53 protein-coding genes (1 of these 53 running past the window's edge) are annotated in these 57,265 nt (G+C 50.6%); 15 read left to right on the forward strand and 38 right to left on the reverse strand.

What is annotated here, in order from left to right:
* The 8 genes from BGX16_RS04910 to BGX16_RS04945 form a co-directional block, all read right to left on the reverse strand.
* On the reverse strand, positions 1-1,143 hold the 5' portion of the coding sequence (locus BGX16_RS04910; RefSeq protein ID WP_241899458.1) for a complex I subunit 1/NuoH family protein. 219 nt of this gene lie to the left of the window's left edge; 1,143 of the gene's 1,362 nt are visible here — the first part of the coding sequence; its start codon is at positions 1,141-1,143; its stop codon lies beyond the left edge, outside the window.
* A complete protein-coding gene (locus BGX16_RS04915; RefSeq protein WP_100425048.1) occupies positions 1,140-2,747 on the reverse strand; it encodes an NADH-quinone oxidoreductase subunit G in 1,608 nt (535 codons plus the stop codon). Before BGX16_RS04915 ends, BGX16_RS04910 begins: the two co-directional genes overlap by 4 nt.
* A 4-nt stretch (positions 2,748-2,751) precedes the next feature.
* The gene (gene nuoF / locus BGX16_RS04920; protein WP_100425049.1) at positions 2,752-4,062 is read right to left on the reverse strand and encodes an NADH-quinone oxidoreductase subunit NuoF; all 1,311 of its coding nucleotides are present in this window, start codon (positions 4,060-4,062) and stop codon (positions 2,752-2,754) included.
* Between the two features lie 2 nt (positions 4,063-4,064).
* A complete protein-coding gene (locus tag BGX16_RS04925) occupies positions 4,065-5,171 on the reverse strand; it encodes an NADH-quinone oxidoreductase subunit NuoE family protein (RefSeq protein ID WP_100425050.1) in 1,107 nt (368 codons plus the stop codon).
* Positions 5,168-6,361, reverse strand: coding sequence for an NADH-quinone oxidoreductase subunit D (locus BGX16_RS04930; RefSeq protein ID WP_100425051.1), 1,194 nt, complete (start codon positions 6,359-6,361; stop codon positions 5,168-5,170). Before BGX16_RS04930 ends, BGX16_RS04925 begins: the two co-directional genes overlap by 4 nt.
* The gene (locus BGX16_RS04935; protein WP_100426760.1) at positions 6,358-7,011 is read right to left on the reverse strand and encodes an NADH-quinone oxidoreductase subunit C; all 654 of its coding nucleotides are present in this window, start codon (positions 7,009-7,011) and stop codon (positions 6,358-6,360) included. The genes BGX16_RS04930 and BGX16_RS04935 overlap by 4 nt, the downstream gene beginning before the upstream one ends.
* Positions 7,011-7,652 carry an NADH-quinone oxidoreductase subunit B gene (locus BGX16_RS04940; protein ID WP_100425052.1) on the reverse strand — a complete coding sequence of 214 codons (642 nt, stop codon included), beginning with the start codon at positions 7,650-7,652 and terminating at the stop codon, positions 7,011-7,013. The genes BGX16_RS04935 and BGX16_RS04940 overlap by 1 nt, the downstream gene beginning before the upstream one ends.
* Before the next feature lie 392 nt (positions 7,653-8,044).
* Positions 8,045-9,490: a glycosyl hydrolase family 28-related protein gene (locus tag BGX16_RS04945; protein ID WP_157797875.1), complete on the reverse strand. Its 1,446-nt coding sequence runs from the start codon at positions 9,488-9,490 to the stop codon at positions 8,045-8,047.
* Between the two features lie 44 nt (positions 9,491-9,534).
* Here BGX16_RS04945 and BGX16_RS04950 point away from each other — a divergent pair, with 44 nt between their 5' ends.
* The 7 genes from BGX16_RS04950 to BGX16_RS04975 all read left to right on the forward strand — a co-directional run bounded on the left by BGX16_RS04950 (position 9,535) and on the right by BGX16_RS04975 (position 16,724).
* Positions 9,535-10,836, forward strand: coding sequence for a replication-associated recombination protein A (locus BGX16_RS04950; RefSeq protein ID WP_100425054.1), 1,302 nt, complete (start codon positions 9,535-9,537; stop codon positions 10,834-10,836).
* A gap of 173 nt (positions 10,837-11,009) precedes the next feature.
* Positions 11,010-11,804 carry a hypothetical protein gene (locus BGX16_RS04955; protein ID WP_100425055.1) on the forward strand — a complete coding sequence of 265 codons (795 nt, stop codon included), beginning with the start codon at positions 11,010-11,012 and terminating at the stop codon, positions 11,802-11,804.
* Positions 11,805-11,830: 26 nt separating this feature from the next.
* Entirely contained in the window at positions 11,831-12,544 is a 714-nt protein-coding gene (locus BGX16_RS04960; protein WP_100426761.1) for a response regulator transcription factor, read from the forward strand.
* Positions 12,544-14,349 (forward strand): sensor histidine kinase, encoded by a 1,806-nt coding sequence (locus BGX16_RS04965; protein WP_100425056.1) that lies wholly within the window; start codon positions 12,544-12,546, stop codon positions 14,347-14,349. The genes BGX16_RS04960 and BGX16_RS04965 overlap by 1 nt, the downstream gene beginning before the upstream one ends.
* A gap of 66 nt (positions 14,350-14,415) precedes the next feature.
* Complete coding sequence (locus BGX16_RS04970) at positions 14,416-15,768, forward strand: ATP-dependent 6-phosphofructokinase (RefSeq protein WP_100425057.1); 1,353 nt, start codon at positions 14,416-14,418, stop codon at positions 15,766-15,768.
* Between the two features lie 47 nt (positions 15,769-15,815).
* A complete protein-coding gene (locus BGX16_RS14525) occupies positions 15,816-15,959 on the forward strand; it encodes a hypothetical protein (protein ID WP_157797876.1) in 144 nt (47 codons plus the stop codon).
* A gap of 12 nt (positions 15,960-15,971) precedes the next feature.
* Complete coding sequence (locus tag BGX16_RS04975; protein ID WP_100425058.1) at positions 15,972-16,724, forward strand: tetratricopeptide repeat protein; 753 nt, start codon at positions 15,972-15,974, stop codon at positions 16,722-16,724.
* Here BGX16_RS04975 and BGX16_RS04980 read toward each other — a convergent pair.
* The 11 genes from BGX16_RS04980 to BGX16_RS05025 form a co-directional block, all read right to left on the reverse strand.
* Positions 16,705-17,649 (reverse strand): Ppx/GppA phosphatase family protein, encoded by a 945-nt coding sequence (locus tag BGX16_RS04980; RefSeq protein WP_100425059.1) that lies wholly within the window; start codon positions 17,647-17,649, stop codon positions 16,705-16,707. The genes BGX16_RS04975 and BGX16_RS04980 overlap by 20 nt on opposite strands.
* Entirely contained in the window at positions 17,639-19,714 is a 2,076-nt protein-coding gene (locus BGX16_RS04985) for an RNA degradosome polyphosphate kinase (protein ID WP_100425060.1), read from the reverse strand. Before BGX16_RS04985 ends, BGX16_RS04980 begins: the two co-directional genes overlap by 11 nt.
* A gap of 24 nt (positions 19,715-19,738) precedes the next feature.
* Entirely contained in the window at positions 19,739-20,557 is an 819-nt protein-coding gene (locus tag BGX16_RS04990) for a PhnE/PtxC family ABC transporter permease (RefSeq protein ID WP_100425061.1), read from the reverse strand.
* The gene (locus BGX16_RS04995) at positions 20,554-21,333 is read right to left on the reverse strand and encodes a PhnE/PtxC family ABC transporter permease (RefSeq protein WP_100425062.1); all 780 of its coding nucleotides are present in this window, start codon (positions 21,331-21,333) and stop codon (positions 20,554-20,556) included. Before BGX16_RS04995 ends, BGX16_RS04990 begins: the two co-directional genes overlap by 4 nt.
* Positions 21,323-22,129, reverse strand: coding sequence for a phosphonate ABC transporter ATP-binding protein (gene phnC, locus BGX16_RS05000; RefSeq protein ID WP_100426762.1), 807 nt, complete (start codon positions 22,127-22,129; stop codon positions 21,323-21,325). Before phnC ends, BGX16_RS04995 begins: the two co-directional genes overlap by 11 nt.
* A 17-nt stretch (positions 22,130-22,146) precedes the next feature.
* Complete coding sequence (locus BGX16_RS15065) at positions 22,147-22,728, reverse strand: PhnD/SsuA/transferrin family substrate-binding protein (RefSeq protein WP_198514861.1); 582 nt, start codon at positions 22,726-22,728, stop codon at positions 22,147-22,149.
* Complete coding sequence (locus BGX16_RS15070) at positions 22,658-23,080, reverse strand: PhnD/SsuA/transferrin family substrate-binding protein (protein WP_198514862.1); 423 nt, start codon at positions 23,078-23,080, stop codon at positions 22,658-22,660. The genes BGX16_RS15065 and BGX16_RS15070 overlap by 71 nt, the downstream gene beginning before the upstream one ends.
* A 3-nt stretch (positions 23,081-23,083) precedes the next feature.
* Positions 23,084-24,220, reverse strand: coding sequence for a phosphonoacetaldehyde reductase (locus BGX16_RS05010; protein ID WP_100425063.1), 1,137 nt, complete (start codon positions 24,218-24,220; stop codon positions 23,084-23,086).
* Positions 24,221-24,224: 4 nt separating this feature from the next.
* Positions 24,225-25,028: a phosphonoacetaldehyde hydrolase gene (gene phnX / locus BGX16_RS05015; RefSeq protein WP_198514863.1), complete on the reverse strand. Its 804-nt coding sequence runs from the start codon at positions 25,026-25,028 to the stop codon at positions 24,225-24,227.
* Positions 25,029-25,221: 193 nt separating this feature from the next.
* Positions 25,222-26,661 (reverse strand): phosphate acetyltransferase, encoded by a 1,440-nt coding sequence (gene pta / locus BGX16_RS05020; RefSeq protein ID WP_100425064.1) that lies wholly within the window; start codon positions 26,659-26,661, stop codon positions 25,222-25,224.
* A gap of 39 nt (positions 26,662-26,700) precedes the next feature.
* On the reverse strand, positions 26,701-27,606 hold the full coding sequence (locus tag BGX16_RS05025; protein WP_100425065.1) for a sigma 54-interacting transcriptional regulator: 906 nt from the start codon (positions 27,604-27,606) through the stop codon (positions 26,701-26,703).
* Between the two features lie 129 nt (positions 27,607-27,735).
* Between BGX16_RS05025 and BGX16_RS05030 the strand changes: the two genes are divergently transcribed.
* The 4 genes from BGX16_RS05030 (at position 27,736) to BGX16_RS05045 (ending at position 31,619) form a co-directional block, all read left to right on the forward strand.
* A complete protein-coding gene (locus tag BGX16_RS05030; protein WP_100425066.1) occupies positions 27,736-29,058 on the forward strand; it encodes an aspartate kinase in 1,323 nt (440 codons plus the stop codon).
* A 61-nt stretch (positions 29,059-29,119) separates the two neighbouring features.
* On the forward strand, positions 29,120-30,211 hold the full coding sequence (locus tag BGX16_RS05035) for a methyltransferase (RefSeq protein WP_100425067.1): 1,092 nt from the start codon (positions 29,120-29,122) through the stop codon (positions 30,209-30,211).
* On the forward strand, positions 30,208-30,813 hold the full coding sequence (locus tag BGX16_RS05040; RefSeq protein ID WP_100425068.1) for a beta-ketoacyl synthase chain length factor: 606 nt from the start codon (positions 30,208-30,210) through the stop codon (positions 30,811-30,813). The genes BGX16_RS05035 and BGX16_RS05040 overlap by 4 nt, the downstream gene beginning before the upstream one ends.
* Positions 30,810-31,619 carry a lysophospholipid acyltransferase family protein gene (locus tag BGX16_RS05045; protein ID WP_241899459.1) on the forward strand — a complete coding sequence of 270 codons (810 nt, stop codon included), beginning with the start codon at positions 30,810-30,812 and terminating at the stop codon, positions 31,617-31,619. The genes BGX16_RS05040 and BGX16_RS05045 overlap by 4 nt, the downstream gene beginning before the upstream one ends.
* Here BGX16_RS05045 and BGX16_RS05050 read toward each other — a convergent pair.
* From BGX16_RS05050 to rpe, 14 genes are read right to left on the reverse strand one after another with little or no spacing between them, the layout of a single operon-like run.
* On the reverse strand, positions 31,606-32,832 hold the full coding sequence (locus BGX16_RS05050; protein ID WP_100425069.1) for a beta-ketoacyl-ACP synthase: 1,227 nt from the start codon (positions 32,830-32,832) through the stop codon (positions 31,606-31,608). The genes BGX16_RS05045 and BGX16_RS05050 overlap by 14 nt on opposite strands.
* Positions 32,829-33,548, reverse strand: coding sequence for a 3-oxoacyl-ACP reductase FabG (gene fabG, locus BGX16_RS05055; protein ID WP_100425070.1), 720 nt, complete (start codon positions 33,546-33,548; stop codon positions 32,829-32,831). Before fabG ends, BGX16_RS05050 begins: the two co-directional genes overlap by 4 nt.
* 2 nt (positions 33,549-33,550) lie before the next feature.
* Positions 33,551-34,015, reverse strand: a complete 465-nt coding sequence (locus tag BGX16_RS05060; RefSeq protein ID WP_100425071.1) for a hotdog family protein — start codon at positions 34,013-34,015, stop codon at positions 33,551-33,553.
* On the reverse strand, positions 34,015-35,199 hold the full coding sequence (locus BGX16_RS05065; protein WP_100425072.1) for a beta-ketoacyl-ACP synthase: 1,185 nt from the start codon (positions 35,197-35,199) through the stop codon (positions 34,015-34,017). The genes BGX16_RS05060 and BGX16_RS05065 overlap by 1 nt, the downstream gene beginning before the upstream one ends.
* Positions 35,196-35,792 carry a DUF3261 domain-containing protein gene (locus BGX16_RS05070; RefSeq protein ID WP_100425073.1) on the reverse strand — a complete coding sequence of 199 codons (597 nt, stop codon included), beginning with the start codon at positions 35,790-35,792 and terminating at the stop codon, positions 35,196-35,198. The genes BGX16_RS05065 and BGX16_RS05070 overlap by 4 nt, the downstream gene beginning before the upstream one ends.
* A gap of 23 nt (positions 35,793-35,815) precedes the next feature.
* A complete protein-coding gene (locus BGX16_RS05075) occupies positions 35,816-38,131 on the reverse strand; it encodes an MMPL family transporter (protein ID WP_100425074.1) in 2,316 nt (771 codons plus the stop codon).
* Positions 38,106-38,705 carry a LolA family protein gene (locus BGX16_RS05080; protein WP_100425075.1) on the reverse strand — a complete coding sequence of 200 codons (600 nt, stop codon included), beginning with the start codon at positions 38,703-38,705 and terminating at the stop codon, positions 38,106-38,108. Before BGX16_RS05080 ends, BGX16_RS05075 begins: the two co-directional genes overlap by 26 nt.
* A complete protein-coding gene (locus BGX16_RS05085; RefSeq protein WP_100425076.1) occupies positions 38,698-39,135 on the reverse strand; it encodes an acyl-CoA thioesterase in 438 nt (145 codons plus the stop codon). The genes BGX16_RS05080 and BGX16_RS05085 overlap by 8 nt, the downstream gene beginning before the upstream one ends.
* On the reverse strand, positions 39,132-40,094 hold the full coding sequence (locus BGX16_RS05090) for an LpxL/LpxP family acyltransferase (RefSeq protein WP_100425077.1): 963 nt from the start codon (positions 40,092-40,094) through the stop codon (positions 39,132-39,134). The genes BGX16_RS05085 and BGX16_RS05090 overlap by 4 nt, the downstream gene beginning before the upstream one ends.
* The gene (locus BGX16_RS05095; RefSeq protein WP_100425078.1) at positions 40,087-40,827 is read right to left on the reverse strand and encodes a glycosyltransferase family 2 protein; all 741 of its coding nucleotides are present in this window, start codon (positions 40,825-40,827) and stop codon (positions 40,087-40,089) included. The genes BGX16_RS05090 and BGX16_RS05095 overlap by 8 nt, the downstream gene beginning before the upstream one ends.
* Positions 40,827-43,136: an ApeI family dehydratase gene (locus tag BGX16_RS05100; RefSeq protein ID WP_100425079.1), complete on the reverse strand. Its 2,310-nt coding sequence runs from the start codon at positions 43,134-43,136 to the stop codon at positions 40,827-40,829. Before BGX16_RS05100 ends, BGX16_RS05095 begins: the two co-directional genes overlap by 1 nt.
* The gene (locus BGX16_RS05105) at positions 43,133-43,393 is read right to left on the reverse strand and encodes an acyl carrier protein (RefSeq protein ID WP_100425080.1); all 261 of its coding nucleotides are present in this window, start codon (positions 43,391-43,393) and stop codon (positions 43,133-43,135) included. Before BGX16_RS05105 ends, BGX16_RS05100 begins: the two co-directional genes overlap by 4 nt.
* A 3-nt stretch (positions 43,394-43,396) precedes the next feature.
* Entirely contained in the window at positions 43,397-43,672 is a 276-nt protein-coding gene (locus BGX16_RS05110) for a phosphopantetheine-binding protein (RefSeq protein ID WP_100425081.1), read from the reverse strand.
* 48 nt (positions 43,673-43,720) lie between these two features.
* On the reverse strand, positions 43,721-44,374 hold the full coding sequence (gene rpe, locus BGX16_RS05115) for a ribulose-phosphate 3-epimerase (protein WP_100425082.1): 654 nt from the start codon (positions 44,372-44,374) through the stop codon (positions 43,721-43,723).
* Between the two features lie 75 nt (positions 44,375-44,449).
* Here rpe and BGX16_RS05120 point away from each other — a divergent pair, with 75 nt between their 5' ends.
* The 4 genes from BGX16_RS05120 to BGX16_RS05135 all read left to right on the forward strand — a co-directional run bounded on the left by BGX16_RS05120 (position 44,450) and on the right by BGX16_RS05135 (position 48,167).
* Positions 44,450-44,932, forward strand: a complete 483-nt coding sequence (locus tag BGX16_RS05120) for a glycogen-binding domain-containing protein (protein WP_100425083.1) — start codon at positions 44,450-44,452, stop codon at positions 44,930-44,932.
* Positions 44,925-46,187 carry a diaminopimelate decarboxylase gene (lysA, locus tag BGX16_RS05125; protein ID WP_100425084.1) on the forward strand — a complete coding sequence of 421 codons (1,263 nt, stop codon included), beginning with the start codon at positions 44,925-44,927 and terminating at the stop codon, positions 46,185-46,187. Before BGX16_RS05120 ends, lysA begins: the two co-directional genes overlap by 8 nt.
* A gap of 113 nt (positions 46,188-46,300) precedes the next feature.
* The gene (aqpZ, locus tag BGX16_RS05130) at positions 46,301-47,065 is read left to right on the forward strand and encodes an aquaporin Z (protein WP_100425085.1); all 765 of its coding nucleotides are present in this window, start codon (positions 46,301-46,303) and stop codon (positions 47,063-47,065) included.
* Positions 47,066-47,207: 142 nt separating this feature from the next.
* On the forward strand, positions 47,208-48,167 hold the full coding sequence (locus BGX16_RS05135; protein ID WP_100425086.1) for an NUDIX domain-containing protein: 960 nt from the start codon (positions 47,208-47,210) through the stop codon (positions 48,165-48,167).
* Positions 48,168-48,290: 123 nt separating this feature from the next.
* Here the strand turns inward: BGX16_RS05135 and BGX16_RS05140 are convergent, their stop codons facing one another.
* The 5 genes from BGX16_RS05140 to BGX16_RS05160 all read right to left on the reverse strand — a co-directional run bounded on the left by BGX16_RS05140 (position 48,291) and on the right by BGX16_RS05160 (position 57,257).
* On the reverse strand, positions 48,291-50,030 hold the full coding sequence (locus BGX16_RS05140) for a chloride channel protein (RefSeq protein WP_100425087.1): 1,740 nt from the start codon (positions 50,028-50,030) through the stop codon (positions 48,291-48,293).
* A 6-nt stretch (positions 50,031-50,036) separates the two neighbouring features.
* Positions 50,037-50,957, reverse strand: coding sequence for a magnesium transporter CorA family protein (locus BGX16_RS05145; RefSeq protein WP_100425088.1), 921 nt, complete (start codon positions 50,955-50,957; stop codon positions 50,037-50,039).
* A 93-nt stretch (positions 50,958-51,050) separates the two neighbouring features.
* Positions 51,051-53,681 (reverse strand): protein translocase subunit SecD, encoded by a 2,631-nt coding sequence (gene secD / locus BGX16_RS05150; protein ID WP_100425089.1) that lies wholly within the window; start codon positions 53,679-53,681, stop codon positions 51,051-51,053.
* Positions 53,682-53,729: 48 nt separating this feature from the next.
* Entirely contained in the window at positions 53,730-55,169 is a 1,440-nt protein-coding gene (locus BGX16_RS05155) for a glycoside hydrolase family 13 protein (protein WP_100425090.1), read from the reverse strand.
* A 117-nt stretch (positions 55,170-55,286) separates the two neighbouring features.
* On the reverse strand, positions 55,287-57,257 hold the full coding sequence (locus BGX16_RS05160) for a 4-alpha-glucanotransferase (RefSeq protein ID WP_100425091.1): 1,971 nt from the start codon (positions 57,255-57,257) through the stop codon (positions 55,287-55,289).
* Positions 57,258-57,265: the final 8 nt, after the last annotated feature.

The following is a 57,265-nucleotide window of genomic DNA, read 5'->3' on the forward strand; positions in this document are numbered from 1 at the left end:
ATAAACCGGAAGGCCATTCACGATCGTCGATTCCGGATGGACAAAAAGTCCGGAAAGAACAGCCAGAGCGATGAACACAGGGACAGCGATCCAAGCGATGATCTTGTAAAGGAGATATTCCTTGTTGATTTCATCCTTGTTCGAAGCTTTACCCTTGTTGAATTCGCGGAGCCAGCGGTAAACCATGTGAAGGAATGCGAGGGCGAGGAAGGCGCAGATGCCGAAAAGAACGGCAAGGACAGTGCCAAAGTTCGCCTGCACATCGGCAGTCGTCATGAACGGAATCGAATAGCCGCCAAGGAAGAGCGTTGCCATGAGAATACTGTTGATTCCCACATGGCCATATTCTCCCATGTAGAACATACCGAACTGCATTGCGCCATATTCCGTATGATAACCAGCGACAAGTTCCGGGTCGCCTTCCGAAACGTCGAACGGAGGACGTCCTGTTTCGGCAATCGCAGCCAAAAGGAAGCAGAAGAACGCCACCGGCTGGACGAAAATGCCCCAGACGTGCGTTTCCTGCCAGTTCACAATTCCTTCGACATTGAACGTGCCTGCAAGCAGGACCATGCCCATCATCGAAAGGCCAAGGCAAACTTCATAACTGATGCTCGTAGCCGTTGCACGGAGAGCGCCCAGGAGCGGGAACTTCGACTTGGAAGCCCAACCCGAAAGCACCGTACCAAAAACCGAGAGCGAAGAAAGACCGAACATAAGCAGAATGCCGATGTCCGTATCCACGTTCGCAGCCGGAATGTGCACCACCGTATCGCCGAACGTAAAGTTCAAGGAAGCGAAGTACGGAAGAACACACGGCGTAAGCAGCGTGAGCCCAAACGGGATGGCCGGAGCGAGCGAGAATAGAACCTTATGAACACTCTTCGGTTCATAAATTTCCTTGAAGAAAAGCTTCAAGCCGTCGCAGCAGTTTTGGATCCAACCAAAGGCGCGAATCTTTCCGAAGAACGGAATCTTGATGTAGGAGCGGTTCGGGCCTTGACGGTCCTGAATGAAACCTGCACCACGGCGTTCCATCGGAATCAAGAGAAGAATGAAGAGCACTGGGATGAAAGCGAGCGCGAGCTTCGCAATCGTCAGAAGCCATTCAATCCAAGTTTTGGATTCAATCAATTCCATCATACGGCAGCATCTCCATCGAGCAATTCGCCCGTGCTATGAATGGCATCCAAAGAGAACTTCGCAAGCTTCGGAGCGAACTCGCCCGCCTTTTTGAAGGCGATAGCCGCACTCGTTACATCTTCACCGGCAAGGGCGAAGAGAACAGAGAACAGCGGAGCAAGTTCTGCATCCGGAGAAGTCGGAGCCGCATTCAGCTTTTGAAGGATCGAATTCACGTTCACCATGGATCCGCTTACTTCGGACCAGTGGTTGACGCCGTAAACCGTCGAAGACTTCTTTGCCGTTTCATCGTTCTTTGCAGAAATCGAAACGCGGTTCGGAATGACTTCAAGAGACTTTGCCTTCGAAGCGTCGCTACCCCACAGGTCTGCGGAAAGCGAAACGAGCGTCTTAAATTCGGAAGCGCGCTTGGCGAGGTCTTCTGCCGTCTGGGTAAAGCCAAACAGGGCGAAGCCTGCGCGGTTTGCCACCGGGTCCCCGCTCTTCGAAAGTCCGTCTGGAGTTCCTACCGGAGCGAAGGTTCCGACAAAGACTTCGGCGCGAGCCCCGAGCTTGTTCACAAGCGTCTTGAGGGCCAGAGCGTCTTCGTTCGTTGCACTTCCACCGAGGACGAATGCGATCTTGCCTTCGCCTTCGAGAGCCTTCTTCAAGGCGTCCAGGTTACCGACCGGCAAACGGTCCTTGGTAAACTGCTGGAAAGCGAGACGGCTCGTATTCGAAATCCAGGTGCGGTTCACTTCCGGATTGCAGCGCGGCATCACGCGCCAGATATATCCGTTGTTGTGATCGAGCCAGATGTTTGCGCCAAGGGAATCATCCATGGAGATGGTCGCCGTGCGAGAAAGCATCCAAACGCGCTGCTGGAAGCGGAAATACTTCGCAGTCATTGCGCCGGTCGGGCAAACGTCCGAGACGCAAAGGTCATATTCGTGATCGAGTTTGCGACCCGGGAATGTGGTGATGTAAGTCTTGTCGGCACGGAGCGCGAGCTGCAACTGTTCATCGCCGGCGACATCGCGCATGAAGCGGACGCAACGGTCACACTGCACGCAGCGTTCTTCATCGAGGAAGATCCGCGGGCCAATGTCCACACGCTTACCGCCACGGAGCTGACCCTTGGTGTCGTAGAACTGATGATCCGGATTGCCGTGGTAGTTTTTACCGACTTCTGGGTAAAGGCGGCTCGTATCCTTGCCCGCTTCCACGTAGTTTTCCTGGAGCGTGCATTCACCCGCCTTGTCGCAGATTGGACAATCGAGCGGATGGTTCAGCAGCATAAATTCGGAGACTGCTGCACGAGCGTTCTTCACGCGTTCGCTAGAACGCGGTGTCGAAATTTTCATTCCTTCCTTCACCGGGGTGAAACAGGAAATGATCAGAGCCTTTCCGCGCGGACCTTCCGTTTCGACGAGGCACTGGCGACAGTTACCAGAGACCGGCAAATACGGATGATAGCAAACGTGCGGGGTTTCAATGCCGACAGCTTTCAAAGCTTCGAGCAGGTTAGTATCGCCCGGCACTTCCACATTCTGACCATCGACCTCGATTGTAACTCGAGGACTCTTGGCAGTCGGAAGATGAGGCATGTTGTAATGATTGCTCATAAGATTACCAGTATGCTCCCAGACGAACGGTCGGTCTCAAGCGGGGTTCCGCATGATTCGGGTTCTTCGCGATATATTCCTCAAAGTCAGCACGATACTTTCTCGTGTAAACATTCAGCGGGCCACCGAGAGAAATCGAAAGCGGACAGATAGTCGTTCCGCCGAAACCAGCGGAAATTCCCTGCAACAGTTCGATATCCCCATCATGACCTTCGCCGCGCATGATCGCATCGAGAACGCGCTTGGCAAAGCCTGTACCTTCACGGCACGGCGTGCACTGACCACAGGATTCATGTGAATAGAAATGACCGAGGACATCCAGAATGTCGACCGCGTTATGCGTATCGTTGAACACGATAATTGCACCCGAACCGAACATGGTCTTCAAAGAGGCCATACATTCGTAGTCGAGAGTTGCATTCTGGCATTCTTCGGGAAGGAGCGGCGGGCAGGATGAACCACCCGGAATCACACCCTTCAGGTTACCGATAATTCCCTGACAGTATTCTTCGCTCGTGAGCATTTCCATAAGCGGCGTACCGAGAGGCGCTTCATAAAGGCCCGGACGTTTCACGTCACCGGAAACGCAGAACACCTTTGTACCGTGAGCACGCGGAGTGCCCATCTTCGTGTATTCTTCCACCGGATGGGAGAAAATCCACGGAAGCGACATGATCGTTTCCACGTTGTTCACGCAGGTCGGAGAAGCCCAGGCGCCAGCGACCGCCGGGAAAGGAGGCTTCAAACGCGGCTGGCCCTTTTGACCTTCGAGCGAGTTGATCAGAGCGGTTTCTTCACCGCAAATGTAAGCGCCAGCGCCACGGTGCACAAAGATATCGAAGCTGAACTTCGTACCCATGATGTTTTCACCGAGATAACCGGCAGCATAAGCTTCATTCAAAGCCTTGTTCACGCTTTCGATGCACGGGAGGAATTCACCACGTGCATAGATATAAGCCGTACGAGCGCCGAGAGCCCAGCCCGCAATAATCAAACCTTCGATCAAGCGGTGCGGATCTTCCAACAGAAGGAAGTGATCCTTGTACGTACCGCCTTCGCCTTCGTCAGCGTTCACCACGATATACACAGGCTTGCCCGTGTTACGCGGAACGAAGCTCCACTTCATGCCGGTCGGGAATCCCGCACCGCCACGTCCGCGGAGACCGGCGCGCTGAACGCGATCAATCACTTCGAACTGAGACATTTCGAACAGAGACTTGGAAATGGTGGAATAGCCGCCGAGCTTCTTGTAAGCGTCGATGCTCTGAGCGTGCTTTCCAAAGTTTCCAGTGCAAACCTTCATCGAATCTTGCATCGTTAACCCGCCTTCTTTGCTGTTGCAGGAGCTGCTGCAGGAGCTTCCGGTGGAGGAGGGGGAGGAGGCGCAGCCTTCGCCTTGCAAACCTGGGACGGCTTGGCAGTGCGAGTTCCGCTGACCGCAATCATGCGGTATTCATCCCCGATCTTACCTTCGGGATCCACGAACTGTTTGTCTTTGACACCCGGCTTACCCACTTCGGTCCAGGTTCCGTTCGTATTCTTTTCTACGGTGATTTCCGTAAATTCAGGAGCGCCCTTCCAAGTGAGGGTAGCGCCATTGTCGTCGACGAGAGCATTTACGCCGAGCACCGGAGAAGGCGGGGCGTAATCGGAAACCTGCGGCTTTGCCGTTGCGCCCGGAGCACCCGGGTGCCCGCCGTGGCCCTTTACCATGCCGCCGAGAACTTCACGCGGAGGTTCCTTTGGATACTTGGCAGCACGATCTCTGCACCACTGCAGAATCTTGTCGAGACGTTCCGGAGTGAGGCATTCACCCGGTTTCAAAGTCAATTCGCCGTTTTCGACGTTCGTTGCAAAGTCGTCGTTCACAATCATCGCCGGAGCGTTACCGCAAGCGGCAAGGCATTCGACTTCGACGATCGTAAAAAGGCCGTCCTTGGTCGTTTCACCCGGCTTCAAGTCGAGCACGCGGCGTGCATACTGAAGCATGCTTTCGGCGCCACGCAAGTGGCAGCTGATGTTGTGGCAGAACTGCAACAGGAATCTTCCCGTCGGAGCGTGCTTGTACATCGTATAGAACGTTGCAACGCCGTAAGCGTGTGCCGCAGAGCATTTGCAAACGTCGGCAGCCCAACGGATCGCTTCGTGCGGAAGCCAGCCGATTGCATCCTGGGCAACCCAGAGCACTTCGAGAAGAGCGCCCTGCGCGACCGGATAACGGGAGAGCAAATCCGCGATGCGGATCTTGACTTCAGCCGTTTCGAGCAGCGGAGCGATTTCGCCCCAAGTCGGCTGCTTTTGAATCTTGTTCGCATGACCGCACTGGTCCACTGCGCCCGGAAGAACTTCAACTGGGGACGGACCTTTGGAATAAGAAAGAATGTTATTCGCAACGTCCTGAATTGCACCGGTAATATGACTCATCTGTCCAATTCTCCCGCGATAATGTTGATGCTCGAAAGGCATGCAATCGAGTCTGCAATCATGCCGCCTTCCACGAGTTCATGGAACGCAGCGAACTGCGTAAAGCAAGGCGGACGCACCTTCACACGCCAAGGATGACCCGAGCCATCCGAAACGAGGGTGAAGCCGAGTTCGCCGTTAGCCGTTTCCGTTCCGCAGTAATATTCACCCGCCGGAACGCGAATGCCTTCGAAGACACTCTTGAAGCGGCCAGCCAAAGCTTCCATGTCTTGATAAACACGTTCATGAGACGGAACGCGCACGCGCGGATCTTCGACACTCACAGGACCCGGAGCAAGACGCTTCAGAGCCTGGCGAATGATCTTCAAAGATTCTTCCGCTTCGGCGAGACGGACCATAAGGCGGTCATAGACGTCACCACGGGTACCGGTCACCACGTTCCAGTCATAAGTTTCATAATCCCAATACGGTTCGTCCTTGCGAACATCACTGGCGACGCCCGTTGCACGAAGGCATGGTCCCGTCCAGCCGTAGCTGATCGCCTTTTCCGGCGTCATGCAGCCGACGTTCACCGTACGATCGAGGAAGATACGGTTGCGGTCAAAGCAAGCGTGCACATCGTGCAGGTTCTTCTCGACCGTCTTGCAAACCGCGAGAACATCTTCTTCAAAGCCTTCGTAAGTGTCGCGATAAAGTCCGCCGATACGGCCGTAGCTGTTCGTGAGACGAGCGCCGGTCAATTTTTCCCAAATGCGCATCGTCTGTTCACGGGAATCGAACAAGTAAAAGAAGCCCGTCGTCGAGCCCAAGTCCTGGGCCGCAGCAGCGTCACAAATAAAGTGATCCGCGATACGGGAAAGTTCGTTCACAATCACGCGGATAACCTTTGCACGTTCCGGGATTTCGATGCCGAGCATCTTTTCCACAGCACGGCAGTACGCGAAGTTGTTCATCATCGCGGAGCAATAGTCCAAGCGGTCGGTAAGCGGCAAAACCTGTTGCCAGGTTCCGCGTTCCGCCATCTTTTCAAAGCCGCGGTGCAAGTAACCGATTTCACCGACAGAAGCAGCGATGTTTTCACCGTCCAAAGCCGTAATGTAGCGCAAGCATCCGTGCGTCGCACCATGCGACGGACCGATGTTCAACACCATCAAATTCTTTTCTTCGCCTTCAGGAGTCAGCACTTTCATTTTTTAATACTCCCTTGCAGATATTCTTCTTCAGACGGATTGATTTCTTCCGGGCGCTCGAGAATACGGTAGCCCTTGGACTCCAAACGTTTTTCCAAAGTCGGATACAGGTAGTCGTTCGTCGAGAGCCATTGACGACGGTGAGCCGGGTAGTCCTTGCGGAGCGGATGGCCCACGAATTCTACGTGGTTCAAAATACGGCGCAGGTCCGGATGACCTTCAAAGATCACGCCGTACTGGTCGTAAACTTCACGTTCCTGCCAGTTGGCAATGGCGTAAAGATCCGAAATCGTCGGGACCTTCAGGTCGGCTTCTTCGACAAGAACCTTGACCATCATGCGCTTGGCTGGTTCGTAAACGCTCTTGAAAACGTATTCGACCGCAAAGCGAGGTCCGACATAATCCTTAAAACCGAGATAGTCGATGCCGACGACATCCATCAGCATGTCAAGTCCGAGTTCGTCACGAATAGCAAGCACCGTCGCATGCAAATTGCAACGGTCCACCACTACCGTCAGTCCCCACGGATTCTTTTCAGACCGAACGGCTCCGAACTTTTCGAGAGCCTTGAGCGCAGCTTCTTCGAAAGCCTGACGAGCTTCCGGAGTCGCGACGATCGGCTCTTTCACGTTGTCTAGAGATGTGGCCATTACGGATTCTCCTTCCAAAATTCCGCTTTGCGGATAGCGGTATTCTTTAAGCATTCCGCCTTTTCCTTGAGCTCCAATACCTTTGCACGGGAGTATTCCGAAAGCTCCTGCTTCGCCTGAGCGGTCTTCGCCTGGAGCAGTTCCCACTGTTCCTTCAGGCGTTCCTTACGTTTTGCCATGTAGGATTCATCCGAAACCTTCTTCTGGATTTCGAACATCGCATCGAAGAAGGCTTCCGGACGGCTCGGGCAGCCGCCGATATAAACATCGACCGGAATAATGTTATCGATACCCGGGACTGTGCAGTAGCAGTCGTATACACCGCCGGACGTTGCACAGGCACCCATCGCAATCACCCACTTCGGTTCAGCGAGCTGTTCGTAAATACGCTTCAGAATCGGAGCCTGTTTGTAAGTAATCGTCCCCTGAACGGCCAAGACGTCGGACTGACGCGGCGTAAAGCGGACGTATTCAGAGCCGATACGCGAAAGGTCGTAGGGGCTTGTTTCTGTACTCATGAATTCAATAGCGCAACACGCCGTTCCGTAAGGAAACGGCCACAGGGAATTTTTACGTCCCCAGTTGACTATGAAGTCAAGTTTCGTTGTGAAGAAATTGGCTTCTTGGGCTTCAACTGCCATAGAACGATACCTCGTAAATGTCGGTTTGAAAGATAGAAATTGAATTTGAGGGGAGTACCGATTTCCCTTCAAAAGCACAAAAATGAAAGTTTAAGGACCCATTTTGACCTCAAAAAACGCCCTTTCGGATTAAATTAAGCAAATTAGTCGGAATTAATCGAACTCAGACGACCCGTTTTTCGTCCGTTTTAAAAGCAAAGTGTTTTAGTCGGAATTAAACGCACGTTCAAACAAAACCGCGCTTTTTGGATTCATTCCCTTGACGCATTTATTAGAGATCTCGAACTTCATTTTTTAGCAACACCTAACTTCCATCCTCGTAAATGAGGCTTCGGCTAAATCAAGTTGAGGCATCCAGAAAAATAGACCCGGTTTCGTCTGGGGTCTGTTTTTTACCTCGGAGGATTGTAGGGCATTTCCTCTGAGATTTCCCGATGTCCGATCATGGACGCCCTCACGCGTCCTTTTTCTTTGGTCGAAAAGCGGAATTCCGGTCCGCGGAAAATCACGTTTTGCACAGTCGCAAGACCCGAGCCTTGAACGATCAAATGTTCAAAAGTACGGGCGTCGTAACGGCCCGTGTCGGGAACAGCAAAGACGGTGTTGCTGAGCTGCAAAACGCCACGGACGTTAAAGATTTTTCCGCGCCACGGAGCTTCTTTCGAAATTCCTTCCGGAAAGTTCAGCACTTCGGAATTTACAATTTGGAGCGTCGCATGCTTCCCCACCGTGAACTGGTCCTTTTCTACGTCCGCACCGGTCACGCCAAAACTAAAGAAAGCATTTGTAAAGCGAAGCGATCCGTAACAGCTGTCGCCGAGAATCACGCGTCCGAGCAAGTTGCTGTTTGAAAAATTAACCCCGACGCCCGTGTTCACAAAATTCGCTTCGACAGCTACATTGCAAAGGTCACAGCCGCTGTTCGAAATATCGAACGAGGGCAGCGCCCGAGTGCCGAACTCCCACTGCGAAGAATCCGCTGCGGTCATGGATTTTTCAAAGACAAAGCCTTTGTTCGCATAGATAATAAACACCTGATTCAGCCAGCCCCAATCGGCCCTGTGAAATTCAATGCCCGTCATATTTTCGAGGTTCTGTTTAGCAAGGAGTTCCGCCTTCGCATGGTCCGAAGCCTTTATCCCGTAGAACGGCCAGCTGTACTGATTGTGAATATTCACATTCTGAATCACCCCGAGCGATGTAATGCCGTCGAGAACCATTCCCTTTTTAAATACAGACATGTTCACGCCGCTGATAAAATGGTCGTTCGCACTCCAGCGCATAAAGATGCCCGCATAAGAATTCACCAGAGTCGTATTCACGACCGCGCAATGGGAAATCTCCCGTACCTGGTGGTTTTCATCGTAATCGTTGTTGCAAAAAACAGTCCAGGAATACGGCACCGGATTCCAAACGTCCGCCTGCTCCGGGTAAACGAGGTTCACCCCGTCGAGAGTCGCCGAACCTAAAAGGGTCACGCAGGATTCATACTTCCAAGGTTCCTTGTCGATATCTGCGGCACGCCCTACGTAACATTCGATTGTCGTGCCGGCACCTTCCAAATCCGCACGTTCCGCGATATGCGGACGCGTATATGTCCCCTTAAGAGTCAAACCGCGCGGCACATAGATCGGCTTTTCAAATTGCCAACGGCCCGCCGGCAAAAAGACCCCCTGCGCATTCTGCTTCGCCGCTTCTTCAAACGCGCTTTGCAAAGCGACATCATCCGAAGCTCCGTCATTCGGGAATCCGCCAAAATCCTGCACGTTCAAAAACACTTGAGCGAAAGCACTCGAAGTCCAAATCCAGAACAGGGTAAAGGTCAAAAAGGCGCGCATAAGCTTCCGAAAGACGATTCGAAATAAATGTATATTAAACGGCGATGAACGATGCAAACACAAGACCGCTCGCTGAACGTTTACGTCCAACATCCCTGGATGAATTCCTGGGACAAAATAAGATTTTGGGCGAAAGCAGCATGCTCCGCCAGAGCATTGAAGCGGACACGGTTCCAAGCATGATCTTTTGGGGACCTCCGGGCTGCGGAAAGACGAGCCTCGCAAACGTCATCCATCTGAACACTCAAAAGCGCTTCGTCGCCCTTTCCGCCGTGGAATCCGGTGTGAAAGATGTGAAGGCGGTTCTTGCAGAAGCGAAGACCTACCAGAACCTCGGCAAAGGTACGATTCTTTTTATCGATGAAATTCACCGTTTCAACAAGAGTCAGCAGGACGCTTTGCTGAAAGCGGTGGAAGACGGTACGGTGACGCTGATCGGCGCGACGACCGAAAACCCGGGATTCGAAGTGAATTCCGCTCTCCTTTCCCGATGCCAGCTGATTCTCTTTGGACCCCTTTCAACAGAAGATCTGTCGCATTTGGCAAAGCTCGCCCTTAAGGAACACCCCCGCGGAATGCAGCTTTCGGATGTGGAAATTTCGGACGAAACGCTTTTGAAGCTCGTTTCGCAGGCAGACGGCGACGCACGCTTTTTGCTGAACCAGGTCGAATGGATTGCGAAGAACCTGAACGGTAAAAAAGTCATCGACGCCAAGCTTTTGGACGCGATCCAGTACAAGAAACCTCTCCGTTACGACAAGTCGAACGAAGAACATTACAACCTGATTTCTGCATTGCACAAGTCGGTCCGCGGAAGCGATCCCGATGCCGCCGTTTACTGGTTGCACCGCATGATTCAAGGCGGCGAAGACCCGCGTTTTATCATTCGCCGTTTGATGCGCATGGCGATGGAAGACATCGGGCTTGCCGATCCAAACGCCCTGCTCCTTGCGACCGCCGCGCGACAGGCCTTTGACTTTATGGGCGTCCCGGAAGGCTTGATAGGCCTTGACGAAGTGGCGATTTACCTCGCTCTCGCCCCCAAGAGCAACAGCGTGGAACTCGCCGGCATGAAAGCGGACGCGGTGATTAAAAAGACAGGTACGCTACCCGTCCCCCGCGCATTCCGCAATTCCGTGACAAAAGTCGGCGAACAGCTCGGCTACGGAAACGGCTACATGTACGATCACGACAGTCCAGGCGCCTATTCCGCCCAGGAACATTTGCCGAAGGAACTCGTCGGCACGGAAATCTACAGCCCGACCGAATACGGCAGGGAAAAGAAGCTCGCCGAACGCCTCGCGGAGCTGAAAGCGATCAAGGCTTCGAAAGTTTCTGACAAGTAACCAAAACTTACTTTCTGCTTACAACATTTACTTTTTAAAGAAAACGTTCCTTTTTGAACGCTTGATGCGTCCCATTTCATTGATTTTGAAGCGTTTAGGGCAAATTCGGATAAAAACATATCCGTTTTATAGCTTTTTAATATAGTTTGGGAGAAAACTGAAGGAGTCCTTTCATGAATTTCAAATTGCTTGCCGCAGCGGCTGCTTTGTGCATTTCGCCGTCTTTTGCTATCCTCGGCATTGGTTTTCAATACGCCCCGAACTTTGGAACTAGTCTCGACAAGACTTCTAACGAAGAAATCGCAGGTTTAAGCTCTGGCGATCTTCAACTCGGCAAGGTGGAATACCGCCACGGTTCCTTCAGCGGTATGCAGGGCTTCGGTCTTAAGCTTTGGATCGACATCCTTCCGATTATCGACATCGAAGCGACTTACAACCTTCAGTGGGGCTCTTACTCTTCGACTTTGACCGTCACCGGTCTCGATGGCAAGGCGATCGAACGCGACATCGAACTTGAATTCGACGGTGTTCCGTTCGGCAAAACGACTCCGAAGTTCGTCGCCATGAACGGAGATGTTTCTATTACCTATCCGATTACTTCCCTTCCGATTATCCGTCCGTATATCGGCGGTGGTCTTACCTACTACTTGAGCACTCCGGTGATGAGCGCAAAATTCATCAACAGCTATATGGAAGTTCTCGAAGGGGAACTCAAAGAAGCTCTCGTTTCCGGCACGATGAGCGAAAAACAGGCGAAAGAACTCGCAAACAAGCTTTCCGATAAATTGCAAGATGACGGTCTGAACACAAATCTCGGCGGTCATATCATTGTGGGTCTTCGCGCCAAGTTGCCGATTATCCCGATTGCAGCCTATGTAAACGGCAAGTATTACTTCGGCATCGACTACGATGACGAAATTGACGCATCCTCGTTCGTTTTGGAAGCCGGTGTCGGCTTTGCTCTTTAATTCGATCTGATTTGGGAGTTTTTCGCATGGATAAGAAAAACACGAACATTACAATTCTCGTCATCGAAGACGAAATTGCAATCGCAGAAGGTCTCGTCGATCTTCTGGAATTCCAGGGTTATCACGTTAAGCATGTCGCAGATGGCATTTCGGGCCTTACCGAAGGTCTCAGCGGCAAATACGGATTGATCCTTCTCGACTTGATGCTCCCGGGCATGGACGGTTTTACTGTTTGCGACAAGATCCGTGAAAAAGACAAGGACGTCCCTATCATTATCCTTTCGGCCAAGAATACCGACAAGGATATTATTGACGGTTTGAAGTACGGCGCAGACGATTACGTTCCAAAGCCGTTTGCCGTTCCGATGCTCCTCGCCCGTATCGAAGCGGTTCTTCGCCGTTCCCGTCAGTCGATGGAAGGCGACGGCAAACTCGCTGCAGGCAATCTGCGCGTGAACTTCCGCGAATACAGCGGCTTCCGTGGCACCGAAAAGCTTTCCTTTACCCGTAAGGAAATCGAAATTCTCGAATATCTGTGGAACAATCGTGACCGCGCCGTTCCACGTGCAGAACTTTTGAATAAGGTCTGGGGTTACGAAAACGCGGAAACCGTCGATACCCGTACGGTGGACATCCACATTACCAAGCTCCGCAAGAAGATCGAAGACGACCCGTCTCATCCTTGCCTGCTCGTCACGTTCCGCGGTGAAGGATACCAGCTCAGAGAAACACCGGACTGATGAATCGGCTCAAGCTGATTTTTACGTTTCTTTTCTTAGTGATCGCGATTCCCGTCGCGATCCTTTTAGTCAATTCCTACAAACATTTTCAAACGGAGTCGCAGTACGCCTATAAAGAACAGGCGTATTTCATTCTGCAGATGCTGAACCAGCGCATCTATGACGACCTTGCCGTCGAAGAACAGCGCTCCTATTCGGAATACCGATTTATCCGCGCTGTGCCTATCATCGGGGGTGAAGAAGTCACGATTTCCAAACTCGCCGAGCTTCCGATCCGCAGCCATTACGGTGGAATGATCGGCTATTTTCAGTTGGACCCGGACGGCGGCATGCACACTCCGGTACTCCCCGATGGCATCCTCGAAAAGATCCCGGTGGAAGACCGTTCCAAGCGTGAAGTCATCCGCGACAGCATCCAGAACGTTCTGAAGCAGCTCGATATTCACAACGAAGGTTTAAGCCGCAACCAAGTTCAGGCTAGTACCCAAGACAGTCTGGACAGGCTCTACGGCAAAAACTTGAAACTCGCCGTCAAGCTGAACGACAACAAAAAGTTCCAGCGCCGCTACGAACAGAGTTCCAAAACGGAAACTTTCCTCTTTGACGTGGAATCCGCCCGTATCCTTCGCATTTCGGAAAACGGCAAAGAAGACGAAAACGTGTACGATTCGATCGAAGTTCCGAACCTGCTCGAAGTGGAAATCGATCCGTTCCAGGCGAAATTCGACAGCAATTACATCGTTTACTACCGCAACGTTTGGCGTAACAACGAACAGTTCATTCAAGGTTACGCAGTGCGACTGCGCAACTACCTTGAAAACCTTGTCTTAAACGAATTGCAGTTCAACCCGGTGGAACAGGGCATTACGCTCGCCTTCGGTACAAAGGAAAACGACTACGTTACATTTGGAAGCATCGTGAATTCAAAAGGCGAGCTTTTGAACATTCCGTTGCAGTTCCCGTTGAACGACATGATCTTGACCGTTTATTTGACGGAAGAAGAAAGCAGCTCGAGCCACATGATCCTTGTGCTGATCGCGATTATCATGTTCGTCGCTCTCGCCGGCGGATTCTTTGCGGTTTACCGTTCGACGAAAAGCCAGATCCTTTTGGCGAACAAACGTCAGGACTTTGTTTCGGCGGTGAGCCATGAACTGAAAACGCCTTTGACCGCCATTCGCATGTATGCGGAACTGCTCCAGAATTCCTGGGTGGCGAACGAGACGAAGCGTCAAAAGTATTATGCGCTGATCGTCAACGAAACCGAACGTCTTTCCCGTTTAATCCAGAACGTGTTAAACCTTTCCAAGCTCGAACGCGGCAACTGGAACGTGCAATTCAGCAAGGAAAATCCGAAGACGATTCTAGATACTTTCGTTGCCACGTACACGCAGAACATTGAAAAGCACGGCTTTGACTTGACTGTCACAAGCGACATTTGCAATCTGCAGCTGACTCTCGACAAGGATGCGGTGATGCAGATTCTTACAAACGTCGTGGACAATTCGCTCAAATTCGCGAGAAATTCGACATATAAGATGATTGCCCTGGAGCTGCGCGTTTCGGAACATGATGTGTATTTTGTGGTACGCGACTACGGTCCGGGCATTCCGCAAAAGGAAATCAGCCACGTCTTCGAAGAATTTTACCGTGTAGGCAATGAAATGACCCGCACGACCGCAGGCACAGGCATTGGCCTTTCCATGGTCAAAAAGCTCTGCGACATGACAAATATGAAGATCGAAATCGAAAATGCGAATCCGGGGCTTCGCACAAAGTTGCATTTGCCACTGTTAAATATCTAAAATGTACTTACCCATCTAGGTCTTCGTTTTCTAAATTCTTTAGTGTAAACTCAAGGTGAGGCCCATATGACTAGAGAAGACATTCTTGAAAATCCGGACAAATACGATCTTTCGATTGAAACCGTAGGCAAGTGCACTTTGAATTCTCCCATGAAGGGTTTGAAGTTCGTCAACGACACAAAGCAGATCAGTCTCACGACTGATGTCGCCACCATCGAAAAATTCGCCAAGATGGGCAAGCCGATTCCCGCTCTCGAAGCGGCAGGCCCGCGTGAAATGATTTACCACGATCCCTCCTGGACGCGTGCGGCCATCGTCACCTGCGGCGGTCTTTGCCCGGGCTTAAACAACGTCATTAAAAGCCTTGTCCGTGTGCTGTGGTTTGATTATGGTGTACGCAATATTTTCGGTATTCCGTATGGCTACCGCGGACTGAATCCGGATTACGGCTATGCGCCGAAGATTCTTGACCCGGATTACGTGGATAACATTCAGGAAGACGGCGGCACGATCCTTGGAAGCTCTCGCGGTCAGCAGTCCGCAGAAACGATGGTCGATACGCTGATGCGTTTGAACATCAACATCTTGTTCTGCATCGGCGGCGACGGAACCCTGCGCGGCGCCCGCGACATTGCACACGAAGTCAAGCGCCGCCACCAGCCGATTTCTGTCATCGGTATTCCGAAGACAATCGACAACGATTTGAACCTCGTCGACAGAACCTTCGGTTTCGAAACGGCAGTGCTTGCCGCTTGCGACGTGATTACGAGCGCCCACTGCGAAGCAAACGGTGCATACAACGGTCTTGGCCTTGTGAAGCTTATGGGCCGCGACTCGGGCTTTATCGCTGCGGACGCCGCTCTTGCAACGACCGTGGCAAACTTCTGCCTGATTCCGGAAGTTCCGTTTGAACTCGAAGGCGAAGGCGGTCTCTTTAGCGCTCTTGAAAATCGTTATGCAATCGGCAAGACGCACGCGGTGATGGTCGTTGCCGAAGGCGCTGGACAGCACTTGTTCAAAGGTCTCCCAGAACGCAAGGACGCATCGGGCAACATTCTCAAGTATGATATCGGCGACTATCTTGTCGAAAAGATCAACGAGCACTTTAAGACGATCGGAATGGAAATCAACATCAAGTATTTCGATCCGAGCTATACCGTGCGCAGCATCCCGGCAAAGGGTACGGATGCGATCTTCTGTTACCAGCTCGCCGAAAATGCGGTTCACGCTGCCATGGCCGGCAAAACGAACATGGTCGTCGGCAGTATGAACGGCAAGTTTACCCATGTTCCTATCGACTTTGCTGTTAGCGAACGTCGCAAAATCAAGCCGGATAGCCCGCTGTGGCACGCCGTGCTCGGTTCTACTCGCCAGATGGATTACTTCTCTGGCAAATATGCGAAACGCAAAAAGCAATAATTACAAAAGTAAATCCTGGAATTTTTTTTTCTAGGTTAAGGATAGTTATGCTGAAAAAAGAAGAAAAAGTTATTATTCGCACCGCATTGATGGAATATCGAAACCTTCTTTTCAAGGCATTCCATGGAACAGACGAAGAAAAAGAAAGAATTGCGACAGTGAACAAGCTCCTTCAAACTTGGAAAATCTAATTTGATAGAGTGATGTTCCGCGTTTTTATTTTTCTTTTTTTGTTGGGGAGTTTAAGCTTTGCCAACAAAGACCTGGACGAGGGAGAGTACTGGTTTAAAAACCGTGCCCGGAATTCCAAGAATGACCATGCGGATTCCTTGATTGTCGAAAAGATGATCCATGCGTACAAACGCGCGCTCCAAGACTCTACTGCCGAAGAAAAGGCTGCGGAGCGTCTTTTGTATGCCTACTACTTTAAAGGCTGTTACGTCATTGATTACCAGAATCACGATGCGCGTCTTCAACTTTTTGCCATTTCCAAAGACTTCGGCGAAAAGATGCACGCGAAGTACCCGAAGAACCATACAATTTCTTCGCTTTACGCCCAGAATCTTTCGCTGTGGTCTCAGGAATACGGTGCCTTGCAAGCAGTCAAGGAAGGCATCGCTAAAAAGATTCGGGACCTTTCTACCGAAGCCGAGAACTGGCAGTTCCTAGGCCGTGCCCATCAGCTGCTCCCCTACATTCCCATTATTTTGAACTGGCCCGACAAGGACCTTGCCGACAAATATTTGACGCGGGCGCACAAGCAAGATCCCGCCGACTTGAATACGATTCTCTTTTTAGCGGAACTTCGCCTGGACCAAAATCGTTACAAAGAAGCCCTGAAGCTCGTCGAAGACGGTTTGAACCGCGGTATCCGCAACACTTACACGGTCGAAGACAAGCGTTCCCGTTGGAAGCTCAAAGACTTAAAGGAAAAGATCAAGAAGGCGATGAAGTGAGTTCCGAGCTCAACTCCTGAATAATGCCGTCCGCAAGTCCAATCGTCGGAACGATGATTTCCGAAGCACGCGTCGCCCGTGCAATCGAAAGAAAGATCTGTGCAGCAGGAACAATCACGTCGGCACGATTCGGGCGCAGATTAAACTTTTCCATGCGTTCCGCGTAATCGATGGACGAAAGTTGGCGGTAAAGCCCATCCAACTGCGCCACGGTAAGACGATTGGTGCGACGCACTTTTTTCGGAACCAAACGGTAAAGCTTGTTGATGTTTCCGCCCGATCCGATTATCGCCACACGTCCCTTGGTACCGACCATCTGACGGATTTCATCGCTCATGTCATCGACGGAATCCAAGTCGACAAGGTCGCTCAACAGTCGAAGGGTGCCCACATTAAAACTGCGACTGCCCATAAATTTATTTTGAGCGATAACGCTGATTTCTGTAGAACCGCCGCCGACATCAACGCATAAAAAGATGCACTCCGACTTGCCATTCTTTTCGGAAGACGAAAGGAACTTTTCGGTATGATTGTCGTAGATGATTCGGGCTTCTTCGTCCCCGGAAATCAGTTCAATGTCAATCCCTGTGCGACGACATATGTGACGCAACACTTTACGTCCATTCTTGGCGTCGCGCAGGGCAGAAGTCGCACAGGCGCGGTATTTGGAGACTCCGTAAATAATCATGAGCTGTTTAAAAGCTTTAATCATTCGCAAAAAAAGTTGTTCCCGTTCTTCGCTAATTTTTCCATTTTGAAAAACATCGATTCCAAGGCGAAGCGGAAACCGGATAAACTGTTCCTTTTGAAGACTTAACGAACCGTCCCGTTGAAAGGTAGCCGTTTTAATCAACAAGCGAGCCGCATTGGAGCCGATGTCGATTGCGGCTAAGCGGACTGGATTTTTCGGGGCTTTATTTTTCATTCGTGTTTTCCAGAGCCTTGTAGTGTTTATAAAGTTCTTCTTGCGATCGGAAGGTGCGGTAATGATTGCGCATGCCTTGTTCCACGATCAAGCGGGCTTCCCGTTTAATGGCTGGATCATAGACCGGAGAATAAACTTCAATGCGGTGATCCAAATTTCGAGGCATCCAGTCGGCAGAGCCGATAAAGACTTTGTATTGATGGTAGCGGCCGTCTTCTTCGCCGACATCTAGATGTCCCAAATCCACACCATTCGCAAAAATCAAGATGCGTGAATGTTCTAAGTAGCGGTCGATAATCGCATTCACGCGCAGATTTCCGCCGAGTTCCGGTAGCGAAGGAACAAGCGAGCAGTTGCCTCGTACCAAAAGATCCACTTTAACACCGGCGGCGGCCGCTTCGTAAATCTTTTTCACCATCTTTTCATCGGTCACATGATTGAGCTTGCAAAGAATATACGCCGGGTACCCCAACTGGTGATTGCGAATTTCTTGCTGGATCAACTGATTCAACTCTCGGCGCAAATCGTTGGGAGAAACCATCAGTTCCTTAAACTTGACCGACATATAAGGCTTTTCGATAAATTCAAACAAGCGTTCGATATCCTTGACGATCGGCAATCGTGCCGTGAACTGCAAAAAGTCCGTATAAGCACAAGCGTTCCCTTCATGGAAATTTCCCGTGGAGATACAAGCGACGTTTCCTTTTTTTGCGATAATGAGTGTGACCTTGGAATGGATCTTTAAGCCTTCCACTCCCATGATTACATGGATGCCCGCATCCGCCATCTTTTTGCACCAATCGATATTCGATTCTTCATCGAAGCGCGCAAGCAGTTCTATAACGACGGTCACCTTTTTACCGTTGCGAGCCGCGGCGATCAACGCTCCGACAACCTTCGAATCCTTGGCGATCCTGTAGAGGGTCGTTTTGATTTCTTTCACTTCCGGATGAATGGCGGCTTCCCGTAAAAGATTGATGTAGCCGTCAAAGGATTGATACGGCACGTGCAAAAAGCGATCTCTTTCACGGATCACGTCTATGAGAACCGGCTGCATGGTCCATTCCGGGCGCATCGATGGCCAACGAGGATATTCAAAGGTTTCTCCATTGGGAGAATCAAAACGCGGGAACTTCATCAAGTCCTTGTGATTTTGATGGCGACCCGAAGGAAGTGTGGCGTCCACAGAGGAAAGCTTCAACTGCACCAGCAATTTTTTCAGCAGTTCACGGGGCCTCTGTTCGTCATAAATGAAGCGGACAGGCTGACCATTCTTGCGATTTTTTACTCCGCGAGCAATCTTTTGCAAGGTGACGCCTTGAATGTTGCTGTCGAGTTCCATTTCCGCATCTTTTGTCACTTTAAAAGACCAAGCTTCCACTTGATCAAAATCCGAGCCTGGAAACAAATATGGCAGCGCACAACGGATGACGTCATCTAAATACATCACATAATGATGCACCACCGAGCGAAACTTTTCATCGGGGAGCTGCACAAAACGTCCAAACTTTTTCACCGGGATTTCAACGATGGCGTAACTTTTATGGGAACCCTTCTTTTGCCCATCCCCTTTCATCAAGCGGATGACGAAATGAATGGAATCGTCCGAAAGGCTGGTAACGCCTTTGATCGAAGAAAGCCATATCGGGGAAATATTACCGACGAGATTCGAAAGGCAATATTTTTTTACCGCTTCTTTCTGGGACGCGTTCAGCTCTTTTTCAGAAAGCAAATGAATGTGCTTTTGGCGGAGTCCTTCGAAAACATCCGAAACCGTTTTCTTGAAAACCTGCGAATATTTCGCGTTGAGTTCGGCGATCGTATGCAGTGTCTGTTTGCTGCGCTGTCGCAGTTCTTTTGAATTTTTTCCAACATAGTCCGAGATGCGACTTAGAGTAGCGACGCGGACGCGGTAAAATTCATCCAAGTTGTTGCTGTAGATTCCCAAAAAGTGCAGACGTTCCATCAGCGGGATTTCTGTTCGTTCCGCCTCGGCGAGGATGCGCCTGTTGAACAGCATCCACGATACGTCTCTTTCGATGTAGTTTTCTTCTGTCAATTTCATGTCCACTCCTGACTTACTTTTGAATTACCAAGTTCGCTGTTTGGATTTAATCCAGATAAAAGCGCGTTCAATACAGAACGCAATGGCGAATACGCTAAAGATGGCGAGCCCCGCTGTTCCATATTCATAGCCTTCGATATGAGTTGAAATCACATATCCGATGCCGCCTGCGCCTACCATACCGAGAATGGCGCATTCCGAAAAATTGATTTCAAAGCGCATACCCGTCCACGCGATGAGTTCCGGGATTGCCGAAGGCAAAATCGCATTCAAGAAGACAGAAACTTTGCTTGCGCCGGCCGACTGTAGCGCTTCTATCGTTTCGGAAGGAACCGCTTCAAAGCTTTGAGCGAATGCGCGGGTAAAGAACGCCGTGGTATGGACGCAAAGTCCCGCAATTCCCGCCGAAGGCCCCATTCCAATGCAGATCATCATGAAGAGGACCCACACCGGAGTGGGCACCGCACGGAGAAATGTGAAAAAGGCTTTCACCGCAGACGAAAGGATTCGGCATTTGAAAATATTTTCCGCCGCAAGCATCCCAAAAAAAAGGGAAAGAATCAGACTGTAAATCGTCGAAAGAACCGCTATGGAAATCGTTTCCAAAAGCGCCGATCCGATCAGGTCAAAATTGGAAAACTCAAAATGGCCGAGCTTCCAAAACACAAGCCCCATTTGCGGAACTCGGGCAAGCATCTTGGACCATGGAATATCCAAATAGATAAGCCCGAGCATAGAGAGCAGTGCCATTCCAATCAAAAAGAAAATAGCGGAACGATTCTTGTCGATACAATCTATCCGCATTTTCCCCGAGGCGGTTCTGCGAATTACAGCTTCTGTCATTCTAAATCCAACTCCTTTCGCAAATAATTGGTAAGAGCATCCACCAGCAACACCATCACAGCGATTGCGAGGATAATCGTGAAAGACATGTTATACTTGAACCCTTTCAAGTACGAAAGCAGCACAAGGCCAATTCCCCCGCCTCCGACCATGCCGACGACCGTCGAAGAACGCAAATTCACTTCAATGCAGTATAAGAACCAAGAAATAAACCCTCGCAAGCAAGACGGCAGAATTCCGTGAAACACAACCTGAATAAACGAAGCTCCTGCCGCTTGCAAGCTTTCCAAATTATCTTGGGAAATATCGTCGATCGTTTCGGCAAAGGCTCGCACCATAAAAGCGTAACTGCTGATACAAAGCGCGACAAAGCCCACACCTGTGCCGATTCCCAAAGACGAGAAAAGAATAAAGGCCCAAACGAGCGCCGGAATGTTCCGAAGGAATGTGGCAAAGCCTCTGACAAACTTGGGCGATTTTTGAATCGGGGAAACGCGCTTGCTTGCAAAAAGGGCTGTCACAAAAGCGAGTACCGCTGCGACCGATGTCGAGGAAAGCGCCATACAGATCGTCGTCAAGATCCCCTGAAAAATCGCTTTCAGCTTTAAGCCTGTCGGAACAGCCGGCGGAAAGAAATCATCAACGACAAACGAGCGGAAATTTTCCATGTTGAAGAAAATTTCAAAGGGGTTGTAGCGAGCAAAACAAGTACTTGCCACAAAAAGCCCCACAATGCTAAAAAAGAGAATGGTAGTCAACCGCTTTTCAGACTGCATAGGCTTGCTGCCAATCCTTTTCATCGGAAACTCCCGCAACCAAATTTGAAATAGACGTGCCATAGATGCGTTCCAGTACAGAATCCGAAAGGGATTCCGGTTCTCCGTCAAAAACGATTTCCCCGGCATGCAGCCCGATGATTCTTGTCGAATAGCGCATGGCGACATCCACCTGATGCAAATTGACGAGACAAGGGATGCCCCGTTTTTGCGCGGTCGATTTCAGAAGATCCATGATGACTTTTGCACTGGACGGATCCAGGGAAGCAATCGGTTCATCGCACAAAAGAATCTTTGGATCTTGGATGATCGCACGGGCGATTCCCACGCGCTGTTTTTGTCCACCGGAAAGGTTTCCTGCTTTGTTGTAACCGAATTTTTCAAGACCCATTTCTTCTAAAAGAGTCCAAGCCTTTTCCTTGTCCGCTTCCGGATACAGACCTAAAATTCCGCGGATACCGCTCATGTGCCCCAAGCGACCGTGGAGCACATTCTGCAAAACGGAAAGATTGTAAACCAGATTGTAATTCTGAAAAATCATTCCGATTTTAGAACGGTTCTTGCGAAGCTTGCCGCCACGAAGGGCCGAAACATTTTCGCCATCAAAAAAGATGTTCCCTTCGGTCGTGGAAATTAATTTGTTGATTGAGCGTAAAAGGGTAGATTTTCCCGATCCCGAAGGCCCGATGATGGAGATAAATTCTCCAGGGCGAACGGAAAGGGAAACGTCTTTCAAGGCACAAACTCCATTCCCATAGCGTTTCGTCACATGGTCAAAGGTTAAAATCGATTCCATCTGATTTTCCAAAAGCATTATTGGTTGATGTTGTGATTGAGAGTCACGATGGCTTCGTAATCTTCTTTGGATGTCGGAACAAATCTTGCACCGGGAACTTTGATGACCTTTGCAAAGTACGCTGCGTTATCGTATGTCGTCAAAAAGCGGACAAGCTTTGTTTTGAGTTCCGGAGAAACCGTTTTGCCGATGATCATCGCCTCTGCAGGAATCGGTGATGAAGAATGGATAATCTTGACAGCACCTTCTTTCGCATTGCCGTTTGCAATTTCCGAAGCGAGAATCTGGTCGGAAATCGGGACTACATCGACGTCCCCCTTGATAACCGCCTGCAGACCTGCCTGATGTTTGCCGGAGAAGCTGACCGCTTCAAAGAATTCCCCGTTCGTATGAATGATGTCGGAATTCAACTTTTCTGCGGGGAATGCGTTCATGATTTCCGATGTCGGTACCAGATTTCCCGATGTCGAGTTGGGATCGACAAAGGCGATCTTTTTACCCTTGGCATCGCGGAGGGTGTTGATCCTTTCATTGTCGCTTTTCGCGATAAAGACGGAGCGGTACGTGGCGAGCTTTTTGTCTCCGTTGGGAGCCTTCATTACGATCGGTTCCGCGTTCGCACGTTCCAATGGCAAGGGCGACGGAAAGTGCTCCGAGATAAGCCATATCAGCCTTGCCCGTGCGAAGTGCTTCGATGATTGCGTTATAGTCCGAAGCCTGAATTTCCTTCACTTCCATTCCGAGAGCCATACCGAGGTCTTTCGCAAGACCGTTGCGCGCATCGGTACTCTGTTCCGTGGATTCGTTCGGAGCATAAGCAATAGTGAACGTTTTTTTCGCGGACGCTTCACTGCAACCGTAAATCGAGAAGATGCAAGCCGCCAAAATGATTGTCGATTTCAGCAGGAAGATGGCGAACAGTTTTAATTGGGTAATGGGATTCAAATTCATCGTTTACTCCTTTATCCTGTTGAGGATTTGTAAAACGTTTTCGGTTGTGAGTGGAATAGGGTTGTTATCCGCGCGCCCCCGGGTCATACTTTTTTCCGCAGCTTCCTTTAAGGATGCGTCTGTTGCCCCCCATTTGGAAAGTCGTGTTTCAAAACCCGCTGCGGAGAGGTACTTTTCAATCAAAGGCTGAATTTCGTCGATCGATTCGACGCCAAAACTTTCCAAAAGACGAGGAAGGTTTGAAATCATCGGCTCGTTCAATTTGAAAACCCCACCTAAGAGCAGAGCCACGGCGACTCCGTGCGGAATGTGATAAAGCATCGTCAGCGGATACGAAATAGAATGACAAGCCGTCGTGTGCGTATTGCTAAAGGCGAGCCCTGCCAAAAGGCTTCCACGGCTTAATATTTCTGCCGCAATTTTCAAATTTCTCTTTTCAATTACAGCCGGAAGAGCTGTAAACACAGCCCGAATCGCATCCAAGGCGTATATCTTGGAAATATCATTTGTCGATTTTGCCCAATAGCTTTCGACGGCGTGGCAGACAGCATCCAAGGCCGAAGAGACGGCCAGCTTCGTCGGCAGTTTTTCGGTGAGCTTCGAGTCTGCAAAAGCGGCATAAGCATAATTGTCCGTCGTTTCAATCGAGAACTTTTTCAGATTTTCCGTATCCCAGATGGTCGCCCAGCAGGTTACTTCGCTGCCCGTTCCCGAAGTCGTCGGAACGCCAATCCAGCGGAGGGCTCCTTTTTTATAATTCTTCTCGGCAATTCTCTTGCGCAAATCTTCGACTGACGCAATCTCTTCGTCACGGATCATGCAAAGCGATTTTCCGAGATCCAAAATGCTCCCGCCGCCTACGGCAATTACCAGTTCTATATGGAATCGTAGTGTCTTTTGGTAAATCGCAAACAAATCTTCGATTTCTGGATTCGAAACGGAACATTCTTCCACCACGACATTCGGAAATTCTTCCATCAGTTTTTGAAAACCTTTCTGTTCCAAAACCGACTTATCCCAAACAAGAAGCAGAATCCCGGAATCCATCTCATTTTGCAAAGCCTCTTTGCAAGCTTCCGGAAGTTCCGAAAGGCAACCTCTACCTTGGTAAACGCGTACCGAATTGTAAAAGTAATTCATCAAACTACCTCAACTTTTCATCGATCTTTTTCACCAATTCCGGGAGATCCGCTATGGAATCGATTACGAAATCGGCTCCCGCTTCGAAAAACTTTTGCTGCGCCACCTGTTTTGCATACCAACGTTCACCGCTCGAAAGCTTGTCATACTGCTCCTTCGAAAATCCAAGAACGCTTGAACCTGTCAAAACGCCCACCGACCAGGCTCCCGCATTTTTTCCTTCCGCAATATCGACAAGCGTATCGCCCACCTTGATGACATTCTTCGGCGGGTACACCTGCAAACGCTTCATGCATTCAAAAACCATAAAAGGCTTGGGGCGACTAAAGCCGCAAACATCCGGCGTTACACAGCAATCCACTTCATAGCCTTCCCGTCTTGCCTGCTCAAGAATCGGCTTCATGATTTCTGACGAATAGCCCGTCGTACTTCCGATTTTTACGCCGCTTTCCCGAAGCTTTTGAACCGCCTCCGGGACGCCTTCGATGACATGGCTGTAATCTTGAACGACCATTTTCAAGTTGGCTTCAAAGAGGTCATAAATCCGTTCGACATCATTTTCGTCCCAATCCCGATTTTGGGTGTTTTTCCAAAATGTCGTGCCTTCCTCTGTGGAGAGCAGCGTACGAATATGGTCTTTCTTTTCCATGCCCATCGGACCTGCGATTTCTTCTAACGTGAACTCAAGTCCAAAATGTTGAAAAGTCTTTTCAAAAATTTGCAGCGGAGCACGGGAGCCGAAATCAACTGTGGTTCCAGCCCAATCAAAGACTATCATTTGTACGGAGTGAACTTTTGTATTCATCATAACCTCATTTTCTCTTTTCACGCATGAATGTAGGTTGTGAATGTAAAGTTTCCATGATTTTACAGTACGCTCTCTGTAAAATCGTTTTCCCGTTGGATGTCGATTTTTTAAGGGTTTTAAAACAAAAAAGGTTCCCTTCCGCAGAAGAGAACCTTTTTATTTTCACGAAGCGCACCGCAAGTGCGCAAAGCGTTTACTTGGCAGCCTGAGCCTGGATAGAAGTCAAAGCGATCGTATAAACGATGTCTTCGACGAGAGCGCCACGAGACAAGTCGTTCACCGGCTTGGCAAGCCCCTGGAGCATCGGGCCGACGGCGATCACGCCCTGAGCGGAACGCTGAACAGCCTTGTAGCAGATGTTACCGGCGCAAAGGTCCGGAAACACGCAAACGGTAGCCTTGCCAGCAACAGCACTGCCCGGAGCCTTGAGCTTTGCCACGCTTTCGGTCGTTGCCGCATCGTACTGCAGCGGGCCATCAATCGTGATGTCCGGACGAGCGTCTCGCACAGCCTGCGTTGCTGCCATGCAAAGTTCCACATCGTCACCCTTGCCGCTTTTGCCGGTACCGTAGCTGAGCATTGCCACACGAGCCGGAAGATTGAAAGCCTTTGCAGTATCGTGGCTCTGGATTGCGATGCCAGCGAGTTCTTCTGCAGTCGGGTTCAAATTGATGGCGCAGTCACCGAACACATAAACTTGGGACGGGAGACAAACAAAGAAGACCGAGCTGATGGACTTTACGCCCGGAGCGCACTTGATCACCTGCAGAGCCGGACGCACTGTGTCTGCGGTAGAGTGGACAGCGCCCGAAACGAGACCGTCGACTTCATCCTTCTTGAGCATCATCGTGCCGAGGAATACCGGGTCCTTCAAAACTTCACGAGCCTTTTCTTCGGTCATGCCTTTTGCCTTGCGGAGTTCCACGAGAAGCGGAACATACTTTTCGGCAAGTTCTGCGGTCGGTTCTATGATTTCAAAGCCTGCCGGAACCGTGAGGTTCTGGCGAGCGGCTTCGGCTTCGACGTCGGCCTTTTTCGCGATGAGGACCGGGATTGCGATTTTGCGTTCGTAGGCTTCGATAGCAGCCTTGAGAGTGCGCGGTTCAGCGCCTTCCGGGAGAACGATGCGCTTTAAGCTACGGGAAGCGAGCTTGATCAAATTGCGACGGAATTCCGCCTGGGAAATGCGATGTTCGCATTTTGCAAAAAGGATCTTCTTCACGGCGTCTTCATTCGCCGAGTCACCGTCTGCGAGCACAAAGGCAACGCGGGTCTTTGCAGCCGCAAAGTCCGCAGCGACGATGGCTCCGTTTTCATCGGAATCGGCAACGAGAATCACGTCGGCATCGAGAGCGGCAGCGATCTGGATATTCAAAGTTTCACTGCGAACGGACTGTTCGAGCGACACACCGGTAACGACAAAAGCTTCTGCGGCAGAGTCCTGCACAGCGCCGACGAGAGCTTCCATCGAAGCGTCTGCACCCTGGGACTGCAAAACGGTCGGCACCATTTCCGTAGCGACAAAAGATTCTGCGGAAGCGACATTCTTTTTCACAACACTCAGGACAGATTCAGCAGCCTGGGCAAGATTTACACCGGCGGAAGCCGGGAGAACGAGAAATACGTGTTTCATAACTAACTCCATTTCGTATTCTTGCTCTAAAAATAGCATTTAAGAAGGCTTTGGGCGAACGGAATTCTTCTTTAATTGGTAGCAGAGAGAACCCCGGCTGATTCCAAGGATTTGCGCGGCCCGACTCTTATTATTGTGACATTCCTGTAGCACTTCTAAAATGTTTTTCCACGACGGCGTATTGCCTGTTCGGTAAACCGTGCGTCCTTCCCGTGCATAGCTTGCGTGCATCGAATGCAAATCCCAAGGTTCCCCGGCAAGAATTTCTTCCAAAGAGTCTCCCAGGTTCTGCAACAGTTGGTAGCGTTCCAGAACGTTCTTCAGCTGGCGCACATTTCCCGGCCATGGAAAGCGGCAAAGGCTCTTCAATTCGTCGGCAGAAAGCGGTCTTGCAGAAAGCCCCTGCCAAATCTCCACCGCAATCGCCCTGAGTTCATCTAAACGTTCCCGCAAAGGCAAAAGCCGTATCGGGAAAACGTTCAGGCGAAAGAAAAGGTCCTCGCGAAAGCGGCCCGTTTTGACCGCCGCCTGTAAGTTCCGGTGCGTCGCACAGACAAGCCTAAAGTCCACAGAAATGCTCTGTTGCGTCCCCACGGGCGTCACCGCACGTTCCTGCAGAATCCGAAGCAGCCTCGTTTGACTTTCAAGCGGAAGCTCGCCGATTTCGTCCAAGAAAAGAGTCCCATGGTCTGCGGCCCTGACAAATCCGAGCTGATTTGCGACAGCTCCCGTGTACGCTCCGCGGCATGAGCCTTCGAACAGACTTTCGACAAGCCCTGGACTGATCGCGCCGCAGTTCACCGCGACAAAAGGACCTTTGGAGCGGTCGCTCATCGCATGCAGTTTCCGGGCCATGACCTCTTTCCCCGTCCCCGATTCCCCGCAAACAAGAACCGGAACCGAAGACCTGGAAGCGATTTCCAAAAGATGCTTTGCGTCTGCCATTCCACCTCCAAAACCAATGTTTCCAAAATGACGCGATTGCATTTAATAAGACGTTTGAAACCTTAAAAAATCCACCAGGGTTTGCTATTTTTTACAAAAAAACTTCTTTTTTTACAAAAGGATACTCAGATGGCTGATCGTATTGTGTGCAAATTCGGCGGAAGTTCCGTTGCAGAAGCCAAGCAGTTTCAAAAGGTAAAGGCTATTGTCGAAGGCGACAAGCGCCGCAAAATCGTGGTCGTTTCCGCTCCGGGCAAACGCAACCCGAAAGAAACGAAGCTCACCGACCTTCTCTACACCACTTACGATCTCGCATCGAAGCATCTCGACTTTTCCACTCCGTGGAAGATGATCTGCGACCGCTATCTGGATATAGCCAAGGATTTGAATCTTGCAACAAAGATCGGCGACGACCTCGCCGCCCTCGAAAACAAGCTCAAGAATGAAATCGACACGGTCACGACGGACTTCCTCGTTTCCCGTGGCGAATACCTCTGCGCCCGCTTAATGGCTGAATATCTCGGCGCCCAGTTCGTCGACTCCTACGATTTGATAGCCTTCGACGAACGTTACCGCATCACCCCGAAGAGCTACGAAACGATCGCCCAGAAGCTCTCTGACGAAAATCAGCTGTTCGTCGTCCCGGGCTTCTACGGCGAAGGCCCGCGCAAGCAGGTGAAGACATTCTCCCGCGGGGGATCGGACATTTCCGGTGCCGTGCTCGCAAACGGTATCAACGCCATCGTCTATGAAAACTGGACAGATGTTTCCGGTATGCTCATGACGGATCCGCGCATCGTCGAAAATCCGAAGCCGATCAGCTACGTCAGCTACCGCGAAATCCGCGAACTTTCTTACTCGGGCGCAAGCGTTCTCCACGACGAATCCATCGCACCGTGCCGCGCCAAGAACATCCCGATCAACATTCGCAACACGAACCGCCCGGAAGACGCAGGCACAATCATCGGCCCGACTCCGGAAACCACCGACTACCCGATTACCGGCATCGCTGGTCGTAAGGGCTTCTCCATGATCTACATCGAAAAGAGCATGATGAACAAGGAAGTCGGTTTCGGTCGTCGCATCCTCGCCATTCTCGAAGGCGAAGGCCTTTCTTATGAACTGAGCCCGAGCGGCATCGACTCCATGTCCATCGTCGTGGATACGAAGTCTTTGGAAGCCGTGCAGGAAGCCGTTCTCGAAGACATTCTCCTTCAGATGCACCCGGACCGCGTGAAGGTCTTCCCAGGCATCAGCCTTGTCGCTACCGTGGGTCACGGCATGACGAACAAAGTCGGTATCGCCGCGAAGCTTTTCAACGCTCTTGCCGAAAAGGAAATCAACATCCGCATCATCGACCAGGGATCTTCGCAGATCAACATCCTCGTCGGTGTGGACGAAGCGAACATGGAAATCGCAATTCGTGCCATTTATGATGCCTTTGTGAAATAGTTAATTTATATTCAGTTTGATCTGTCGGGTATGGCAGCTCTTTTCCTTCAGGGGACATTTTATGTTTGAATCTTATTATCAGGATGATATCGACGCAGTCAATGCGAAATTCGAAGCACAGAAGATTGCATTTGCGCCACTTTCTTTCCAGGCTGCCCGCGCACTCCGCGACTTTGGCATTTTGGAACTTGTGAGCAAATCTCGCCGCAAGGGCATCACCGTTAAAGAAATTTCCGAAAAGACTGGCCTTTCCGAATATGGCGTCGGCGTTCTGATGGAAATGGGCCTTGGCATGGGCATGCTCAAGCTGAAAAAAGATTCCCCGGAAGACAATCTTCTATACACGCTCAGCAAGGTCGGCTTCTTTGTGATGACCGACGACATGACTCGCGTGAATATGGACTTTTCGGAAGACGTCTGCTACGCAGGTGCCGACGACCTCGCCGAATCCATCAAGAACGGCAAGCCGGAAGGTTTGAAGCATTTCGGCAAATGGACGACCGTTTATGAAGGCCTTTCCCAGTGCAGCGACCAGTTCAAAAAGAGCTGGTTCGGATTTGACCATTTCTATTCCGACCTCGCCTTCCCGGAAGCCCTTCCGATCGTTTATTCGAAGCCGGTCAAGCGCCTTTTTGACATCGGCGGCAACACGGCAAAGTGGGCTATTCAATGCTGCAAGTACAATCCGGATGTTCAGGTTTCGATTATCGACCTTCCGGGTCAAACGGCTGTAGCCGAAAAGAACGCGAAGGCAGCAGGCTTTGAAAATCGCATTTCCACAATCCCTTGCAACGTTCTCGACAGCACCACGGAATTTCCGAAAGGCGCCGATGCCATTTGGATGAGTCAGTTCCTCGACTGCTTCTCCTTGCATCAGATCACCAAGATCTTGAAGAAGATTCACCCGGCTGCCAGTTCCGAAACCGACATTTACGTACTCGAACCTATTTGGGACAAGCAACGTTTTGAAGCCGCAGCCTATTCGCTCCAAGCGACTTCGCTGTACTTCACCTGTATTGCAAACGGCAATAGCAAAATGTACCGCTTCAATGAATTGAAGAACGCCATTGAAGATGGCGGCTTCGAACTGAAGGAAGCCCACCACAACTTGGGCATCAACTGCTACACCCTTTTCCGTTTCCGCAAAAAATGAGCCTCTACGTCAAAAAATTCTCCGCATGGACAGATGCAGAAAATCCGCCAAAGATCGCCTTTGTGCCGATGCTCTTCCGCAGGCGTTTGAGCGCAGCGACCAAGATGGTCGTCTATACGGTTCACGAAGTTTCGGAAGGTCTTCCTCCCGTGCACATAACGTTCGCCTCCGAATTTGGAGAAATCCAGCGTCAGTACAAGATTTCGGAAGGCATTCTCGCCACGGGTGAAGTTTCACCGGCGCAGTTCAGCCTTTCGGTTTTCAACGCTCCGGTTTCTGCCGCGTCGATTACCGAAAAGAACATGGTTGGCTACAGCGCGGTCTTTGCGGGTAAAAAATCCTTTGAAAACGGCTTGAAGGAAGCGGCAGCGCCTCTTCTTTCGGGTCGTGAAAAGGAACGCATTTTTGTCTTTGCAGACGAACGTTTGCCAGAAACCTACGCTTCTATTTCGAACTATCCGAATGCCGTATGCGCGATTGCACTGCGTCTTTCGACAGACGCGCAAGATGCGATTTGCGAACTCGATTTGTCGCCACTCCCTGAAGGTAATTCTGCAGCTGATCAAGCCTTGACTTTTTTGAAGACTCGACTGCCACAATGAAACTTATTCAAAGACTCGTCTATGTTTGGCGGTTGTTCGCCAAGGTAATTTCGTACGCTTCGTTTGGCGGAGCAAGCGCCCTGTTCTCCTGCATCTTCCCGATTATCTTTGTGCTTTCGGGCTTTAACAAAGAGCGTTTCAAGACGATGTCCCGTGCGGTGAACTTGCGCTGGTTCAAACTATTCGTTTGGGAAATGACAGTCCTCGGCATTTTGAAGCTGAACGTAAAACACTCGGAACGCATTAAGGATATCCATTCCTGCGTCGTCGTAGCCAATCACCCGTCGCTGTTAGATGTCGTGATGCTCTTTTCGATTATTCCGAACGTGAACTGCATCGTCAAAGGTTCACTCGGAAAAACGTCGTTCATTCACAACGTGATAAACACGCTCTTTATTCCAAATTCGCTTTCTTTTGAAGAACAGATGGCTCGTGCCTCGGAAGGAATGGAATGCGGAGAATCGCTGATTATTTTCCCCGAAGGGACGCGCACGCGTCCGGGAGAACCGTTGCAGTTGAAAAAGGGGGCCGCTCGATTCGCTTTGCACAGCTACCATAAAGTGCAACCGATCTACATCGGCGGAAACGAAAAAATCGGGCTTCGGAAGCATGACAAATACTTTAGCTTCCACCCGACCGAGCGTTACCACTACAATCTCGACATTCTCGAACAGATCGATACAAAAAAATATAGCTCCCATCCGAACCCCGCAGCGGTCAATCTCTTGACCGAAGAACTGCGAGAAATCTTTGAGAGCTATCGAAAGAACGATCCGGAAAATCCGGCGAATCTTACACGCGCTTAAAAATCAGCGACGTGTTGATTCCGCCGAACGCGAAATTATTCGACATCACATATTCGGTGTCGATTTCGCGACCTTCGCCCACAATGTAATCAAGCGGTGCGCAAGCCGGATCCACATTCTTCAAATTCAGGTTCGGAGCAAACCACTTGCGATTCATCATCATAATGGAGAGCCAAGCTTCGATACCGCCGCACGCACCGAGCGAGTGACCAATGTAAGTCTTCAAGCTGCTAATCGGCACTGCGCGGCCCTTGAAGGCACCGAACGTCGCCTGGGATTCTGCGACGTCACCGTTCTTTGTCGCCGTACCGTGGCCGTTCACATAGCCGACCTGTTCCGGACCGATTCCCGCTTTCTTCAAAGCGATTTCGAGAGCGATCTGCATGGTTTCCTTCTTCGGATTCGTCAGATGGTTGCCATCCGTATTCGTGCCGAATCCGACGAGTTCTGCGTAAATATGAGCGCCGCGAGCCTTGGCGTGTTCATATTCTTCAAGGATCACGGTACCAGCGCCTTCACCCACCACAAGGCCGTCACGATCGCGGTCATAAGAAGCCGGGGTAATCTTCGGCGTGTCATTCTTGACGCTCGTGGCAAAGAGAATGTCGAACACGGCAGAATCTGTCGGGTTCAATTCTTCTGCACCACCAGCGATCATCACATCCTGTTCGCCACTTGCAATCGCTTCTGCGGCATAACCAATGGAAAGACTGCCTGCCGTGCAAGCGGTATTCGTCGTAATCAAACGGCCCGTTAATCCGAGAAGCACGCTGATGTTCACCGCGCAAGTCTGCGGCATGCAGCGGATGTAAGAGGTTGCCGTAATCTTTGTCGAGTCATTCTCCATAATCATCGACATGAATTCTTTAATCGCATCGAAGTTGCCCATGGAAGAACCGTAGGCAACGCCCACACGGCCCGCTTTGAGTTCCGGGTCGTTCAGGTCGTAACCGGACTTGATCAAAGCCTGTTCCGCAGTCATATAAGCCATCTGAGCGACACGGCCCATGCCGCGCGTCATCTTACGCGGTAATTCCGGGAGGTCGAATGGAATCGGTGCGGCAAGACGTGTATTGATTTGCTCGTATCTGTCCCAGTCCGGCATGCGGACAACACAGTTTTCATACTGATGCAATCTTTCGAAGATGGCTTCGTCATCCATACCGAGAGGGGAAAGAGTTGAACCACCCGTAATCACAACACGACGGGTCATGCGAGACCTCCATTCACAGAAATAACCTGGCGCGTAATGTAGGCAGCGCCTTCCGAAAGCAGGAATACAACCGTTGCTGCCACTTCTTCCGGCTTACCGACACGGTGCATCGGGATCGACGGCAAGATCATATCGACCGGAGCGTCCTTGATCATTTCCGTTTCTATCACGCCCGGAGCAATGCTGTTCACGGTAATGCTGCGGCTGCCGAGTTCCACGGCAAGTGCCTTGCTCGCCGCGATAATGCCGCCCTTACTTGCGCTGTAATTGACCTGTCCACGGTTGCCGATCACGCCCGAAACGGAAGCAATCGTAATGATACGGCCCTTGCGCTTGCGGCACATCGGCATCACGAGCGGGTGCAAAACATTATAGAAACCGTTCAGGTTCACATCGAGAACCTTATCCCAGTATTCATCCGTCATCGCCGGGAATGCGGCGTCACGGCAAATGCCCGAAGAAAGGACCACGCCGAAGAAAGCGCCGTTTTCCTTCACATCCTTTTCAAGAATCGTCTTGCAGTTTTCACGATCTGCGACGTTGAACTGAATCAGCTGAATCTTGTCGCCGTATTCCGCCTGAAGTTCCTTCAGGGATTCTGCATGGCTGTTGTAATGCGCCACAACCTGATATCCCGCCGCGAGAACCGCTTTGACTATCGCAAGTCCAATGCCACCGCTTGCACCGGTGACGAGAACGCGTTTTACATCATCCATTCTTATACTCCTAAAGTCTTTTTCGGATCGTCCACTTCGACCGTATTCATCGTAGCGGTAGCGACCAGGTTATCATTCACAAAAATCTTTCCTTCAAACGTTACCGCCATATCCATGCGAACCGTCTGATGCACCCAAATGTGGACCGTCGAACCGACCGGGAAAACATTCGTTTCCGACTTGAAATTCGTCACGCTCAAAATGAAGCCCATCTTTGGAGGGGTATTTGTTTTGAGTCCGACAAGGCCCATCATTACGGAAACGCTCTGAGCCATATATTCAAAGCCAATCCAGACAGGGACGCCGCCGTAGGATTCTTCAAAGAACATACTCTTTTCGGTAATGTCCACTTCCGTTTCGACTTCCGTTTTTTCAAAATCATAAGAAATCACGCGATCCAGCAAATGCATGTGTCCCTTATGCGGAACAAGCGCTGCTACTTTTTCGTGAGTATCAAATTCAGTCATTAGACATTCCTCGATAAAATGAGCGAAACATTACAACCGCCAAAGCCAAAGGAGTTGCTCATGCAAATATTCAAACGTTTTGCCGTTTCACCGTTTTTCACCAAGCGAATTTCCGGAATCGAAGGATCGCGTTCGCCATCAAAGACGTGCATCGGAAGCACGTGTTCCGTATTTTCATCCGAAAGGGTGAGGCAGCAGAAAGCGGCTTCGAGAGCACCCGCAGCGCCGAGCGTGTGGCCGGTCAATCCCTTTGTTGAACTTGCCGGAGTATCGTTGCCAAAAACGCGGTTCACAGCTACGCTTTCCATCGCATCGTTCAGCTTGGTACCAGTTCCGTGCAAATTGATGTAGTCGATATCGGCAGCGGAAAGTTCTGCGTCCTTCAAAGCCTTATCGATCGCCTGCACAGCGCCTTCACCGTCTGCACGCGGAGCCGTCACATGGTCCGCATCCGCGCTTTCGCCAATGCCGACTACCTTGAATTTTGCCTGACCCGGCTTTTTAGAAACGAGGAAATAAGCGGCACCATCGCCGATCGTAAGACCGGTTCTATTCTTGCTGAACGGAATCGTCGGAGAAAGCGAAACCGCTTCCAAAGAATCAAATCCGAGGACGACCGTTTCCGTCGCAATGTCCACGCCGCCGACAATCGCCGCATCACAGAAACCCGCTTCAAGCCAATTTCTTGCCGAAGCAAAGGCGCTCGCACTCGAAGCGCAAGCCGACGAATGCGTAAAGATCGGACCCGTCAAACCGAAACGCTTTGCAATGTATTCCGCAGCGAAATCCGCCTGTTGCATTTTAAGCTCGTACTTCTTTGGATAGGAGCCCGTCTTTTGAAAAGAATCGAGACCTGCAAGAGAAGCTTCCGAACCATTATCACTAGAACCGATAAATACGCCGATACGATCTGCACCGAATTCCTTTACCGCTTCACAGACCGAAGTTTCCATCTGCGAAAGAACCACTTCCGAAAGGCGGTTCACATGGTTGTCGTAATAAGCGTCCTTTACCTGCGGCAAGGAGCTCTGCGGAATTTCGACCACATAGCGTTCCTTTTCACGGAACTTCTTTTGGACAAACGCGGGGCGGGTACCGTTCTTTAACGCCTGCCAAATGGTCTTTTTGTCAGAACCTAAAGCAGAGCAAAGTGCAAAGTCATGAATGTACAAGGGAGCGCTCATTCTTTGATCTCGGATTCAATTTGATAACTGTAATGGCGAAGTAGATTCTGCAACACGATTTTGTTGCCTCTCTTTTCCATTTTTAAGATTGCGGTCTTGCCGTCAAAAAGGGTGCGGTGTAAAGCATCCCCATCTTGGGACTCTGCAAACGTGAATCCTGCGGCATCAAAATTTTTCTGCAAGACCGAAGCAGGATAATAGCAGAACTGAATGTCTGCAATTATATATTCGGGCTTCATCTTTTCCGCGTTCATCCATTTGCTGTTGAAAGCCAAGGAATCTTTCGTGTAAACGAGTTCCGCGATTGTGTTTCCCATGGAGCTAAAGAGCATCATGTGCACAGTCGTGTCATTCAAGAGCATCCAGGATTCACCGGAGAATTTCTTTTCGCCGTAAGAGCCTGTCATCAGCTGATTTTCTTCGACAGAAATTCCGCTGTTTTGCGGTTCGATCAGCTGAATGTAGCGGGCGTCCGAGTAGTAAATTTTCGCAGAATTCCCCGCCACCGCAGAATGCGATGTACACGCCGTCAGAACCACCGCTCCCAACGCAGCCAAAGCTTTCACGCTATGATGAATCTTACTTACCCACATTTTGTTGCAATATAGAAAGTGAATCAATCTCGCGTAAACGGTGAAAGGAGGAAACAAGCAGAAATCCCAAGCAACACGGCAAGGCCTAAAACCGATACAGGAGCAAATCCGCTGAGCGAAAGAGTTCCGAACGAAATCAAGGTCGTCGCCGCCGAAAGCATCACGGCTAAAGCCGTTGAATCCGCATGATTTTGCGCATCCTTAAAGAAAAGGGCATAATCGATACCGATGCCGAGAACAAGAATCAAACCAGTGATTGCAAAGAAATTCACCGGGATTTGCAGATAACCGAACATCGACAGCGTAAAGAAGCAACCGAGCACCGGAGCACGGACAATGCGCAAAGAATTTCGCCAAGAAAATACGAACGAAAGAATAAAGCAGACCGCAAAATACGCAAAAGCGACAAGCGAAAGCGCCGTGAGTGAAAGTTCCGTCAAGGCGGCGTTCACTTCCTGAATCTTGTTCACCGCGTAAATGCCGTTCGACGGGTCCGCATAATCCTTCGGATTGAACATTTCGGACGCGTGCATCGGAAGGACGGCGCTGTAATACTTGCCCGAAATTTCTCCGATCCAGAGCATGTCACGGACGCTCGAAAGCTGTTCCGGAAGATCTTCGAATTCCGCTGTATTTTCATCCATTTCGACAGCGGCAAAAAGCGTCTTGCCCGGATTTTTCACAGGATGGATTTTGAGCTGTTTGCAAAGGTCCTTATAGCGGAGAGGAAGTGCTCTCGAAAGCAGAGAATCCAGAGCGGTCCGTTTTGCCGAAGACGGTGAAAATTCCGAGAAGGCGAGGTGCGACTTCAAAAGAGAGTCCCGTTCCGCTTCACGGAGCTTTTCCGTCAGCGTTTCTTCCTTTTGCAGCACTTCTTCGACCGAGTTTCCGCTCACAATAAAGTACGTCGGAGCGATTCCCGAATTCATCCACTTCGCGACCTTCATTTCCGAAGCGCCGAGTTCCGGAGCGACCGTGTACATGGAACGGATATCCGTCTGCACGTTCAGCTGCACAATGCCCGGAATAAGAGCGCCTGCCGCCATCACGAAAATGATATAACGGGCGATCTTCGGAATGCGCTCCAGTTTAGAATAGCCCGCAAGAATCACCTGGGCGACCTTTAACGAGAACTTCTGTTCGTTCCGCAACCTTTCCGACACAAACGGGAATACGAGCAAAACAGAAAGGAGCGCACTCGCAAGCCCCACCATCGAGAAGAACGCCATCTGACGGAGGATCGGGAAGTCCACAATCATGAGCGCGATGTAGCTGAGTTCCGTTGTCATGAAGCCGAGGAGCATGCTCTTGACCTGAGCTTCCTTGTCAGCAAAATGGTGCAGTGCGTAGTCAATGCTCACACCGATCACGCTCGTTCCAAAGATGAACGTAAAGACGTGGATTTCATGGAAAGTCGCAAGCGTTGCGCCCATTGCCGCAAGAATCGCTACGGCGATCGAACTGAGAGTCGTTACAATGGGAACTGCCGAACGGAAGACGAGCAAGAGCAACAGCAGTACCGCCGCAGTCGAGATTCCTGAAATCCAGCCGATTTCAACTTGAGCCTGTTTTGAACTCGAATAGCTGTGGAACGGAACGCCGGACTTTTCTACACGCAGGTTGGGGAACTCTTCCTGCAATTCTTCGATTGTGTCGTCTAAAATGCCAAGAATATGATCGCCCGAAGCAAACGCCGAAGCGTCCTTGGAAAGTTCCGCATTGATGAACACATAGGTTCTGCCGGAATCTTGCACGGTCAGCATGTCATCTCGGAGAGTCAAGTGGCTGGAAGCCATCGGCGTCATCGAAAGCATACGGTCCTGCGCCGACTGTGAAAGCAAATACGGATCTTCTTCCAGGCGCGAAAGATCGGTCATCGGGAAAGCGCCGAATACACGGGAAAGAGCCTTGTTATAAAAATAGTCTGCGACTTCAGCGTCTTCCATCGCAAGGATCACCGGATCCTGCATCGAAAAACGTCTATCAAAAAAGAACTTGGAAATCTCGTCCATCGACGAGGCGTCCACCTTCCAAGAAGCAGAACGGATCTGCTTGTTCGCTAGCAGCGTATGACCGATGCGGTCCGCAGCCGTCTTCGCCACCGAAAAATCCGAATCCCCCACAAAGATCATCATCCGAGAAGAAGTCCGAGCCGTGAGCTCATTTTCCGCCGCATGGATTTCCGGAGTCATCTCGGATTCCGGAACGATCGAATACAAGTTCTTATCGACCTTCCACGGGTACGCAATTACCACCGCAACCATCAGTGCGATATGCAAAAGTACCCAAAGGCCTACGTTAAAGAAACGCTTCTTACTTTCCGGACTGCTTGAATTCATAAGTCAAAATGTTTCCTTCACCGTCGACGAGTTCCACCTTTTTCAAATCCTTGTCCCCTTCGAGGACAATCGAAGCAATCGCTTTCCGAATGGTCTTTTCCTTGGGAAGCAGACCGACCGACCAACCTTTTTTCTGTTGCAAAAAGAACAGATCAAAACGATTCTCTAAAACAGCGATGTTCCCACTGAGAACGGCGCGCATCGAAGTCGCAATTTCACGGAAAATCACATTATCCGCAGAAGCCATTTTCGTTTTGGAACCATCCGCATTCGTCTGAACAACGCCCGAATCCGAAATCACAAGCTTGGACGCAAAAGGCTTTTCCATGTCCCACGTGATACCGTTCTTCTGCGAAATTTCAAATTTGCCCGAAGATTCAAAAGTCCGTTTGATCTTGACCACGGTACGCTTTTGCGTAAAGGTTCCATGGACCGTTTCCGCAGCAGAAAGGGCCTGCATCACCTTTTGCACTTCCGGAGATTCCAAATTCGCCGGAGACTTCCAAATCGATGCGTCCACGGCAAAAAGCGCCGTTCCGCAAATCAAGAGAGCCATAAAAAAAGACTTATACATTTTCTTCCTTTGCCAAAGCCATTTTGACTTTTTCCACAAAATCCGGCGGCGTCGAGAACATGGATTCCTTCGTCGAAATCTTGACCACCATCTGCGTGCTTTCCGCCTTGGTAATCACCTTGCCCGTTTCGAGGTCAATGAATCTGTACTTGAGCTTCATGCAAACGTCATATTCCACAAGGGAGACTTCCACGCGCACCTTCTGCATAAAGCGGAGCGGTCGAATGTACTTGAGGTTCATTTCGACGACAGGCCAAGCGTAGCCCGCCTTTTCCATTTCATAATAGTCGTACTTGATTTTTGTAAGCAAAGCACAACGGGCTGTTTCCATGTACTTCACATAGTTTCCATGCCAAACGACATTCATCGGATCCAAGTCATAAAACTGAACTTCGATATCCGTGTAGGCTTTCAAGATCTTTTCGCTCACGTCGATTCTCCTTTCTGCCAGAAGTTGTAAAAATTATACCACTGATACGGATGTTCCAAGCAAAACTTTTCGAGGTGAGAAGCGTATTCCGCAGCGAGATTTGCCATCTGCTGTTTTTGTTCGAAACGTTTGCCACCGAGTACTGTTTTGGAACGGATAATGTGGAATTCATAGGGCGACGTAATGTCCAAATCTTTTTTGCGGAACGCAAAAATGAAGTAGACAGGCGCCTTCAAAATATTCGCGAGCGCAAAAGAACCTTCCGGGAACTCGGCGGCATCCCCTAAAAAGTTCAGCGGAATAAAACGGTTCTGCGAATTTGCCGAAGTTCTATCGCCTGCAATCGCAACGAGGTTTCCCGCCTGAATTTTTTCACGCATGCTGATCGCCGTATCGACGCCGATCGAGTTTGCATCAAAGCTGTTTGTCATCAGCTCGGGATTCAGTTCACGGAGAAGTGCGTTAAAGCACTTCGTTCCCGAAAAATCAACAACCGGAAAAACCTGAAAATTCCGCTTCGTATGTTCCTTGCGATAGCCTGTCAAGGAACGCATCGCTTCGATGTTTCCAAGATGCGAGCAAAGGATAAAAGCTCCCTTGCCGCTGTCGAGCAGGTTCACCAAATCGTCGATGTCGTCGTTCTGGGTTTCGAGTTCCGAAAGCGACATCTTTCCAGCCCAGCCTCGAATTTTTTCAATCATCGAAAGGGCAAAGGCGAGAATGTGACGGTACACGGCAAACGGCGGAATCTTTTTTCCCTTCATCTTGGAAACATGTTCCAAAAAAAGTCGCGAGCGTTTGCGGACCGGAGCCGCCCCCAAGTAAAAGAAGAACACCACTATAGCAACAATCAGTTCCACAAGTTTACGCGGCAGGTGAATCGTCACCCACAGCATAAAACGGAATTTCCACGCCGTCTTCGACGCTTCTTCAATTTGTGACCAATGTTCTTCAGCCATGTTTTTTCTTTTGAAGCAACAGTTTAGGCAAACGGACAAGCATTCCACAGCAAAGGCGCGTGTGCAGCCAAGAAATTTCCAAATTGTCATGCAACATGCGGAAGTTCGAGACGCCATTTTCCGGATAAATGACCTTCACCGGATAAAAATGCATTTTGACTCCAGCCCATGCAAGACGCACAAGGATTTCAATATCGAATCCCATGCGGAACGTCAAAATTTTATCCAGTACAGGGACGGTCGCCTGGAGCGGATAAACGCGGAATCCGCACATCGCATCCGGAATGTCTTTAGAAAGCGTTTCTACAGCCACCCAAAAGTTCGTGATCTTTCGACCGACTTCACGTCCCTTAGGAACGCTTGCATCATACTGAGGAAATCCGCCGACCAAGGATTCGGGGTGTTTCCGAGCCGTCTTCAGCAAAAACGGAATCATCGAGGGATCGTGTTGACCATCCGCATCGATTTGCAGCGCATGGGTAAATCCCGCTTTTAAAGCTTCTTTGCAACCCGTGCAAACAGCACCGCCCTTTCCCATATTGACGCTATGCGAAACAACCATCACGTTCGGGATTTCTTCTGCCACCTTTTGCAGCACCTGCAACGCTTCGGGAGTATTTCCGTCATCGACAATGACCACGGGTAAATTTTGAGAGTTCAACTTTTGAACAACTGTACGGACCGTATTTTCATGACGGTATACCGGGACAATGGCACAAGGCTTAAATTCCATTAGGCATTTTCCTTTTTCAGCACGATCGTGCCTCCAGAACAGTTTTTATCGTCTTCACCCGTGATTTTAAAAGCAAGCTTTCCCGTATCCGGAGAATAAGTCTCTTCGATCGTCACCGGATGTTCTGGGAAAATCGGGTTCGAAAATTTGATGCGTTGCATTTTTTCGATTGTCGTCGGAAGCTTCATAAAGCCGCGGAAGAAGCGAAGGATCAAATCGATTTGTACAACCGCCGGAAGCAGCTTGAATTCCGGGAAGTGACCGTCGTAATAATCACTTGTCGCAGGAATCACTATTTTTACTGTCAGTTTGTTGCCTTCCAGATGATACTTGAGAATTTTAAAATTCGGAGATTCGGGAATTTCGAACAAAGCCTGTACCTCACGCGTTTTGATTTTTCCCATTGCATCTTGCGGAAGTTCTTCCAGATAGCGCCATTTTTTGGGCTGCACTGTATTTTCAAGAAATCCGGAAAGATGCTGCTTAAAAAATGCATTCACGTCTTTCTTTTCTACGCCGTGGAACTTGGCAACGCCTTCATCGTTCAGCACGATTGCAGCAGCGAGGAACTGACGCTTGCCCGTCATCGGCACCACGCGCACATCACGCACGACACCCGTCTGACGCAAACGGTTTTCCACTTCCGGAAGGGAAATGCGCTTTTCTTCGATCTTCACAATCGAATCTGCACGGCCCATCAACTGGAACGTTCCATCGTCTTCAATCTTTCCCAAGTCGCCCGTCACAAAGCCGCCGATATCCGTGTAAGAGGAATCGATTTTCAGACAACCGTTTTCCGCAAACGAGATCTTATTCGGCGGAACGGGCGTCCACAATTTCTTTTCCCGAATGCGACGCGTTGCAATCGCACCGGTTTCCGTGCAGCCGTAGATTTCCTGCACGCCGTTCCCCGAAAGTTCTTCAACCCTATTCGCCACTTCATCGGGCAAAAGTCCACCGGCAGAAAGCCAGAATGGCGGTTTCTTGAACGGCAAGGGTTTCTTGCGGTTTGCGGCAAGACGTTTTAAGAAGGCGGGGCTCGCCACGATTACGGCCGGTTCCTTTACAATCTGTTCGAGTTCTTCCGGGAATTCAAAACGAACGCGGCGAATCGGAAGACCTGCAGAAATCGGCACAAAGATCGAGAAAGCCATGCCGTAAATGTGGTGATGGTTCACCGTCATGTAAAAGTTGCGGTTCGCAAATCCGGCAGCAAAGCGTTCGGCAAGAGCATTCGCTTCGTTTTCATATTGCCAGCCTTCCTTCGGGATTTCTTTTGGAACGCCGGTCGTGCCGGACGTGTACATCGCCGCCTTCGCCTGGTTAATATCGAACGGCGTCCACGTACTTTTAGCCGTGTAGGTTTCGATAATCTTCGGAATCTGCAAAGCGCCTTCGGCACCGGTATCGTTCAAAAAGCCGACGTCCGGCTTGCGAATTTCACGAATGAATTCCGGCTGGCGATTGGCGGAGAACAAAATTTTTTTCTGGCTCTGGAAAAGGGCAAAGATCGCAACGAGGAAGTAGTAGACGTCGTCCGCGTTCAAGATCCAAGCTGTGTAAGGTTCCGCTTCAACCGCCTGGCGCACCTTGGAAACGTCCGCCTTAAAGTCCGCCCACGTTTTGACGTCGCCGGAAAGTCCTGCGCCACTGAAGCAGACAACGGAATCGTCCGGGCGAGAGTCCGCTTCAATTTTCGAAAACGGAATGTAAGATTGTAATTGACTTTGTTTCATTTTACGAACTCCAATTTCAGACACAAAAAGAAGTCCCATCAAGATGTATGAAATCAGACCGTTGTACAGCGACCAGATCTTTTCGTCTGCACACAGTACCGTCCACAGCGCAACGGATCCGTTCAGAATAAAAAAAATGCACCAGGTGAGCGTTACCCGGTCGCAGTAGCGTTCGACAGAAGTTCTGTCCGCTGTCTGCAGGATTCGCTTGTCGGCAAAAGTCGCCAAGCGAAAAACAAAGCTCGGCTTTCGAAAGAGAGTCGCGCCAAAAAAGAAAAGCATCCCGACGTTCACAAGAACCGGATAGAACTTGAGAACGAGGGCGTTATCCAGCGCAAAAGCGGCAACACCACAAGCCAAAAGAAAGGCTACAAAGCAGCCTTCCTTCAGTCGCGATGCCGCTCCCGGCTGTTTTTTTCGCGAAGCTGATATTAAATGAAACGCCGCGAGAAGAAGCAACAAAATGCTCAACTTGCGCGGCGAAAGTCCCCAGAAGCGGAGACCGCAGAATACCAGAATCGGATAAAGAACAGAAAGAACGGCGAAGAGAATCTTCCCCGCTACAGTTTTCATTTCTTTTCTTCAGTACCCTGGGCGAGATCGTTGATTCCGTCCACCACGTCCTGCAGTGTACGCATGCTCTTGAACACTTCTGGATCGATGTTGCGCGGAATGAACGTTTTGAGCTTCACAATCAGGTCTACGGCGTCGATGCTGTCGAGGTTCAGGTCTTCGTAAAGACGAGCTTCCGGGACAACCTTTTCCGGATCCAGTTCAAAATCTTCGATGAGGGCTTCACGGATTTTATCATAAATCTGTTGTTTTTCCATGACTCAGTCCTTTTTGTTGGCAGAGATGTATGCGGCAAGAGCGTCGATCGAAGCAAAATGCTTACGCGTTTCTTCGTTCACCGTAGAGAAGGAAACACCAAAGTTATCCTTGATGGCGATACCGAGTTCAAGAGCGTCTATGCTATCGAGTCCGAGACCGCGACCTTCCTTATTCTGGCCAAACAACGGGGCATCGTCTTCGATGTCCGCCGGTGTGATGTCCTCAAGTTCAAGTGCCTTGATCAGCACCTCCTTAATTTGTACGTTCAATTCAGACATACTATTTTCCGTCCCAATAAAAAAATGTGAGCTCAAATATAAATAAAATTATGCAGAAACCGTTCCAACAAACTCACGGCAAGTCAATTCTGGAGAATTTGTCTTAAAAATCGCACTGCCGACGACAAAAATATTTGCACCGGCCTTCTTCGCTTCCAGAATGTTATCGAGTTTGATACCGCCATCGATTTCAATATCCAGTTCCGGTTTCATCTCACGCAGGGCACGAATTTTATCAAGGCAATACGGGATCAGGCTCTGTCCACCAAAGCCCGGATTCACAGACATGACAAGAACCATGTCCACAGAATCCAGCACCCACTTGATATTTTCAATCGGAGTCGCCGGATTAATGCTCACGGCTGGCTTTGCGCCCAGTTCACGAATGCGATTCAAAAGGCGATCCAAATGGATTGTCGATTCCGCCTGAACGGTCACATAGCGCGCACCGATTTTTACAAATTCGTCTACAAAAAGCTCGGGATTGTCAATCATCAAATGGCAGTCGAGAGGAAGCTTTGTCGCCTTACCGATCAAGCCCGAAATTCCGGGGCCAAAACTGATGTTCGGCACAAAGTGGCCGTCCATGATATCGAGGTGAACAAGTCCCGCTCCGCCGTTTTCAATAGCGGTGAGTTCGGACTGCAGGTTGAGGAAGTTTGCGTTCAAGACGCTCGGGGCAATGATTTGAGCTTGTTTCATAATTCCAAATATAGGTATTGAGCGAAAAATGTTTTTTTGTTATTATTTGTTCACAACGAACAAGGAGGTTGATTGATGTCAACACCAAAGAAAACCACAACAAAAGTAACAAAGGGTACTAAGTGCGCAAAGTGCGCTCCGAAGGCTACTGCTAAGGCAACAGCTCCGAAGGCAAGCAAGTGCGCCAAGACCACCGCACAAACCGCCACCAAGACTACAGAAAAGACCGCTCCGGCCAAGAAGACCGCTGCAAAAACCGTTGCAAAGACCACCGTGAAAAAGGCTGCTCCGAAGGCTTCCAAAAAGGCTCTCGAAGAAGTCGTGTTCAACGTCTACTCCCCGGATTCCAAGTCTGTCGAAGTCGCTGGTGAATTCAACAACTGGACCCCAGCCAAAATGAAGAAAGGCGAACAGGGCGTGTGGAGCGTCAAGCTGAAACTCGCCGCCGGTACTTACCAATACAAGTTCGTTTTCGATGGCAGCTGGGAAATCGACCAGGCTAACCCAAACCGTGTTCCTGACGGTCAGGGTGGTGAAAACAGCGTCAAAAATGTCTAATCCGATTTTTTCGGAAAAAACAATTCGAGAGGGGGTCGCAAATTACGGCACCCCTTTTTGGATTTATGACCGAGCAACTATCGAAAAGCGCATTCAGGAACTCAAGTGCTTCGATACCGTTCGCTTCGCTCAAAAGGCTTGCCCCAACCTTTCCATCCTATCGATTGTCCGCAATGCCGGCGCAGTCGTAGATGCAGTCAGCGCCGGAGAAATCATTCGAGCTCTCCGTGCGGGCTACAAGGCGTGCGAAAACGACAAACAAGTTCCGCAAATTGTCTATTCTGCCGACATCTTCGATCACGACGCAATTGAGCTTGTGAAAAAGCACAACATCCATGTGAACGTCGGTTCTGCGGATATGATCCAGCAGCTCGCCGACGCCGGCGTTCGTTCGAACCTGACTCTCCGCGTGAACCCGGGCTTTGGTCACGGTCACTCGAAGAAGACGAATACGGGTGGACCGCTTTCGAAGCACGGCGTTTGGCATTCCCAATTGAAGGACTGCGTGAAACTCGCACAGGCAAACGGCATGTGGATTACCGGCTTGCACATGCACATCGGCAGCGGTACGGATTTTGAACACCTCGCAACGGTCTGCGACGCCATGCGCGACGCTTCCCGTCGCCTCGGTTCCCATATCCGCATGATTTCTGCAGGCGGTGGCCTTCCGATTCCATACAAGGAAGAAGAAAAGGGCAACCGTATCGACATTCAGGCTTATTATGACCTTTGGGACAAGACCCGTAAGGACATCGCCCAGTCCGTCGGTCACGACGTGGCTCTCGAAGTCGAACCGGGCCGCTACATTGTCGCCGAAAGCGCCGTTCTTGTCGCAGAAATCCGCGCGGTGAAAAAGCAAGAAGACAAGCTCTTCTACCTCGTCGATGCAGGCTTTAACGATCTCGTCCGCCCGTCCTTCTACGGTTCCTACCACGGAATTTCGATCGTTTCCAAAGACGGTCGTGAACTCGGCCCGGAACAAGATGTGATTGTCGCAGGCCCGCTTTGCGAATCCGGTGACGTCTTTACGCAGGAAGAAGGCGGCTACGTAGTCACACGTAAGCTCCCGACAGCCCAAGTCGGCGACTTCCTCGTTTTGCACGACGCAGGTGCTTATGGCAGTGCCATGTCGAGCAATTACAACAGCCGTCGCTTTGCTCCGGAAATTCTCCAGAACAACGGCAAGCTGGAAGTCATCCGCGAACGCCAGACGTTTGAACAGTTAATGGAAAACGAAAAAATCGTTAGCCTTTAATTTCGGATACAGCTGTTAAGCTTATCACATCGCCCCGTTCCAATGCCTTTATTTGGAACGGGGCTTTTTTATATTTCCAAGCGAACCATTATAATTTCATCAGGAAGGAAAATATGACTCTTCTTCAAAGATCCATTGCCGAAGCGATTGGTACATTCTGGCTCGTATTCGGTGGCTGCGGTGCAGCTGTCCTCGCTTGCGGCGTTCCAAACACCGGCATCGGCTATGTCGGAGTTTCCCTCGCCTTTGGTTTAACCGTTCTCACGATGGCTTATGCGATCGGCCACATTTCCGGTTGCCACTTGAACCCGGCTGTAACTCTCGGCCAAGTCGCTGGCGGTCGCTTTCCGGCAAAAGAAGCTCCGGCTTACATCATCGCTCAGGTGATCGGCGGTATCATCGCTGCGGCTGTTCTTTACATCATCGCTAGTCCAGATCTTTCCGCTGGCATCGGCGCTTTTGCAACGAACGGTTGGTCTGACATGGCTAACGCTAACGGTTTGAACGCTTTCGGTGGTAAAGTCTTCGGCATGGGTTCCGCATTCCTCATCGAAATGGTTCTCACGGCTGTGTTCCTCTTTGTGATCATGGGCGCTACGGACGGTCGCGCTCCGGCAGGCTTCGCTCCAATCGCCATCGGTCTCTGCCTCACTTTGATTCACCTCATCAGCATTCCGGCAACGAACACCTCTGTGAACCCGGCCCGCTCTACGGCTGTTGCCGTATTTGTCGGCGGTATGGCCTTAAAGCAGCTTTGGCTCTTCTGGGTCGCTCCGATTCTCGGCGGCGTAATCGGCGGTGTGGCTTACAAGGTCCTCGCCGAAAAGAAGTGCTGCTGTGGCGACAAGTGCTGCTGCGAAAAGAAGGAAGAAGCTTAAATTTTTCCGTTTTAACTTGATGTTTTCACTTGAAGAGCCCTGCGTGAACGCAGGGCTTTTTTGTAAGCGTTCGTTTATAAACTTGCTCAGAGCTTATCCATCAAGGCTTATTTACGCACAACGACTTTTCTATATTTTCGCCATGCTCAACACGTCTCTTTGCTACATCGAACAAAACGGTTCTTACCTCCTTCTGCACCGCGTCAAAAAGAAGAACGACATCAATCACGATAAGTGGATCGGAATCGGCGGAAAGTTTGAAGAAGGCGAGAGCCCGGAAGACTGCATTCGACGTGAAGCCCGTGAAGAAACAGGCTTAGAGCTAGCCGATCTCAAGTACTGCGGCATCATCACGTTCATCAGCGACGGCATGAACGAAGTCGAATTCATGCACCTTTTTAAAGCGACGCAGTTCACCGGTGAAATCAAGGAATGCGACGAAGGCGCCCTTGAATGGATTCCCAAGGAAAAGTTCGCAGAGCTTCCCCATTGGGACGGCGACCGCATCTTTTTAACGCTCCTCGACCGCGAAGTTCCCTTCTTCTCTCTAAAGCTCACTTACAAGGGCGACGAACTGCAAGAAGCCCTTTTGAACGAAAAACCTGTGGACCCTCACGATTTCGCCTACGGTTCGCTCGCCCCGTTTCCGGCGATGCGACGCAAGGACCGCGAAATGTCTGTGGAAGCGGCTTGCGATATTTTAAAGACCGGCGAATACGGCATCCTCGCCACGCAAAATTCCCTCGGCTACCCGTACGGCATTCCTCTGAGCTACGCCTACGACGGAAAGAACATTTGGTTCCACGGGGCGAAAGGCGTCGGCGAAAAAGTCCAGGACTTTGCAAAAGATTCCAAGGTAAGCTTCACCGTGGTCCGCGGTACGGAACTGCACCCAGAAAAATTCAGCACCGCATTCGAAAGTTGCATCGTCTTTGGGCGCGTTCACCCAGCGGAAGATCCCAAAGTCGGCCTGCGCCTTTTAATCGACAAATACAGCCCGGAATACAAGGATGCGGGCGAAGCCTACATCGAACGCGCCATTTCACACACGGGCGTTTACCGCATCGACATTGAACACATCAGTGGCAAAAAGCACCTTTAACAGATTATATTTGGCTACATGGGTGTTCTACAAATCAGCCGAAGCAAAGGCACTCGGTTAGATCAGCTCCGCCAAAATCAATCGACAGGCGCACGCCTTTCTTTGAACTTCTAATCTAAAATTTCAATGTTTTATGTTTTCACGCACGACACGGTCATACGTGTTCATGATGGTCGAAGACGGAAGAATTCCGAGAATTTTTCCACTGGCATTTTTCACGTAAACTTCGCTCAGCGAATGTTTGAGCATGAACTTCATCGCCGTGTGCAAATCCACACTGGCCGGGAGCAGCGGAGAATACGTGACACAGTCGGCGACGAGCAGAACCGTTTTGCCGCCTTCGGTCGAGACGATGTTGCGAAGGACCAGGTTCCAGTCTAAAATGCCGATGTAGCAGCCCTTTTCAAAGACCGGGTACGAATGAACCAATGCGGAATCCGGATGTTCCACATTAAAGGCATTGATATCCCGTTCCGCTTCACAAATCGTTCGGGAAGAATCGAGTTCGAGCACCAGGGACTTTTGCATCACAGATTCAACAGGAATGGTGCGGAGCAGGTCCGGATCCATTTCCAAGCGATGCGCAGGCGAAGAAAACTTGTTCAGCACCTGGCTCCGGTAAATGCTCCACTTGCGGCTAAATGCCACGTGCATCACCGCCGCAATCATGATTCCCGGCAAAAGCTGATAGCTGCCCGTCATTTCGCAAACCATCACAACACCCGCAAGCGGCGCCTTCGCAGAGCCCGCAAAGAACGCTCCCATGCCCACCAAGGCCATCGCCCCCGGCGAAGACAAAGTCCCAGGCGCCACCGTTTCAATCGCCACGGCAAAAGCGGCGCCGATCACCCCGCCCAAAAAAAGCGAAGGTCCAAAAACACCGCCGGCGCCACCGCTACCGACCGTAAACGACGTCGCCAAAATTTTTGCAATCACCAACCCGAGCAAAAAGAGAACCGAAGGAGCGCTCGCCGGATCCGCCAGGCGCGTCATGCTTTCTACGTAATCCCAGGTTCCGCCCATCGCCTGCGGAATCAAAATCGCCACGGCACCGCAAAGAAGTCCACCGATTGCCGGCTTTGCCCAGTTCGGAATTTTCCAGGCGGAAAAAAAGTCTTCAACCTTGTAATAGCACTTCACGTACAGATACGAAAACGGCACGCACAAAAGTCCGAGAACCGCGCAACAGAAGAGTTCCGTTCCGTTCGCAAAATAAAACTCAGGCACGTTGAACGCGGGCGCCGTCCCAAAGACACTCGTGTACACCGTAAAGCCGACAACCGATGCAATGATCGATGTTCCAAAGGAACTGCTTTCAAAATCTTCACGGTAAAGGATTTCGACCGAAGTCAAAGCGCCGGCAAGCGGGGCCTTAAAAATCGAGCCGAGACCCGCTGCCATTCCAGCAAGACCAAACTGGCGACGTACCGATCGCGTCATCTTAAAAAAGCGGCAAATCGTCGAAGCGAGCCCTGAACCGATCTGCGAAACCGGGCCTTCATAGCCCGCGCTACCGCCACTGCCGAGAGTGATCGAGCTCGCGAGCAATTTCACAGGAGCCACACGATTGCGAAGGGCTCCGCCATGATGATGGAAGTTATAAATGGACCGGTCGGTTCCCTGCCCTGCCGCTTCCGGAGTCTTTGCGATTACGAACAGCAAAAGACCCACGACAAGACCGCCCAGCGCCGGCGCAAGGAAAATCACAGGTCCCGAAAAAGTCCTCTGCGTTAATTCGGAAATCGATTCGAGAAACAAACGAAAAACAATCGCAACCGATCCCGTCACTAAACCGATAAATGCCGCCAAGAGCATTTTCGGCATGTAAGAATTGATAATGAAAATTCGGGACAGCTTTCTCATTGGGCGTTATTTGCGCTTACGCCAAACAAGGAGAACACCAGCCACAGAAAGCACAAAGATCGCGACAATAATCCAGAACGAGAACGGATTTCCTTCGCCAAGGCCAAAGGGGAACTTTACGTTCATGCCGAAGATACTCGCCACAAAAGTCGGAATCGTAATGGCAATCGTGACAATATTTAAGGTTCGCATCAACTCGTTCATGTTGTTGTTTACGACACTCGCACGCGCGTCCATCAAGGATGCAAGAATGTTTGCGTAGATTTCAGCCTGTTGCAGACTCTGGCGGTTTTCAATCACGACGTCGTCAAGGAGTTCTCTTTCATTTTCATCGAACTGCATGCCACGTCCCATTTGGAGTTTTTTCAAAAGGGCTTCGTTCGAGTTCAACGCGCTCACGTAGTAAATCAAGCCCTTGTTCAAGGTGAACATGTAGAGCAGGTACTTATTGTCGAGCGTGTTCTGCAACTTGTCTTCGAGTTCTTCACTGATCCGATTGATAATCTTCAAGTGTTCATTGAAGTGGTACACGGAATAGTTCAAAAGCTTGACGACAAACGTATTCAAGCTGTCAATCTTCGAAAAGCGGCGGCTGTCCATCAGCGGAATTTCCGAGTCCGAAAGAAGCAAGACCCAGTCTTCAAAAACAAAGATTCCGAAGGATTCCACGCGGAATTCAAAGTTGTCTTCCGCGGTATAATTGCGAGGCTTCTTAAACACGATCGTCGTAAAATCGTCGTCGTATTCCACACGCGAAAGTTCGTCATTATCGAATGCAGAGGCAATCGTGTGTTCCGCAATTTCGTACTTCTTCACAAGGGCACCCCGCTGTTCCTGGCTGGGGCTATCCATCAACACGATATCCGCGGAATCTTCGTCCGGGGCCTTCGTGATGCGACCGTTTTCGATTTTGTAGTACTTAAGCATACAAGCCTCTCTTGTATGGTGGACGCCAACGAGTGCAAAAATAAAAAAGACCTAGAGCAATGCCTAGGTCTTTCGTTCGATTTGTTTGAAAAATTACACGACGTGACGCACGTGACGGTTGAACCAGGAGACAAATGGAGAGCAGATGCATATGGACGAATACGTACCGACAAGCACACCGAAGGTCATCACCAAGCCGAAGTCACGGATCGAGGAACCACCCATCACAGCGAGAATCACGCACACAAAGAGAGTCGTGAGAGACGTGATGATTGTACGGCTGACGCACTGGGAAATGGAATCATCAATCGTGTTATCGAAGTCTGCAGTACCCTTGAGACGGACGTTTTCACGGATACGGTCGAAGTTCACGATAGTATCGTTCACCGAGTAACCGATCATCGTGAGGAGCGCTGCCACGAGAGCACCGTCCACCGAGAGACCGAGGAGAGAGATAAAGCCAATCGTAATTGCCGTATCGTGGACGAGGCCAACCACAGCGCCGAGACCGAAGCCAAGACCGAGTTTGCCAAAGCGGAACCACACGTACAAGCAGATTGCAATCCATGCGAAGATAACGGAGAGGAGTGCGTTGAAACGGAGTTCATCACCGATTGTCGCACCGACTTCGTCCTGGGAAAGAATCGTGACACGATCGTCGGAGTTGATAGCCTTTATCACGTCTGCACCCTGTTCGCTCTTCACGGAAACTTCGTAAGCGTTAGCGAGAGAAGTACCGCCGACGACGCGAACCGAACCATCCTTCACATTGAACTTGGCGAGGATATCGTTCAAGTCCTTGATGTGATCCTGCGTATCATTGTACTGAACGCGGAACACAGTACCACCGGTGAAGTCAATGCTGAAGTTGAAACCCTTTGTCAAAGCGAGAGCGACGGAAGCGACAATCAAAATGATCGAAACAAGACGGAACTTGCCAGCGTGCTTCATCACGGAGAACTTGGCGTTGTTCAAAGCACGAACGCCGGAACCGATTGAAATCGTGTTGGAGTCCTGCTTAGCCAGCTTGATATCAAAGATAGCGTGGGTCACCGTGAGAGCGGTGAACATGGAAGCGGCGATACCGATCATCAAGGTGAGACCGAAACCCTTCACCGAGCCCGTACCAATCTTGTAAAGGATAAGGGCGGTGAGGAACGTTGTCAAGTTGGAGTCAAAAATCGCGCTGAAGGCACGTTCATAACCCTTCGTGATAGCGGCGCGAGCCTTGTTGCCAGCACGGAGTTCTTCACGGATACGTTCGAAGATAATCACGTTAGCGTCGATTGACATACCAATCGTCAAAACCATACCAGCGATGCCCGGAAGAGTCAGCGTCGCGTTGAACGCCGAAAGAACTGCAGCCGTGATCAGAGCGTTGCAGATAAGACCGGCACTAGCGACGAGACCACCGAAGCGGTAGTACATTATCATGAAAATTACCGTAATCAGAATACCGATCAAGGCAGAACCAAAGCCGGACTTGATGTTGTCTTCACCGAGAGTTGCACCGATCGTGCGGCTTTCAATGATGTTCATCGGTGCCTTGAGAGCTCCAGAACGGAGAACGACAGCGAGGCGGTTGGCTTCAGCCATGTCGTCGAGACCCGTAATCTGAGCTTCGCCGTTCGGGATGCGGTCGCGGATCACCGGAGCGCTGATCACCTGATCGTCGAGGACGATGGCCATCTGCTTGCCGATGTTTGCAGCGGTCACGGCACCGAAACGCTTCGGACCGATGCCGGAGAACTTGAGGCTCACAGCGACTTCGCCGGAGTTCGTTCCATCGCTTACGCGGTACGGACGAGCATCGGAGACATATTCACCGCTCATTTCAGCGCGGCGTTTCAAGAGATAAAGACGCTTTGCCTTGATCACGGAGCCGTTCGGGGTTTCGAAGCCCGAGCCCCATGCGAAGACCACGTCATGCGGAATGAGACTCTGGACGGTGCGGTCGTTCAAGATGCGCTTGATGGTTTCCACCTGTTCCTGAGCGACAAAGCCACCATTGCCGAACGAAAGGTAGAGCGCGGAAAGAGCCGTGCCCTGGGTGGCGGTCGGAGCTGCAGATTCTGCCTTTGCAGAGTCCGTCTTCACGGAATCCGTCTTGGCGACGGCATCCTTCTTTGCAGCGTTTCCGGCAAAGAGTTCTGCATCCGAGAGCGTGTCAGCCTTAGCCGGAGCAGCGGCAACCTTTGCCGTATCGGCAACCGAGCTGTCTGCCTTCGTCGAATCTGCGATAGCGCCGCGGCCAAGGAGGTAATTGTCGATCATCGAAATGACCTGACCGAACTTTTCCTGTTCTGCGAGAATCTTAAATTCGAGCTTAGCCGTAGAACCGACGAGAGCCTTCGCCGTGGAATCGTCCACACCTGCCAGTTCGACATTGATACGGTCGTTGCCGGACGGAGAAATCTGCGGTTCGGAAAGACCGAACTGGTCAACACGGTTACGGACGATTTCAAGCGACTGTTTCTGAATGTCCTTGACGTCTTCATCCTTGAGACCCTTGCCGTCGATCTGGAGCGTGATGCTCGTACCGCCAGCGAGATCTAAGCCGAAGTTCATCGCCTTACTGGCAACCTTCGGGTTTTGCTTGATGTATTCCTTCTTTGCGTCACCCGATTTAGAGTGAACTCGAATGGACGGGATAATCGACCATGCGGCAATAAGGATGACTGCGAGAATGATAATCTCGCGCATTCCAAATAATTTTTTCTTCATCTGATCATTTTCCTTAAAGGCGTAAGAAACCTAAAGTTGCGCTCAAATTTAGTAAGTGACAGTGCTTTTTGTGAGGACAATACCGTCTTTTGCCACGAAATAGCCTGCAACTCCCTCGATCGGAGTGCGTCTGCGTTCATAAACAATTTCGGTTCTCGCCGAAATGCCCGGCAGAGGCACGGGTCCCGGGTACCCCAGGCGGAGTTCAACAAGCGCATTACCCTTGCGACGGCAAAGGAGAATTCCCTGCCCTTCGGGACGAATCGTGAGTTTTCCGTCATACATCGCGGGCTCGCGCTTGCGAAAGGCGAGAATCGTCTTCACCATTCGGAAGGTTTCTGAATCTTCGGCATCGGGCATATCCTGCCACGGGAAACAGCGGCGGTTATCCGGATCCTTGCCGCCTTCCATCCCGATTTCGTCACCATAGTATATAGAGAGAGCGCCAGGCAGGCACAAAAGAAGTGCCCATGCGAGCAGAGAACATTCCGGATTTTTTCCCGAAAGCGTGCGCATACGTGCGGTATCGTGACTGCCGAACAGGTTCATCTGCACTCCGAACAGTTTACGGTCGAACAAGGCCTGGAAACCCCGACAGAATGCGAACAGGTCCTTTTCCGTCCCCGCCGACGTCGTATCGCCCGTTGAAACCGCATCCTTGGAGCGCATTCCCTCCGGGAACAAAAATTCCAAAGCGAGCTTTCGCACAGGATAGTTCATAACGCCGTCAAACTGGTCGCCCTGCAGCCAACGCGTCGGGTCTTCCCAGATTTCGCCCACAATATAAGCTTCCGGGTTCACCTTTTTCACGCGGCGGCGGAATTCCTGCCAAAAGCTGTCGTCGCGAATCTCGTTCGGAACGTCCAGACGCCAGCCGTCAATGCCACGCTTTGTCCAGTATTCGGCCACATGCAGCAGGTATTCGCGGACTTCAGGATTATCCGTATTGAACTTGGGAAGCGGGGCCATTCCCCACCAGCATTCATAATTCGGCTTGCCAGCGTAAGCCTTGACCGGGAAAGAATGAATGTGGAACCAGTTCCTGTACGGAGAGGCTTCGCCTTCTTCCATCACGCTCAAGAATGGAAAAAAACCTCGGGAGCAGTGGTTAAAGACGCCGTCCAGAATCATGCGCATGCCACGTCCATGGACTTCTGAAACGAGCTCGTCAAAATCTTTGAGCGTTCCAAGAACCGGGTCGATTTCCAGATAATCGACCGTATGGTAGCGGTGATTCGCCGCACTTTTAAAAATCGGGCAGAGATACAGGGCGTTCGCCCCGAGCTTTTGAATGTAATCGAGCTTTTCGATGATACCGCGCAGGTTTCCCCCGCAAAATCCGTTCGTCGCCGGTTTGGATTCCCAGTTCTGGAAGCTTCCCAGGCATTCATAATGCGCACTTCTCGCGAAACGATCCGGGAAAATCTGGTAAAAGACCGCAGACTTCACCCATTCCGGGCATTCATTCAAAGATATATGTTCTGCCATAATGCCTCAATTCTAGATTTTTTATGCTCCAAACATTCATTTGGTAGTGAAAAACAAGTAAGGCATCAAAAAAAGACTCCAGAAAATCGGAGTCTTTTGTAAAAATAAGAGAGATATTTAACGGAGCGGACGGCGGGCGCGTTCATCCGTGAGCTTCGCAATCGTCGCCGAAAGAGCTGTATTCGCTTCTAGTTCCTCCAACGAACAAGGAAGCTTGTAAGACCAGTTCTGCGGCCCGACCGTGCCCGGCGTATTCACACGCTCATCCCCCGGATCCTTCGGCGTCCAACTCGAACTGAGCGCAAGGTAATCCTGCATCGAAGGAATCACGAAGAGGCTGTTCGCTTTATAAATATTGCGCATCACCGCTTCGACCATGTCCGGGGTGAGCGCCTGCGGAGCTTCACTCGCCATGTGCATGTGATTTTTCCAGAAGAAGTTTCTATCAAAACCGTCTTCCTGCCAAAGGCCGAGAATCGTCGAAGAGTCGTGCACGCTGGTCGTCGCCACGGAAAGGCGCGGGTATTCCGAAACTTCAAAATACGGCTGACCCGGAGCGTCCCAATTGCGAGCCCAACGTTCCACACGGAGCGAATTGATGGATAGTTCGCCGAGAACGCTCGGAACGCAGTGCGGAACCGCGCCCAAGTCTTCGGCACAGACAACCATATCCGTTTCATTCGCAAGCACTGAAAGGAGCTTTTTACCGTTCGCATACCAGAGGCTATCTTGCGCAGCTTCGTTCGCATGCAAAATTTCGCCGAGCTTCTTCTGCTCTTCTTGCGGAAGGGTTCCGAGGACCTGGGTGTTGTACCAGTACCAATACGGATAATATTCCCCTTCCGGAGTTCCCGGCACAAAGATACGGTTCCAAAGAACCTTGAGAAGCCCATCCTTGATCCACTGTTCTTCGGCGGTATCGAGGACCGCACTTTCGCAGTTGAATTCCGGCTTCAAAATGTAGCGGTCATTTGTACCCGGAAGCAGCTCAAAATACTTGGAGACGCAGGCATCCGTCGCATCGCCGAGGAACGCGCGGAGCTGATTCTTCGACATATTAGGGTTCTGCAGATATTCGATTGTTTCCTTTTTGAAGCCAGCGGAAGTCAGCGTGGAAAGGGAAACCGGAATCGCCGGAGAGAAGTGCCCGAGGATACCCGTGCGCTGGTTCTGCGGAATCGCCCAAATGCGGAAGAATCCGAGAACGTGGTCAATACGGTAAGCGTGATAAAACTTGCTCGCCTGAGCGAGACGGTCGCGCCACCATTTGAAATTTTCCTGTTCGAGGACGTCCCAGCGGTACGTGGGGAATCCCCAGTTCTGTCCGCTGTAGCTGTACATGTCAGGAGGTGCGCCCGCACGATCGTCCAGGGAGAAGTACTGGCGGTTGCACCAAACATCGGCGCTGTCTTCATTGATCAGGATAGGAATGTCGCCTTTAATGCGAATTCCCATTTCCGTCAGCTTATTCGAAGCGACCTTGAACTGGGCTTCGGCCTCAAACTGCATCCAGCACTGGAACAGCGCGTCCTTGTGGGACTTGCGCAAAAGCGCGCTGATGCGGAGAGCGGTCGGATCCCGGTCTTCGCTCCAGCTGCGCCAGCTCGCTTCGCCATTCTTTTCCTTGAGCATGGCGTACACAGCGTAAGGCTTGACCCACGGATTCGCTTCGATCCATTTAGAAAGAGCCACGTTGCGGTTCAGCTGGGTGTAATTTGCGTCAAAAATCTTGCGGAGAATTTCACGTTTTTCGCGTGCGATGTCCGAATAGTGAACCTTTGAAGTCCCTGCATATTTTTTTTGCAGAGCCTTGATATCGGAATCAAAAGCCTCGGCTCCGCGAATGATCTGCAAGCGGATAAACGCCGGATTCAAGGCGAAAGCGCTGCGAGCGCTGTACGGGGAAGACTCATAGCCGGTATCGTTTACCGGAAGAATCTGTATGACGTTCAAGCCACACTTCTTTGCCCAGTCTCCGAACGGAACGAGGTCCAAAAATTCGCCGATACCGACGCTATCCTTGGAATGAAGCGAAAAAACGGGAACGGCGACGCCGCTCTGAAAACAAGAAATATCTCCAAATCTCATAGTTCAAA

It is taken from the genome of Hallerella succinigenes, from assembly GCF_002797675.1.
GTDB lineage: Bacteria > Fibrobacterota > Fibrobacteria > Fibrobacterales > Fibrobacteraceae > Hallerella > Hallerella succinigenes.

What these genes read in the sequence shown, in the direction of transcription:
- BGX16_RS04960 (WP_100426761.1), top strand. Translation starts at nt 11,831, where the DNA reads ATGGATAAGAAAAACACGAACATTACAATTCTCGTCATCGAAGACGAA.
- BGX16_RS05010 (WP_100425063.1), bottom strand. Translation starts at nt 24,220, where the DNA reads ATGAATTACTTTTACAATTCGGTACGCGTTTACCAAGGTAGAGGTTGC.
- BGX16_RS04930 (WP_100425051.1), bottom strand. Translation starts at nt 6,361, where the DNA reads ATGAAAGTGCTGACTCCTGAAGGCGAAGAAAAGAATTTGATGGTGTTG.
- nuoF (WP_100425049.1), bottom strand. Translation starts at nt 4,062, where the DNA reads ATGCAAGATTCGATGAAGGTTTGCACTGGAAACTTTGGAAAGCACGCT.
- BGX16_RS05160 (WP_100425091.1), bottom strand. Translation starts at nt 57,257, where the DNA reads ATGAGATTTGGAGATATTTCTTGTTTTCAGAGCGGCGTCGCCGTTCCC.
- BGX16_RS05070 (WP_100425073.1), bottom strand. Translation starts at nt 35,792, where the DNA reads ATGTGGGTAAGTAAGATTCATCATAGCGTGAAAGCTTTGGCTGCGTTG.
- BGX16_RS05110 (WP_100425081.1), bottom strand. Translation starts at nt 43,672, where the DNA reads ATGTCTGAATTGAACGTACAAATTAAGGAGGTGCTGATCAAGGCACTT.
- BGX16_RS05025 (WP_100425065.1), bottom strand. Translation starts at nt 27,606, where the DNA reads ATGGCAGACGCAAAGCATCTTTTGGAAATCGCTTCCAGGTCTTCGGTT.
- BGX16_RS15070 (WP_198514862.1), bottom strand. Translation starts at nt 23,080, where the DNA reads ATGAATTTGAATCCCATTACCCAATTAAAACTGTTCGCCATCTTCCTG.
- phnX (WP_198514863.1), bottom strand. Translation starts at nt 25,028, where the DNA reads ATGATGAATACAAAAGTTCACTCCGTACAAATGATAGTCTTTGATTGG.
- BGX16_RS04975 (WP_100425058.1), top strand. Translation starts at nt 15,972, where the DNA reads ATGTTCCGCGTTTTTATTTTTCTTTTTTTGTTGGGGAGTTTAAGCTTT.
- phnC (WP_100426762.1), bottom strand. Translation starts at nt 22,129, where the DNA reads ATGGAATCGATTTTAACCTTTGACCATGTGACGAAACGCTATGGGAAT.
- aqpZ (WP_100425085.1), top strand. Translation starts at nt 46,301, where the DNA reads ATGACTCTTCTTCAAAGATCCATTGCCGAAGCGATTGGTACATTCTGG.
- BGX16_RS05145 (WP_100425088.1), bottom strand. Translation starts at nt 50,957, where the DNA reads ATGCTTAAGTACTACAAAATCGAAAACGGTCGCATCACGAAGGCCCCG.
- BGX16_RS05030 (WP_100425066.1), top strand. Translation starts at nt 27,736, where the DNA reads ATGGCTGATCGTATTGTGTGCAAATTCGGCGGAAGTTCCGTTGCAGAA.
- pta (WP_100425064.1), bottom strand. Translation starts at nt 26,661, where the DNA reads ATGAAACACGTATTTCTCGTTCTCCCGGCTTCCGCCGGTGTAAATCTT.
- BGX16_RS04965 (WP_100425056.1), top strand. Translation starts at nt 12,544, where the DNA reads ATGAATCGGCTCAAGCTGATTTTTACGTTTCTTTTCTTAGTGATCGCG.
- BGX16_RS04950 (WP_100425054.1), top strand. Translation starts at nt 9,535, where the DNA reads ATGAACGATGCAAACACAAGACCGCTCGCTGAACGTTTACGTCCAACA.
- BGX16_RS05135 (WP_100425086.1), top strand. Translation starts at nt 47,208, where the DNA reads ATGCTCAACACGTCTCTTTGCTACATCGAACAAAACGGTTCTTACCTC.
- BGX16_RS04925 (WP_100425050.1), bottom strand. Translation starts at nt 5,171, where the DNA reads ATGAGTCATATTACCGGTGCAATTCAGGACGTTGCGAATAACATTCTT.
- BGX16_RS05090 (WP_100425077.1), bottom strand. Translation starts at nt 40,094, where the DNA reads ATGGCTGAAGAACATTGGTCACAAATTGAAGAAGCGTCGAAGACGGCG.
- BGX16_RS04915 (WP_100425048.1), bottom strand. Translation starts at nt 2,747, where the DNA reads ATGAGCAATCATTACAACATGCCTCATCTTCCGACTGCCAAGAGTCCT.
- BGX16_RS05140 (WP_100425087.1), bottom strand. Translation starts at nt 50,030, where the DNA reads ATGAGAAAGCTGTCCCGAATTTTCATTATCAATTCTTACATGCCGAAA.
- BGX16_RS05080 (WP_100425075.1), bottom strand. Translation starts at nt 38,705, where the DNA reads ATGTATAAGTCTTTTTTTATGGCTCTCTTGATTTGCGGAACGGCGCTT.
- BGX16_RS05100 (WP_100425079.1), bottom strand. Translation starts at nt 43,136, where the DNA reads ATGAAAACTGTAGCGGGGAAGATTCTCTTCGCCGTTCTTTCTGTTCTT.
- BGX16_RS05060 (WP_100425071.1), bottom strand. Translation starts at nt 34,015, where the DNA reads ATGACTGAATTTGATACTCACGAAAAAGTAGCAGCGCTTGTTCCGCAT.
- BGX16_RS04945 (WP_157797875.1), bottom strand. Translation starts at nt 9,490, where the DNA reads ATGCGCGCCTTTTTGACCTTTACCCTGTTCTGGATTTGGACTTCGAGT.
- BGX16_RS05155 (WP_100425090.1), bottom strand. Translation starts at nt 55,169, where the DNA reads ATGGCAGAACATATATCTTTGAATGAATGCCCGGAATGGGTGAAGTCT.
- BGX16_RS04955 (WP_100425055.1), top strand. Translation starts at nt 11,010, where the DNA reads ATGAATTTCAAATTGCTTGCCGCAGCGGCTGCTTTGTGCATTTCGCCG.
- BGX16_RS14525 (WP_157797876.1), top strand. Translation starts at nt 15,816, where the DNA reads ATGCTGAAAAAAGAAGAAAAAGTTATTATTCGCACCGCATTGATGGAA.
- BGX16_RS05045 (WP_241899459.1), top strand. Translation starts at nt 30,810, where the DNA reads ATGAAACTTATTCAAAGACTCGTCTATGTTTGGCGGTTGTTCGCCAAG.
- BGX16_RS04995 (WP_100425062.1), bottom strand. Translation starts at nt 21,333, where the DNA reads ATGCAGTCTGAAAAGCGGTTGACTACCATTCTCTTTTTTAGCATTGTG.
- BGX16_RS04980 (WP_100425059.1), bottom strand. Translation starts at nt 17,649, where the DNA reads ATGAAAAATAAAGCCCCGAAAAATCCAGTCCGCTTAGCCGCAATCGAC.
- BGX16_RS05050 (WP_100425069.1), bottom strand. Translation starts at nt 32,832, where the DNA reads ATGACCCGTCGTGTTGTGATTACGGGTGGTTCAACTCTTTCCCCTCTC.
- BGX16_RS05040 (WP_100425068.1), top strand. Translation starts at nt 30,208, where the DNA reads ATGAGCCTCTACGTCAAAAAATTCTCCGCATGGACAGATGCAGAAAAT.
- secD (WP_100425089.1), bottom strand. Translation starts at nt 53,681, where the DNA reads ATGAAGAAAAAATTATTTGGAATGCGCGAGATTATCATTCTCGCAGTC.
- BGX16_RS05105 (WP_100425080.1), bottom strand. Translation starts at nt 43,393, where the DNA reads ATGGAAAAACAACAGATTTATGATAAAATCCGTGAAGCCCTCATCGAA.
- BGX16_RS05095 (WP_100425078.1), bottom strand. Translation starts at nt 40,827, where the DNA reads ATGGAATTTAAGCCTTGTGCCATTGTCCCGGTATACCGTCATGAAAAT.
- rpe (WP_100425082.1), bottom strand. Translation starts at nt 44,374, where the DNA reads ATGAAACAAGCTCAAATCATTGCCCCGAGCGTCTTGAACGCAAACTTC.
- BGX16_RS05065 (WP_100425072.1), bottom strand. Translation starts at nt 35,199, where the DNA reads ATGAGCGCTCCCTTGTACATTCATGACTTTGCACTTTGCTCTGCTTTA.
- lysA (WP_100425084.1), top strand. Translation starts at nt 44,925, where the DNA reads ATGTCTAATCCGATTTTTTCGGAAAAAACAATTCGAGAGGGGGTCGCA.
- fabG (WP_100425070.1), bottom strand. Translation starts at nt 33,548, where the DNA reads ATGGATGATGTAAAACGCGTTCTCGTCACCGGTGCAAGCGGTGGCATT.
- BGX16_RS04940 (WP_100425052.1), bottom strand. Translation starts at nt 7,652, where the DNA reads ATGGCAGTTGAAGCCCAAGAAGCCAATTTCTTCACAACGAAACTTGAC.
- BGX16_RS05075 (WP_100425074.1), bottom strand. Translation starts at nt 38,131, where the DNA reads ATGAATTCAAGCAGTCCGGAAAGTAAGAAGCGTTTCTTTAACGTAGGC.
- BGX16_RS04985 (WP_100425060.1), bottom strand. Translation starts at nt 19,714, where the DNA reads ATGAAATTGACAGAAGAAAACTACATCGAAAGAGACGTATCGTGGATG.
- BGX16_RS04935 (WP_100426760.1), bottom strand. Translation starts at nt 7,011, where the DNA reads ATGGCCACATCTCTAGACAACGTGAAAGAGCCGATCGTCGCGACTCCG.
- BGX16_RS05120 (WP_100425083.1), top strand. Translation starts at nt 44,450, where the DNA reads ATGTCAACACCAAAGAAAACCACAACAAAAGTAACAAAGGGTACTAAG.
- BGX16_RS05035 (WP_100425067.1), top strand. Translation starts at nt 29,120, where the DNA reads ATGTTTGAATCTTATTATCAGGATGATATCGACGCAGTCAATGCGAAA.
- BGX16_RS04970 (WP_100425057.1), top strand. Translation starts at nt 14,416, where the DNA reads ATGACTAGAGAAGACATTCTTGAAAATCCGGACAAATACGATCTTTCG.
- BGX16_RS15065 (WP_198514861.1), bottom strand. Translation starts at nt 22,728, where the DNA reads ATGAAGGCTCCCAACGGAGACAAAAAGCTCGCCACGTACCGCTCCGTC.
- BGX16_RS04990 (WP_100425061.1), bottom strand. Translation starts at nt 20,557, where the DNA reads ATGACAGAAGCTGTAATTCGCAGAACCGCCTCGGGGAAAATGCGGATA.